At 71.1% G+C, this 57,671-nt stretch carries 52 protein-coding genes and 1 tRNA gene (1 of these 53 running past the window's edge); 19 read left to right on the plus strand and 34 right to left on the minus strand.

The genetic code is table 11. The annotated features are described in order from the left end of the window. The 3 genes from VJN29_RS07790 to VJN29_RS07800 form a co-directional block, all read right to left on the minus strand. A partial coding sequence (locus tag VJN29_RS07790; protein ID WP_324143059.1) for an FAD-dependent oxidoreductase occupies nt 1–1,163 on the minus strand: 1,163 nt, incomplete at its 3' end. A 241-nt stretch (nt 1,164–1,404) separates the two neighbouring features. Then, nucleotides 1,405–2,292 carry a pantoate--beta-alanine ligase gene (gene panC, locus VJN29_RS07795; RefSeq protein WP_324143060.1) on the minus strand — a complete coding sequence of 296 codons (888 nt, stop codon included), beginning with the start codon at nt 2,290–2,292 and terminating at the stop codon, nt 1,405–1,407. Further along, nucleotides 2,289–3,188, minus strand: a complete 900-nt coding sequence (locus VJN29_RS07800) for a Rossmann-like and DUF2520 domain-containing protein (protein WP_324143061.1) — start codon at nt 3,186–3,188, stop codon at nt 2,289–2,291. The genes panC and VJN29_RS07800 overlap by 4 nt, the downstream gene beginning before the upstream one ends. A gap of 32 nt (nt 3,189–3,220) precedes the next feature. On the opposite strand from VJN29_RS07800, the gene VJN29_RS07805 reads away from it, so the two are divergent. From VJN29_RS07805 to VJN29_RS07825, 5 genes are read left to right on the plus strand one after another with little or no spacing between them, the layout of a single operon-like run. Then, the gene (locus VJN29_RS07805) at nt 3,221–4,183 is read left to right on the plus strand and encodes an SAM-dependent methyltransferase (RefSeq protein ID WP_324143062.1); all 963 of its coding nucleotides are present in this window, start codon (nt 3,221–3,223) and stop codon (nt 4,181–4,183) included. Nucleotides 4,184–4,187: 4 nt separating this feature from the next. Next, nucleotides 4,188–4,730, plus strand: coding sequence for a copper resistance CopC family protein (locus tag VJN29_RS07810; RefSeq protein ID WP_324143063.1), 543 nt, complete (start codon nt 4,188–4,190; stop codon nt 4,728–4,730). 13 nt (nt 4,731–4,743) lie between these two features. Further along, nucleotides 4,744–5,349 carry a class I SAM-dependent methyltransferase gene (locus VJN29_RS07815; RefSeq protein WP_324143064.1) on the plus strand — a complete coding sequence of 202 codons (606 nt, stop codon included), beginning with the start codon at nt 4,744–4,746 and terminating at the stop codon, nt 5,347–5,349. 53 nt (nt 5,350–5,402) lie between these two features. Next, a complete protein-coding gene (locus VJN29_RS07820) occupies nt 5,403–6,593 on the plus strand; it encodes an NADH-quinone oxidoreductase subunit D (protein ID WP_324143065.1) in 1,191 nt (396 codons plus the stop codon). Between the two features lie 8 nt (nt 6,594–6,601). After that, nucleotides 6,602–6,823: a hypothetical protein gene (locus tag VJN29_RS07825; RefSeq protein ID WP_324143066.1), complete on the plus strand. Its 222-nt coding sequence runs from the start codon at nt 6,602–6,604 to the stop codon at nt 6,821–6,823. A gap of 70 nt (nt 6,824–6,893) precedes the next feature. Here VJN29_RS07825 and VJN29_RS07830 read toward each other — a convergent pair whose 3' ends face one another. From VJN29_RS07830 to VJN29_RS07865, 8 genes are all read right to left on the minus strand, one after another. Then, a complete protein-coding gene (locus VJN29_RS07830) occupies nt 6,894–7,286 on the minus strand; it encodes a hypothetical protein (RefSeq protein ID WP_324143067.1) in 393 nt (130 codons plus the stop codon). A gap of 87 nt (nt 7,287–7,373) precedes the next feature. Beyond that, complete coding sequence (locus VJN29_RS07835; protein ID WP_324143068.1) at nt 7,374–8,414, minus strand: hypothetical protein; 1,041 nt, start codon at nt 8,412–8,414, stop codon at nt 7,374–7,376. Continuing rightward, on the minus strand, nt 8,414–8,914 hold the full coding sequence (locus VJN29_RS07840; protein ID WP_324143069.1) for a DUF3180 domain-containing protein: 501 nt from the start codon (nt 8,912–8,914) through the stop codon (nt 8,414–8,416). Before VJN29_RS07840 ends, VJN29_RS07835 begins: the two co-directional genes overlap by 1 nt. Beyond that, on the minus strand, nt 8,911–9,798 hold the full coding sequence (gene folK / locus VJN29_RS07845; RefSeq protein ID WP_324143070.1) for a 2-amino-4-hydroxy-6-hydroxymethyldihydropteridine diphosphokinase: 888 nt from the start codon (nt 9,796–9,798) through the stop codon (nt 8,911–8,913). Before folK ends, VJN29_RS07840 begins: the two co-directional genes overlap by 4 nt. Continuing rightward, on the minus strand, nt 9,795–10,664 hold the full coding sequence (gene folP, locus VJN29_RS07850) for a dihydropteroate synthase (RefSeq protein ID WP_324143112.1): 870 nt from the start codon (nt 10,662–10,664) through the stop codon (nt 9,795–9,797). The genes folK and folP overlap by 4 nt, the downstream gene beginning before the upstream one ends. An 11-nt stretch (nt 10,665–10,675) precedes the next feature. Next, nucleotides 10,676–11,248 (minus strand): GTP cyclohydrolase I FolE, encoded by a 573-nt coding sequence (folE, locus tag VJN29_RS07855; protein ID WP_324143071.1) that lies wholly within the window; start codon nt 11,246–11,248, stop codon nt 10,676–10,678. Between the two features lie 3 nt (nt 11,249–11,251). Continuing rightward, nucleotides 11,252–13,342 carry an ATP-dependent zinc metalloprotease FtsH gene (gene ftsH / locus VJN29_RS07860; protein WP_324143072.1) on the minus strand — a complete coding sequence of 697 codons (2,091 nt, stop codon included), beginning with the start codon at nt 13,340–13,342 and terminating at the stop codon, nt 11,252–11,254. 241 nt (nt 13,343–13,583) lie between these two features. Continuing rightward, nucleotides 13,584–14,627, minus strand: coding sequence for a S66 peptidase family protein (locus VJN29_RS07865; protein WP_324143073.1), 1,044 nt, complete (start codon nt 14,625–14,627; stop codon nt 13,584–13,586). A 181-nt stretch (nt 14,628–14,808) separates the two neighbouring features. On the opposite strand from VJN29_RS07865, the gene VJN29_RS07870 reads away from it, so the two are divergent. Further along, nucleotides 14,809–16,824 carry a translation factor GTPase family protein gene (locus tag VJN29_RS07870; protein ID WP_324143074.1) on the plus strand — a complete coding sequence of 672 codons (2,016 nt, stop codon included), beginning with the start codon at nt 14,809–14,811 and terminating at the stop codon, nt 16,822–16,824. A 111-nt stretch (nt 16,825–16,935) separates the two neighbouring features. Here VJN29_RS07870 and VJN29_RS07875 read toward each other — a convergent pair whose 3' ends face one another. The 5 genes from VJN29_RS07875 to dacB form a co-directional block, all read right to left on the minus strand. Next, complete coding sequence (locus VJN29_RS07875; RefSeq protein ID WP_324143075.1) at nt 16,936–17,796, minus strand: DUF1028 domain-containing protein; 861 nt, start codon at nt 17,794–17,796, stop codon at nt 16,936–16,938. A gap of 61 nt (nt 17,797–17,857) precedes the next feature. Continuing rightward, complete coding sequence (gene hpt, locus VJN29_RS07880) at nt 17,858–18,409, minus strand: hypoxanthine phosphoribosyltransferase (protein WP_324143076.1); 552 nt, start codon at nt 18,407–18,409, stop codon at nt 17,858–17,860. 67 nt (nt 18,410–18,476) lie between these two features. Continuing rightward, entirely contained in the window at nt 18,477–19,478 is a 1,002-nt protein-coding gene (gene tilS / locus VJN29_RS07885; RefSeq protein ID WP_324143077.1) for a tRNA lysidine(34) synthetase TilS, read from the minus strand. A 16-nt stretch (nt 19,479–19,494) separates the two neighbouring features. After that, on the minus strand, nt 19,495–20,649 hold the full coding sequence (locus tag VJN29_RS07890) for a zinc-dependent metalloprotease (protein ID WP_324143078.1): 1,155 nt from the start codon (nt 20,647–20,649) through the stop codon (nt 19,495–19,497). Between the two features lie 156 nt (nt 20,650–20,805). Further along, complete coding sequence (dacB, locus tag VJN29_RS07895) at nt 20,806–22,242, minus strand: D-alanyl-D-alanine carboxypeptidase/D-alanyl-D-alanine endopeptidase (RefSeq protein WP_324143079.1); 1,437 nt, start codon at nt 22,240–22,242, stop codon at nt 20,806–20,808. 133 nt (nt 22,243–22,375) lie between these two features. Between dacB and VJN29_RS07900 the strand changes: the two genes are divergently transcribed. Further along, nucleotides 22,376–22,894 (plus strand): inorganic diphosphatase, encoded by a 519-nt coding sequence (locus tag VJN29_RS07900; RefSeq protein WP_324143113.1) that lies wholly within the window; start codon nt 22,376–22,378, stop codon nt 22,892–22,894. A gap of 73 nt (nt 22,895–22,967) precedes the next feature. Here the strand turns inward: VJN29_RS07900 and VJN29_RS07905 are convergent, their stop codons facing one another. From VJN29_RS07905 to VJN29_RS07920, 4 genes are all read right to left on the minus strand, one after another. Beyond that, complete coding sequence (locus VJN29_RS07905) at nt 22,968–25,256, minus strand: sodium-translocating pyrophosphatase (protein ID WP_324143080.1); 2,289 nt, start codon at nt 25,254–25,256, stop codon at nt 22,968–22,970. A gap of 167 nt (nt 25,257–25,423) precedes the next feature. Beyond that, entirely contained in the window at nt 25,424–25,741 is a 318-nt protein-coding gene (locus VJN29_RS07910; RefSeq protein WP_324143081.1) for a DUF202 domain-containing protein, read from the minus strand. Continuing rightward, nucleotides 25,734–26,117 carry a YidH family protein gene (locus tag VJN29_RS07915; RefSeq protein ID WP_324143082.1) on the minus strand — a complete coding sequence of 128 codons (384 nt, stop codon included), beginning with the start codon at nt 26,115–26,117 and terminating at the stop codon, nt 25,734–25,736. The genes VJN29_RS07910 and VJN29_RS07915 overlap by 8 nt, the downstream gene beginning before the upstream one ends. 10 nt (nt 26,118–26,127) lie before the next feature. Further along, nucleotides 26,128–26,466, minus strand: coding sequence for a GNAT family N-acetyltransferase (locus VJN29_RS07920; RefSeq protein WP_324143083.1), 339 nt, complete (start codon nt 26,464–26,466; stop codon nt 26,128–26,130). Between the two features lie 37 nt (nt 26,467–26,503). On the opposite strand from VJN29_RS07920, the gene VJN29_RS07925 reads away from it, so the two are divergent. Beyond that, the gene (locus VJN29_RS07925; RefSeq protein ID WP_324143084.1) at nt 26,504–27,481 is read left to right on the plus strand and encodes a pirin family protein; all 978 of its coding nucleotides are present in this window, start codon (nt 26,504–26,506) and stop codon (nt 27,479–27,481) included. A 9-nt stretch (nt 27,482–27,490) separates the two neighbouring features. Next, the gene (locus VJN29_RS07930; protein WP_324143114.1) at nt 27,491–28,420 is read left to right on the plus strand and encodes an LLM class F420-dependent oxidoreductase; all 930 of its coding nucleotides are present in this window, start codon (nt 27,491–27,493) and stop codon (nt 28,418–28,420) included. Between the two features lie 254 nt (nt 28,421–28,674). On the opposite strand, the gene VJN29_RS07935 is transcribed toward VJN29_RS07930, so the two are convergent. Together VJN29_RS07935 and VJN29_RS07940 are read right to left on the minus strand one after the other, a co-directional pair. After that, nucleotides 28,675–29,988 carry an MFS transporter gene (locus VJN29_RS07935; RefSeq protein WP_324143085.1) on the minus strand — a complete coding sequence of 438 codons (1,314 nt, stop codon included), beginning with the start codon at nt 29,986–29,988 and terminating at the stop codon, nt 28,675–28,677. Continuing rightward, complete coding sequence (locus VJN29_RS07940; RefSeq protein WP_324143086.1) at nt 29,985–31,406, minus strand: NAD-dependent malic enzyme; 1,422 nt, start codon at nt 31,404–31,406, stop codon at nt 29,985–29,987. Before VJN29_RS07940 ends, VJN29_RS07935 begins: the two co-directional genes overlap by 4 nt. Nucleotides 31,407–31,478: 72 nt before the next feature. Here VJN29_RS07940 and VJN29_RS07945 point away from each other — a divergent pair, with 72 nt between their 5' ends. Beyond that, nucleotides 31,479–33,875: an HAD-IC family P-type ATPase gene (locus VJN29_RS07945; RefSeq protein WP_324143087.1), complete on the plus strand. Its 2,397-nt coding sequence runs from the start codon at nt 31,479–31,481 to the stop codon at nt 33,873–33,875. A 118-nt stretch (nt 33,876–33,993) separates the two neighbouring features. Here VJN29_RS07945 and VJN29_RS07950 read toward each other — a convergent pair whose 3' ends face one another. Beyond that, nucleotides 33,994–34,254 (minus strand): GlsB/YeaQ/YmgE family stress response membrane protein, encoded by a 261-nt coding sequence (locus VJN29_RS07950; protein ID WP_324143088.1) that lies wholly within the window; start codon nt 34,252–34,254, stop codon nt 33,994–33,996. 302 nt (nt 34,255–34,556) lie between these two features. On the opposite strand from VJN29_RS07950, the gene VJN29_RS07955 reads away from it, so the two are divergent. Further along, entirely contained in the window at nt 34,557–35,807 is a 1,251-nt protein-coding gene (locus VJN29_RS07955) for an MFS transporter (RefSeq protein WP_324143089.1), read from the plus strand. 115 nt (nt 35,808–35,922) lie between these two features. Here the strand turns inward: VJN29_RS07955 and VJN29_RS07960 are convergent, their stop codons facing one another. The 7 genes from VJN29_RS07960 to VJN29_RS07990 all read right to left on the minus strand — a co-directional run bounded on the left by VJN29_RS07960 (nt 35,923) and on the right by VJN29_RS07990 (nt 46,038). Then, on the minus strand, nt 35,923–37,443 hold the full coding sequence (locus VJN29_RS07960) for a fatty acyl-CoA synthetase (protein ID WP_324143090.1): 1,521 nt from the start codon (nt 37,441–37,443) through the stop codon (nt 35,923–35,925). A gap of 74 nt (nt 37,444–37,517) precedes the next feature. Then, nucleotides 37,518–38,366 carry an enoyl-CoA hydratase/isomerase family protein gene (locus VJN29_RS07965; RefSeq protein WP_324143091.1) on the minus strand — a complete coding sequence of 283 codons (849 nt, stop codon included), beginning with the start codon at nt 38,364–38,366 and terminating at the stop codon, nt 37,518–37,520. A gap of 162 nt (nt 38,367–38,528) precedes the next feature. Next, a complete protein-coding gene (katG, locus tag VJN29_RS07970) occupies nt 38,529–40,724 on the minus strand; it encodes a catalase/peroxidase HPI (protein ID WP_414654331.1) in 2,196 nt (731 codons plus the stop codon). 185 nt (nt 40,725–40,909) lie between these two features. Then, nucleotides 40,910–40,983, minus strand: a tRNA-Thr gene (locus tag VJN29_RS07975). A 134-nt stretch (nt 40,984–41,117) separates the two neighbouring features. Continuing rightward, on the minus strand, nt 41,118–42,755 hold the full coding sequence (locus tag VJN29_RS07980; protein ID WP_324143092.1) for an alpha/beta hydrolase: 1,638 nt from the start codon (nt 42,753–42,755) through the stop codon (nt 41,118–41,120). After that, nucleotides 42,752–44,320: an alpha/beta hydrolase gene (locus VJN29_RS07985; protein ID WP_324143093.1), complete on the minus strand. Its 1,569-nt coding sequence runs from the start codon at nt 44,318–44,320 to the stop codon at nt 42,752–42,754. The genes VJN29_RS07980 and VJN29_RS07985 overlap by 4 nt, the downstream gene beginning before the upstream one ends. Before the next feature lie 161 nt (nt 44,321–44,481). Further along, nucleotides 44,482–46,038: an alpha/beta hydrolase gene (locus VJN29_RS07990; protein WP_324143094.1), complete on the minus strand. Its 1,557-nt coding sequence runs from the start codon at nt 46,036–46,038 to the stop codon at nt 44,482–44,484. Nucleotides 46,039–46,122: 84 nt separating this feature from the next. On the opposite strand from VJN29_RS07990, the gene tmk reads away from it, so the two are divergent. Both tmk and VJN29_RS08000 read left to right on the plus strand, forming a co-directional pair. After that, on the plus strand, nt 46,123–46,794 hold the full coding sequence (tmk, locus tag VJN29_RS07995) for a dTMP kinase (protein WP_324143095.1): 672 nt from the start codon (nt 46,123–46,125) through the stop codon (nt 46,792–46,794). Then, nucleotides 46,791–47,942, plus strand: coding sequence for a DNA polymerase III subunit delta' (locus tag VJN29_RS08000; RefSeq protein ID WP_324143096.1), 1,152 nt, complete (start codon nt 46,791–46,793; stop codon nt 47,940–47,942). Before tmk ends, VJN29_RS08000 begins: the two co-directional genes overlap by 4 nt. Nucleotides 47,943–48,123: 181 nt before the next feature. On the opposite strand, the gene VJN29_RS08005 is transcribed toward VJN29_RS08000, so the two are convergent. From VJN29_RS08005 to VJN29_RS08015, 3 genes are all read right to left on the minus strand, one after another. Continuing rightward, nucleotides 48,124–49,158 carry an aspartate-semialdehyde dehydrogenase gene (locus VJN29_RS08005; RefSeq protein ID WP_324143097.1) on the minus strand — a complete coding sequence of 345 codons (1,035 nt, stop codon included), beginning with the start codon at nt 49,156–49,158 and terminating at the stop codon, nt 48,124–48,126. 67 nt (nt 49,159–49,225) lie between these two features. Further along, on the minus strand, nt 49,226–49,987 hold the full coding sequence (locus tag VJN29_RS08010) for a MerR family transcriptional regulator (protein ID WP_324143098.1): 762 nt from the start codon (nt 49,985–49,987) through the stop codon (nt 49,226–49,228). Nucleotides 49,988–50,025: 38 nt separating this feature from the next. Continuing rightward, nucleotides 50,026–51,378: a phosphoribosyltransferase family protein gene (locus VJN29_RS08015; RefSeq protein ID WP_324143099.1), complete on the minus strand. Its 1,353-nt coding sequence runs from the start codon at nt 51,376–51,378 to the stop codon at nt 50,026–50,028. Between the two features lie 266 nt (nt 51,379–51,644). Here VJN29_RS08015 and VJN29_RS08020 point away from each other — a divergent pair, with 266 nt between their 5' ends. The 6 genes from VJN29_RS08020 (at nt 51,645) to ddaH (ending at nt 56,369) form a co-directional block, all read left to right on the plus strand. After that, nucleotides 51,645–52,430, plus strand: coding sequence for a TspO/MBR family protein (locus tag VJN29_RS08020; protein ID WP_324143100.1), 786 nt, complete (start codon nt 51,645–51,647; stop codon nt 52,428–52,430). A gap of 268 nt (nt 52,431–52,698) precedes the next feature. Continuing rightward, nucleotides 52,699–53,502 (plus strand): DUF4397 domain-containing protein, encoded by an 804-nt coding sequence (locus VJN29_RS08025; RefSeq protein ID WP_324143101.1) that lies wholly within the window; start codon nt 52,699–52,701, stop codon nt 53,500–53,502. A gap of 1 nt (nt 53,503) precedes the next feature. After that, on the plus strand, nt 53,504–54,232 hold the full coding sequence (locus VJN29_RS08030; RefSeq protein ID WP_324143102.1) for a class F sortase: 729 nt from the start codon (nt 53,504–53,506) through the stop codon (nt 54,230–54,232). 26 nt (nt 54,233–54,258) lie between these two features. Continuing rightward, nucleotides 54,259–54,828, plus strand: coding sequence for an RNA polymerase sigma factor (locus VJN29_RS08035; protein WP_324143103.1), 570 nt, complete (start codon nt 54,259–54,261; stop codon nt 54,826–54,828). Then, nucleotides 54,815–55,531, plus strand: coding sequence for an anti-sigma factor (locus VJN29_RS08040; RefSeq protein WP_324143104.1), 717 nt, complete (start codon nt 54,815–54,817; stop codon nt 55,529–55,531). The genes VJN29_RS08035 and VJN29_RS08040 overlap by 14 nt, the downstream gene beginning before the upstream one ends. 55 nt (nt 55,532–55,586) lie before the next feature. Continuing rightward, nucleotides 55,587–56,369, plus strand: a complete 783-nt coding sequence (gene ddaH / locus VJN29_RS08045; protein WP_324143105.1) for a dimethylargininase — start codon at nt 55,587–55,589, stop codon at nt 56,367–56,369. A gap of 1 nt (nt 56,370) precedes the next feature. Here ddaH and VJN29_RS08050 read toward each other — a convergent pair whose 3' ends face one another. Further along, nucleotides 56,371–57,671, minus strand: the 3' portion of a protein-coding gene (locus VJN29_RS08050; RefSeq protein WP_324143106.1) for an MFS transporter. It continues 253 nt past the right edge of the window; 1,301 of the gene's 1,554 nt are visible here — the last part of the coding sequence; its start codon lies beyond the right edge, outside the window — the gene reads right to left on this strand; its stop codon occupies nt 56,371–56,373.

Raw genomic sequence — 57,671 nt, forward strand, 5'->3', positions numbered from 1 at the left:
CACGCGTAGAGTCCCTCGAGACTGGTGCGTCCTCGCAGGTCGGTGCGCACCCCTCCGCTGGCGTAGTGCTGGGCCGGGGCCACCGGCAGCAGGTCGGTCGCCGGGTCGAAGCCCAGCTCGCGGCACCGCTCGACGATCGACGGGAACCGCTGCTCGAGGAAGTCCCCGCCGAGATGCCGGCAGTCGAGATACACGTGGTCGGTGCCGGTTTCGCGCATGCGCGCGATGATCGCGCGGGAGACGACGTCGCGCGGAGCCAGATCGGCCAGCGGGTGCAGTCCCTGCATGAACCGGACCCCATCGGCGTCGACGATGAACGCGCCCTCGCCCCGCACCGCCTCCGAGATGAGCGGCTGCTGGCCCGACGACCCTTCGCCGAGATACAGCACGGTCGGGTGGAACTGGACGAACTCCAGGTCGGCCAGTTCGGCTCCGGCGCGCAACGCGGCGGCCATCCCGTCGCCCGTCGCGACGGCTGGGTTGGTGGTCGACGCGTAGATCTGGCCGAGCCCGCCGGTCGCGAGCACGACGGCCCGGGCATGCGCGGCGCCCACCCCGTCGACCTGGCCCTCACCGATGACGTGCAGCGTGACCCCACAGACGCCACCGTCGGCGTTCGACAGGAGGTCGACGACGAGGGCGTGCTCGATGATCTCGATGCCGGGATCGTCCCGAACCCGGTTGAGGGCAGTGATGAGTGCGCGGCTGATCTCGCGTCCGGTGGCGTCGCCCCCGGCGTGCAGGATCCGGTCGCGATGGTGCCCACCCTCACGGGTGAGGGAGATCTGGCCGGTCTCCCCCCGGTCGAAGTCGGCACCGATGGCGATGAGGTCCCAGACCGCGTCGGTGCCCTCGTTGACCAGGGTGCGCACCGCCTCGATGTCGCAGAGCCCGACGCCCGCCACGAGGGTGTCGTGGATGTGCTCCTCCGGGCTGTCGTCGGGGGACATCACCGCGGCGATTCCACCCTGGGCCCACGCGGTCGAGCCCTCGTCGAGCACGGTCTTCGTGACGAGCAGGACCCGGGCAACGCGACGCCTGAGGCGGAGCGCGGTCGTCAGACCGGCGATGCCTGACCCGACCACGATGACGTCGGCGGTGGCCGTCCAGCCGGGTGCGGCCGCTCGGAGGCGCCGCGGGATGGTGATGCCGCTGGCGCTCATCCCGGCGGCCGCCTCTCGTGGTGCGTCACGCCCCTTACCGTATGCCGCTGGGCTGGCTCCCGCTCGCACGCTCGCTCGGGAGCAGGCGGGGTCACCAAGCCAATACCGGGCCGCGGTCCCCAGCTGGCAGGCCGGACCGGTCCCAGCCCCGCCAAAACAGCGCCGCGGTCCCCAGCCGGCGGCCCCGACCGGTCCCAGCACCTGCCGGGGAGCGAGCCCAGCGGCATACGGGCTCTCCTTCCTATCCGTCGAGCCGGTCGGCCGAGAAGATCTCGAGCGCTCCACCGCCGCGGCCCACGAGGACCGGCGCATTGTCGATGAGGCGCGTCGTGCCGACCCTGGCGGCAACCGCGAGAAGGGCCTCGCCGCGGTACCACTCAGGAACGTCCTCGAGGGTCTCCGGGTGGACGAGGACGAGGTAGTCGGCGAGCACGAGCGGCTCGCGGACGAGGACCGCGCGGGCGGCCCGACGGATCGCGGACGGCCCCTCCGCGGCGGCAGCGGCGCCCGCGCGCAGTGCGGCGGACAGCGTCAACGCGATCTCCCGGTCCGACTCGGTGAGGTAGGTGTTGCGGCTCGACATGGCCAGGCCGTCGGGCTCGCGCACCGTGGGCACCGCGACGACGCGGACCGGGAAGTCGAGGTCGCGCACCATCCGGCGGATGAGCACCAGCTGCTGGGCGTCCTTCTGCCCGAAGTAGGCCGACGTGCACCGGGTGAGCTGCATCAGCTTGGCGACCACAGTGAGCATGCCGTCGAAGTGCCCCGGCCGGGCCTGACCCTCGAGGACGTCGCCGAGCGGACCGGCCGAGATGCGCACGCCCGGGTCGCCGTCCGGGTAGATGACGTCAGGGGTCGGCGCGAAGACGAGGTCGACCCCCGCCTCGGTGCAGATGGCCAGGTCGGAGTCGAACGTGCGGGGATACTTGGACAGGTCCTCCTTGGGCCCGAACTGGAGGGGGTTGAGGAAGATCGTGACGACGACGTGGGCGTGGGTCTCACGAGCCCGGCGGATGAGGGTGGCGTGGCCGTCGTGCAGGGCACCCATCGTCATGACGACGGCGACGTCGCCGTCGTCGAGGGCGGCCCGCGCCTCGCGCAGCTCCTCCCGCGTGCGAGCGACAGTCACGAGTCGTCCTCCTCGTCGGCGAGCAGTTCGAGCAGGGCGTCCGCCGCGGACGCCCTGAGGCGGCCGCTCAGCAGGGCCCGCTGCGCGGTGGCGCGCGCGAGCGCCAGGTAGGTCGGCCGGATGTCCGGGGCCATCTCACGGAGCACCGCCACGTGCCGGGCGACGGTACCGGCATCTCCCCGCGCGACGGGCCCGGTGAGGGCAGCGTCACCCTGCTGGAGGGTGTTGGCGAGGGCCGCGGACAGGAGCGGCTCGAGCACCCGGGAAGGCTCCTCGATGCCCGCGCCACGAAGCAGCTCCATCGCCTGGCTGACGAGGGTCACGAGGTGGTTGGCGCCATGTGCGAGGGCGGCGTGGTAGGTCAGCCGCTCCTCCTCCGGGACCCAGACCGGGTCACCGCCCATCTCGATGACGAGGGCCTCGGCAAGGGGCCGCGCCATGTCCACGGTCGTGACGCCGAAGCAGCAGTCCTGGAGGCGCTCGAGGTCGACGTCGGTCCCGGTGAAGGTCATGACGGGATGGATGGCGAGCGGCACGAGGTCGCTGTCGACGGCGGACTCGAAGACGGAGATCCCAACGGCCCCTGAGGTGTGCATGACGAGCTGGCCGGAGGTGAAGGTGCCGGTCGTCGCGAGCCCGGCGATGAGCTCGGCGAGCACGTCGTCCGGAATGGCGAGCACGACGAGGTGGGCGTCCCTGACGACGTCGGGGATGGGTTTGACCGGCACACCCGGAAGGAGCGTGGCGGCCCGCTCCCGGCTGAGCTCGCTCACCGCAGAGACGCCGGTGACATGGTGCCCAGCACGGGTCAGCGCAGCGCCCAGCACGGCGCCGACGCGCCCCGCACCGACGATGCCGACGTCGAACCGCGCGGGTCGCTCGTGCGGAGTGCTCATCAGCGCCACGGTATCGCCTACAGTCCGTCCTCGTGGATCCCGTTCCCTGGCGCGAGGCGTGGCACACCGCGCTGTATGCCGCTGAGCTCGGTTTCTACGTCACGCGCGGTGGGCCTGCAGCGCACTTCACGACGGCCACGCACGGGGTGACCGGAGCGGTCCTCGCCGATGCGCTCCTGCGCCTGTGGAACCGCTCGTACGAGGGCCCGCCGAAGGTCGTGGTTGACATCGGCGCCGGGCGGGGCGAGCTGCTCGCCCACCTGCTGTCCACCGAGCGCGCAGCTGGGGTCGAGGTCGTCGAGCGCCCTGAGGGCCTTGACCCGCGCATCGGGTGGGTCCGGTCACCGGGCGGCGCGCGGCTGCCGGAGGAACTCGGCGGTCTGCAGGATGCGCTCGTCATCGCGCACGAGTGGCTCGACGTGGTGCCCTGCACGATCGCCGAGGTCGATGACACGGGCCGGCTGCGCGAGGTCCTCGTCGACCCCGCAACCGGGGAGGAGCAGCTCGGCGGCGACCTGGGTCCCGAGGATGCCGAGTGGGCCGCCCACCACTGGCGCGACCCCGGACCGGGTGAGCGGGTCGAGGTCGGCGCGACCCGCGACGCGGCCTGGGCCGACCTCGTCAGCCGGGTCCACTCGGGCGTGCTCGTCGCCATCGACTACGGGCACATCGGCCCGACCCGGCCCGGGGCGGGAACGCTGATGGCCTACCGCGCCGGCAGCCTCGTGACACCGGTCCCGGACGGCAGCTGCGACCTCACCGCCCACGTGGCCATGGACTCCCTCGACGCCGACCAGCTCGTCCGCCAGCGAGAGGTTCTGCGCGAGCTCGGGGTTCGCGGCACCGCTCCGGAGCACGCCCGGGCCAGCGACGACCCCATCGCCTATCTCCGTGCTCTCGAGCGCGCCTCGGCCGAGGCTGAGCTGATCCGTCCCGGCGGTTTCGGAGACTTCTGGTGGGCCGTGAAGCACGTCAAGGGCCCCGACGTACCCTGAGGCCATGCGTCGGCTCGTCCTCGTCCTCGTCTCCCTCTGCTTCACCCTCGCCCTGCCGGCTACGGCGCACGCGCACGACGTGCTCGAGAAGACCACGCCGCCGGATGGCACCACGGTGCAACAGCTGCCCGGCGACGTCGCCCTCGTCTTCAGCCAGCAGCCACTCGAGATCGGGCTCCAGGTCGTCATCACCGGACCGACAGGTGGCGTGGCGCAGGGCCTCGCGACGATCCAGGGCCGCGAGGTCCGACAGGCCATCTCGTCAGCGGCACCAGCCGGGGAGTACACCGTGGCCTACCGGGTCACGTCCGACGACGGCCACCCGATCACCGGCTCGTTCCGCTTCTTCGCCATGACCGGGCTCGACGGGTCGACCGCGACGGCCGGGCCCTCGGTGCCGGCGCCCCAGGCAGAGGACCCTGCGGTGGAGAGCGCCAAGGACTCGCAGTTCGTGCCGGTGGTGCTCACGGCCGCCGGGACCGTCATCGCCCTGGGACTGTTCGCCTTCGTCCTGCTGAAGAGCCGGCGCCGGACACCGACGGCCTGAGGAGGTGGCTTCCGTGGTCGAGCAGAGCCAGTGGATGCAGATCGTCGAGGCGAACCCGGCCCACTCAACCTGGTTCGTCAAGCGTTTTCGCGACATGGCGGCAGCGGGCCAGGACCTCGAGGGAGAGGCCCGCCTCGTCGACGCGATGGTGCCCCGCCGATCTCGCATCCTCGATGCAGGCTGTGGCTCGGGCCGGGTCGGAGGGGCACTGGCCCGTGCCGGACACGACGTCGTCGGGGTCGACGTCGACCCTGTGCTCATCGATGCCGCGATCGAGGACCACCCGGGACCCCAGTGGCTCGTCGGCGACCTCGCTGAGCTGGACCTCGCGGGCCAGGGCGTGGCCGCTGGCTTCGAGGTGGTGGTCGCTGCCGGCAACGTCATGCCGTTCCTGGCGCCGACCACCCGCCGCGAGGTGCTCCAGCGCCTGCGCAGCCACGTCGCCGAACGCGGCCGGATCGTCGTCGGCTTCGGCGCCGGACGCGGCTACGACTTCGCCGACTTCCTCGACGATGCGCGGGCCTCCGGCCTCGAGCCGGACCTGCTCCTCGCCGGCTGGGACCTCCGACCATTCCGAGACGACTCAGACTTCCTCGTCGCGGTTCTCCGCCCGGACTGAGGCCCCTCGAGCCCACCGCACCGCCCCGGCCCACCACCGCATAGTCTCGACCCATGACGGAGACGACCGCGTCAGCACGCTCGCCGCGCCAGCGCGCCCTGACCGTTGGTCTCGGTGCCGGGGGCCTGGCGACGGCCGACATGGTCCTCAACATCGGGCCGCAGCACCCGGCGACCCACGGCGTGCTCCGGCTGCGGATCGTCGTCGACGGGGAGCGGATCGTCAGCGCCGAGCCGATCATCGGCTACATGCACCGTGGTGCGGAGAAGCTCTTCGAGGTCCGCGACTACCGCCAGATCATCGTCCTGGCCAACCGGCACGACTGGCTCAGCGCCTTCTCCAACGAGCTCGGCGTCGTCCTCGGCGTCGAGCACATGCTCGGCATGGAGGTCCCCGAGCGGGCCGTCTGGGCCCGCACCGCACTGGCCGAGCTCAACCGGGTCCTCAACCACCTGATGTTCCTCGGCAGCTATCCCCTCGAGCTCGGCGCGATCACCCCCGTCTTCTACGCCTTCCGCGAGCGCGAGGAGCTCCAGGCCGTGCTCGAGGAGGTGTCGGGCGGCCGCATGCACTACATGTTCAACCGCGTCGGCGGTCTCAAGGAGGACCTGCCTGCCGGCTGGATGGGACGCGTCGACAAGGCCATCGTCAACGTCCGCAAACGGCTGCCCTCGCTCGAGCACCTCATCGTCGGGAACGAGATCCTCGAGGCGCGTACCCGCGGCGTCGGGTTGCTGCCGCGTGAGACTGCCCTGGCCTTCGGCGTGTCCGGCCCCATCGCGCGGGCGAGTGGGATCGACGTGGACCTGCGCCGGGACGCCCCGTACCTCGGCTACGGTGAGCTCTTCGCCAAGGGCGGTCCCGGGCGGGTCGTGACGCGGCAGGCCGGCGACTGCCTGGCCCGTCTCGAGGTGCTGCTCGAGCAGACCCGTGTGAGCCTCGACCTGGCCGAGGCGTGCCTCGACCGGCTCATCCAGCTCAAGCCGGGGCCGATCAACGTCAGGTTGCCCAAGGTCCTCAAGGTGCCCGAGGGGCAGATCTACACCGCCACCGAGAACCCGCTCGGCTTCAACGGCTACTTCCTCGTCTCGCGGGGCGAGAAGACCCCGTGGCGGCTCAAGCTGCGATCGGCGTCGTTCAACAACGTCTCAGTCCTCACCGAGATGCTGCCGGGACAGCTGATCTCCGACATGGTGGCCATCCTCGGCTCCATGTTCTTCGTCGTCGGCGACGTCGACAAATGAGATCCCGTATGCCGCTGGGCTCGCTCTCGCGTGCCGGTGCACTCCGCGCCACGGCCGTCGTGGTCATCACCGCCAGCGTCTGGGCGGCCGCAGCCTGCTCGGATGAGGACGTCGTCGACACGATCCCGCCGCCGCGGCCGAACCGGACCGCGACGAGCTCGGCCACCTCGCCGACCACGAGCACCACCGCCGAGACCTCGCCGATCACCCCGACCACCGACACGCCCTGACGGTCTTGCCCGTCGAGACCATCATTGCGGGCCGGCACCCCAGCCCGCCTGTGGCGCTTGTGGGTCCCGGTCAGGCGATGCACTCCGTGAACCAGGTCTCGATGTTCGTCACGCCCTTGCACGCGGGGCCGTTGAACTGGGCGTTGAGCGGGATCTCCCCGTCCGGTCCGACCATCCACGTGGACACGTCGGTCGCGCCGTCGCCATCGAGATCGAAGCCCAGGAGCCCGTGGAACCCTTCCCCGCTCACCGGGTCGACCAAGCCCTGCGCAAGCCGGTTCGCGACCCCGCTCGTCGTCCAGACGATCTCCCCCGTGTTCGCGTCGATGACGACCTGGACGCCCGCCGCTTGGTTCTTCTTGCTCGCGTTGACGCACTCGTGCGCCAGAGATGGGCCCGCCGCGAGGAGCAACCCGGCTCCTGCGGCCACCGCGGCGTAGAGCACACGCTGTGTTGCACGCATCATTACCTCCAGATGGACGGCCGACGCTCGGCCTGCCAACCAGTGTTGCGCTGCCGTCGCCGCACCGTGTCGAGAATCGCCATCTCGTCACATGGGCGGGACACCCAGGAGCAGCGTCTTGCCGGACACCACGTCGAGGACGACCCGGTCACCGAGCGGCTCAGCCAGCTGCACGGTGCTCGGGGTCAGGAGGTACTCCATCGTGCACATAGTGCCCGGGTCGGGCGGCGTGTGGGTCGCTCCGACAACCACCACGTCGTCGAACTCGACGGCGTGACCCGTCAGGTCGCGGTCGCAGGCACCGTGACCGATCCGCACCGTGATGGTCGAGCCCGAGACCGCGTCGAGTGAGTCGGCGGAGCTGAACCCGGCAGGGGCCGGCGGCAGACCGGCCAGCGGCCGCGGCACCGGCCGGTCGAGGGGACCGGGCGCCGTCGCGACGACGACGATCGGACGTGACATCCCGTCCACCGTGAAGGACCACGCCGGGACCGTCGCCTCACCCTCATTGGTCGTGACCTGAGTCGTCGTCGGGGTGGCCCTCTTCAGGGTCAGGCGGCAGTCATCAGCCGCCACGCCGGAACAGTCGCCGCCAGCGCCCTGGAGAGCGCGTGTCACACTCTCGCGCGGTCCGAGCAGGTCGACGGGCCGCTCGGACCCGTCGGGAAGGGTCATCTGGGACACGCCGACCTGGTCGTCCGGGACACCGGGCCCGAAGTCGACCTTGCCGGCGAGCCACGCGACCTTCTGCGCGTCCGTCTCGAAGGCGACGTCCGCCCAGGGCGAGAGCAGCACCAGGCCGGCCGGGGCATCGGGCGATCCCGTTGCGCGGAAGGCGTCTGCCACGACCTTGGCCCGGTCTGCGAAGGCCTGCGGAGCCGACGCGGCAGGCAGGGTGGTCGCCGGTTGGCGACCCGGACCCGGCGAGATGCCCGTCATCGAGTCGGTCGCCGTCGTGGCTCCCACGGCCGTCTCCGGGCCGCCGACCCCCGGGGCCCGGACCTCCCCGCATGCAGCGAGGGTCAGGACCAGCGGGGCCAGCGCGGCGAGGACGAGGGCGCGTGGACCGCGGCTGCGGGTCTTGTCCTCCATGCCCATGAGACCCCGTGGCGACGGCGATCGTTGCATCACCGGTCCTCGGCGTAGCCGTTCAGCTCGTCGAGATCCTCCTCGCCACCTTCGTCGCGCGGCCTGACCCGGCACCACCGCTGCACCACCAGGCCGGCAATGGCGAGGGCGATGGCGACCAGGGCGTGAAGGGCGAAGGGCCAGATGCGGCTGCGCTGGGACTCGATGTCGGAGTCGGGCAGGAGCACCAGGATGATCGCGGTGTACCAGCCGGTCAGGGCCGCCCCGGTCAGGGCCGCGGCCTGTCCCAGGACGAGCGTGCGGGCGGCACGCAGAGGGGTCATGCTCGCGCCGCTGACCCCGTCCCTGAACTTGCGCACCTGCCATCCGGCAACGAGGATCCCACCGCCGAGGAAGAGCATCGCCGCCGCACCGATCCAACCCGGATCAGGGACGCTCCGGCTCCCCTCGACCCAACGCATGACGAGCCACGCCAGGACGAGGACGGCGACGCCTGTCAGGACGAGCGTCGACCCGCGGATGCCGGTGTGCGGCTTCACAGTTGCCCCCATTCAGGTCCGGGCCGGACGCCCGAGCGATCGAGTTGGTCAAGCAGTTCACCAATCGGCTGGATGTCGCTCTCTCCCGGCCCCACCCTGAGGCGCGCCTCCGGCTCGGCCCTGGCCCAGGGCAGCAGCACGAACGCGCGCTCGGCGGCGCGGGGATGCGGCAGCGTCAGTCTCTCGTCGTCGTTGACGACCTCCTGACCCGAGCCGGGGGTGCCGAACTGGACGAGGTCGAGGTCGAGCGTCCGTGCGCCCCAGCGGATCTCGCGCGTGCGGCCGTGCGTGTCCTCGATGCGGTGCAGCGCTTCCAGCAGCTCCGCCGGATCGAGGGTCGTCCGGCCCACGACGACGGCGTTGAGGTAGGGCGGCTGCTCCGGCCCACCCACCGGGTCGGTCTCGACGATGGGCGACAGCGACGTGACGGTGAAGCCGGGCAGGGCGCGGAGGGCGTCGACGGCGAGCGAGAGCGTGCGCCCGCGATCACCGAGATTCGACCCGAGCGCGATGACCGCTCGCGGCCCGTTGACGCGACGGATGCAGACCTCGACGTCGGTGAACGGATGGCCCACCGGCGCCTCGGGCTTGTGCACGACCACCTCGACGGCGTCCACCAGCGGGAAGCCGAGCACGTCGTCGGCGATCACCTCGGCGAGCCGCTCGATGAGGTCGAAGGACGGTCCGGTGATCCTGGCCACCACGGCCGATGCGACCTCTGCGTAGTTGACCGTTGCGGCCAGGTCGTCGGTCCGGCCGGCTCTGGACAGGTCGAGGGTCAGGTGCACGTCGACGACGAACGGCTGGCCGTCCTTCTTCTCGGCATCGAGGACCCCGTGGAAGCCTCGGGCGGAGACGCCCTTGAGGACGATCTGGTCGCTCACCGGCCCCCCTCGTCAGCAACGTGGTGGTCGAGGGCAGCCCTGACCACCGCGAGAACCCGGGCGGTCGACTCGACGTCATGGACCCGGACGCACCAGACGCCGGCCATGGCCGCCATGACCGAGGTCGCCGTGGTCTCGAGGTCACGCTCGGCGGGGGGCCGTGGCGCCTCGGCCGCTCCCCTGCCGAGCCGCCCGAGGAAGGCCTTGCGCGATGCACCGAGCAGGATCGGGTGTCCCAGCACGTGGAGCTCGGGCAAGGCCGCCAGGAGCGACCAGTTGTGGTCCGCCGTCTTGGCGAAGCCGAGACCGGGGTCGAGCACGAGGAGGTCCTCACCCAGCCCGGCACCCAGCAGCTCGTCACGGCGGGAGGCGAGCTCACGGCATACGTCCGCCACGACGTCGGCGTAGACGGCGAGAGACTGCATGTCGGCGCTGTGACCCCGCCAATGCATGGCGACGTAGGGCACGCCGGCGTCGATGACGACCGGGACCATCTCCGGATCGGCCAGGCCACCGGAGACGTCGTTGACCACGCTGGCGCCGGCGTCGAGCGCGGCTGCCGCAACGGAGGCGCGCATGGTGTCGATCGACACGATCGCGCCATGCTCCGCGAGGTCATGCACGACTGGGAGCACCCGGCGCAGCTCCTCCTCGACAGACGGGCGGTCGGCACCGGGCCGGGTGGACTCGCCACCGACGTCGATGATGTCCGCTCCGGCAGCCAGCACGTCACGTCCGTGCGCGAGGGCCGCCCCTGGCTCGAACCACATGCCGCCGTCCGAGAACGAGTCCGGCGTGACGTTGACGACGCCCATGACGAGGGTCCGGTCGCGCTCGGCGACCAGGGCTGCGGCCTTGGACCGCATCACCGCACGGGTCACTTGTTGCCCTCGAGCATGAGTGCCATGGCCTCCGCTCGAGTGGCGGGGTCACGCAGCTGACCGCGTACTGCCGAGGTGATCGTGGATGCTCCGGGCTTGCGGATGCCGCGCATCGACATGCACAGGTGTTCGGCCTGGACCACGACGATCACCCCCTGCACGTGGAGGTGCTCGACGAGGGCGTCGGCGATCTGGGTGGTGAGGCGTTCCTGGACCTGCGGGCGCCGGGCAAAGACCTCGACGAGCCGAGCCAGCTTGGACAACCCGGTCACCCGGCCGTCCTTGCTCGGGACGTAGCCGATGTGGGCGACGCCGTGGAACGGGACGAGGTGGTGCTCGCACGTGGAGTACAGCTCGATGTCGCGGACGATGATCAGCTCGTCGTGGTCGATCTCGAAGGTCTTGCTGAGCACGTGCTCCGCCGTCATCTCGAGGCCGGCGAACATCTCGGCGTAGGAACGCGCGACGCGCCGCGGTGTGTCGACGAGGCCCTCGCGGTCGGGGTCCTCACCGATGGCCAGCAGCAGCTCCCGGACGGCGGCCGCAGCCCTCGCCACGTCGACCGCCACGGATCACGCCTTCTCGTCGGGGTTGACTGGCTTGTCGTCCGGCACCTCGACGACCTGGACGGGTGGGTGCTCCTCGGCGAGCGGGTGGGCACCGACAGAGGCGGCCTCGTCGATCTTCTCCTCGACGCTTGGGTCCGGAGCCGCCGGCGGCGGGAGGTGGCCGTTCTGCTGGGCGGCGAGCTCCGCGGGCGTGAGCACCGGTGGGCGGTCGCCGGGCAGGCGTGTCTGCGAGGACAGCCATGTCGGTCGGACCGGGAGCTTCACGATGTCCGCGAAGACCCTGGCGATCTCCGCCTGGTTCAGCGTCTCCTGCTCGAGCAGCTCGAGGACGAGGCGGTCGAGGACGTCACGGTTCTCGTTGAGCGCCTGGTAGGCCTCGTCGTGCGCCGACTCGATGAGCCTGCGGACCTCCTCGTCGACGATGCCGGCGATCTCCTCGGAGTAGTCGCGCTGGTGGCCGTAGTCACGTCCGAGGAAGACCTCGCCCTGGCTCTGCCCGAGCTTGATCGCACCGATCCGCTCGCTCATGCCGAACTCCGTGACCATCTTGCGGGCCATGCCGGTGGCCTTCTCGATGTCGTTGCTGGCACCGGTCGTCGGCTCGTGGAAGACGATCTCCTCCGCGACCCGTCCGCCGAGGGCGTAGGCGAGCTGGTCGAGGATCTCGTTGCGCGTCGTGGAGTACTTGTCGTCGACGGGCATGACCATGGTGTAGCCGAGCGCACGGCCTCGCGGCAGGATGGTCACCTTCGTCACCGGGTCGGTGTGGTTGAGCGCTGCCGCGACGAGGGCGTGCCCACCCTCGTGGTAGGCGGTGATCTTCCGCTCCTTGGCCGACATGATCCGGGTCCGCTTCTGCGGCCCGGCGATGACCCGGTCGATGGCCTCGTCGAGCGCCTTGTTGTCGATGATCTTCTGGTCGCTCCGCGCGGTCAGCAGGGCCGCCTCGTTGAGGACGTTCGCGAGGTCGGCACCGGTGAAGCCCGGCGTGCGCCGGGCCACCGCGAGCAGGTCGACGTCGTGGGCCATCGGCTTGCCCTGCGCGTGCACCTCGAGGATCCGGTGCCGACCGAGCATGTCCGGCGCCTCGACGGCGATCTGCCGGTCGAACCGGCCCGGGCGCAGCAGGGCCGGGTCGAGGATGTCCGGACGGTTCGTCGCCGCGATGAGGATGACGTTGGTCTTGACGTCGAAGCCGTCCATCTCGACGAGCAGCTGGTTGAGGGTCTGCTCGCGCTCGTCGTGGCCCCCGCCGAGGCCGGCACCACGATGGCGCCCGACGGCGTCGATCTCGTCGACGAAGACGATGGCGGGCGCGTTGGCCTTGGCCTGCTCGAAGAGGTCACGGACCCGGCTCGCGCCCACACCGACGAACATCTCGACGAAGTCCGAGCCGGAGATCGAGTAGAACGGGACGCCGGCCTCGCCGGCTACGGCACGAGCGAGGAGCGTCTTGCCGGTGCCGGGCGGGCCGTAGAGGAGGACGCCCTTGGGGATCTTTGCCCCGACGGCGAGGAACTTCGCCGGCTCCTGGAGGAACTCCTTGATCTCCTGCAGCTCCTCGATCGCCTCGTCGACGCCGGCGACGTCGGAGAAGGTCACCTTGGGCATGTCCTTGGTGGCGAGCTTGGCGCGCGACTTGCCGAACTGCATGACGCGGTTGCCGCCGCCCTGCATCTGCCCCATGAGGAACCAGAAGAGGGCGAGGATGATGATGATCGGCAGGATGGAGACGAGCAGCTGTCCGAGGAAGCTCGGCTCCTCGATGAAGTCGTCGACGCCCTTCGCCGGGGCCGCGGTGTTCAGCGCGTCCACGACCTCCTCGCCGCGGGCCTCGACGTAGTAGGCGAAGACCGTCTTCGCATCCTTGACCGTCCCGTCGGCCGAGGTGTACGGCTGCTTGAGCGTCAGCTCCATGCGCTCGTTGTTGGTCAGCTTGGCCGACTCGACGTTGCCTGAGGTGATCTGCTTCATCGCCTCGGAGGTGTCGATGCGGGGAGCACCCGCGTCGGAGAACATCATCCCGAAGACGAGTGCGCTGATGAGGACCAGGATCCACACCAAGGGAGTGCGCAGTAGCCGCTTTCCGTCCATGTATGTGCGGGGTCGACGCCCCGGTCCTCCTGCTCGTCAAGGGATGAGTGCACGATCGTGTGCACCGGAACAACGTCCGGCCACCTACCAGTGTTCCGCATTACCGGTCGGGACGCCCAACCAGCCCATACCCAGGGGTCCACCTGGTCGAAGGAGCAGCTTTCGGGGGGGCTTCAGTCACCGTCCGATCGAAAGCACATCTTTGGGGCGCAGAAGTTGTTCACTCGATTGGGGCGTCTGCTCAGGCGAAGTGGGCCGTGATGGTCCGCCTGGTGCCGTCGACGGTCACGCGTCCGCCGTAGGGCAGCAGCCACTGCGGCGACGTGTGGCCGAAGTCCACATCGAGGGCGACGACGAGGTCGGGGTGGTAGGACTCGACGACGCGCAGCACCTGATCGCGGTGCTCGGCCCGGAAGGCGCTCGCCTCGGCCTCGGTGCGCGGATGCCCGGGGCCGGACGCGAACGGCCGGCCCCAGAGGAGGGCGGACGCCGCCTCGAGGATGCCGCGCTCCCCCAGGTTACGCAGCCCGCGGAAGACCTCCTCCGGTGAGGGCATCTCCTCGGTCGGCTCGAGCATCAGCACGCAGCCTGCGTAGTCCCCTGCCGGCCGGACGAAGCGGTCCACCTCGAGCGTCCAGCGCACGATCTCGAAGCAGCCGCCCCATGTCCTTCCGGTGACCAGGCGCTCGGGGCCCGCCCACGTCCACGCCTCGGCGAGCAGGTCCGGCGGCGGGTCGCTGAGGGCCCTGGGGTCGTCCCAGGGCAGGCCCATGTCTCGGGTGCGGGTCACTGGGCCGAGTTGCACATCGCCGCCGAAAAGGGCGCTCCGCAGGGACGTGAGGTGCTGGGCGTCGGGAGCGGGTCCGGGCCCCAGGTTCACCTGCGTGTTGCCGCCGTGGACGCCCTCGACCCCATGGAACCAGAGCCAGTTGAGCAGGTTGGTGTTGTCGCTGTAGCCGAGGAAGAGCTTCGGGTCCGCTCGCACGACCTCGGGGTCGAGGTGCCGCAGCACGGTGATCTGGTCGTCACCGCCGATGGTCGCGAGCACGGCCCGGATGTCCGGTTCGGCAAAGGCCGCCATGATGTCGGCAGCGCGCTCCTCGGGCGAGGCGAGCCGTCGCGTCGTCGGGTACTCGACCGGCTCCAGCCCGAGATCGTCGCGAATCCGGCGTAGCGCCTGCTCGTGGATCGCGGGAAAGAGCGCCGGAGCCGCCCACGACGGGGACAGCACGGCGACCCTGTCCCCCGGACTGCAGCGACGCGGGGAGACGATCTCGTGGCTCATGCCCCCGATCCAACCAGTGCCCGACACGGCCGGACACCGGATAACCGGTTGCGGCGGCAGCGGATGCGTTGCTGCACTGGTGCGGTCCAGTCCAGCCGAGTGAGAGGAAGGCACATGCGCCGCTCCTTCATGTCACCCCAGCAGCAGGTCATCGCCAGCCATGCAAAGGACATGAAGGACAGTGGAACTCGCACCACGCAGCCTCACCCCGTGCCTCAACCTGGGCATCGTCGCGCATGTTGACGCCGGCAAGACGAGCCTGACCGAGCGGCTCCTCCACGCCGCCGGGGTCATCGACGAGCTCGGCACCGTCGATGACGGCAGCACCCAGACCGACACCCTCGACCTCGAACGGCAGCGCGGGATCACCATCCGTGCCTCGGTGGTCTCCTTCGAGCTCGGTTCGCCCGACCGTCCCGTCACGGTCAACCTCGTCGACACGCCGGGGCACTCGGACTTCATCGCAGAGGTCGAGCGCTCGCTCGCCGTGCTCGACGGCGCGGTGCTCGTCGTCTCCGCCGTCGAGGGCGTCCAGGCGCAGACTCGGGTCCTCATGCGCGTCCTGACCCGGCTGGGCATCCCGACCCTGCTCTACATCAACAAGATCGACCGGTCCGGGGCGCGTGAGAAGAGCCTGCTCGCAGACATCCGCGAGCGCCTCACCGACAAGGCCATCCCACTGGGGACCGTCACGGGCGCTGGGACGAGCACAGCGGCATACGTCCCGTTCGGGAAGGACGACGAGCGGCACCGCGCGCGCCTCGCCGACCTGCTCTCCGAGCACGACGACGCACTGCTCCGCGACTGGCTGGACAACGCCGACGGCGTGTCGACCCGACGGCTCGAGAGGGCCGTGGCGCAGCAGGCGCGGGCCGGACTCGTGCACCCGCTCGTGCACGGCTCGGCTGTCACGGGAGCCGGGCTCGACGAGGTCGCGCGTGCGATCACGACGTACCTGCCGGTGCGGCGGCCGGACGTCGAGGGACCGCTGGCCGGGAGCGTCTTCAAGGTCGAGCGTGGGCCCTCCGGCGAGAAGCTCGCGCTCGTGCGACTCACGCGGGGGCGGCTGGGTGTGCGTGACAAGGTGCGGTTCGGCGACGTCGCGGACCGGGTCACCGCCATCCGTGTGCACGACCGGGGCACCCTCGTGCGGTCGACATCCGTGGCAGCGGGGCGGCTGGCCGAGGTCGTCGGGCTGGAGTCGGCCCGGGTGGGCGACCCGATCGGCGACGGGGCGGTGGAGCGCAGTGAGCCGCAGTTCTCGCCGCCGACGCTCGAGACGGTTGTCGAGCCGGTTCGGGAGGCCGACCGGGGGCCGATGTACACGGCGCTGACCCGGCTCGCCGAGACCGACCCTCTCATCAACCTGCGGCACGACGACGCGCGTGGTGAGACCCACGTGTCGCTCTACGGCGAGGTGCAGAAGGAGGTCATCGCCGCCACTCTCGCGACAGAGCACGGGGTCCCGGTGCGCTTCCGGGACACCACGGTGATGTGCGTCGAGCGGGTTGTCGGGGTCGGTGCCGCGCTCGAGGTGATCTCCGTGGCGCCGAACCCGTACCTCGCGACGGTCGGGCTGCGGGTGGCCGCCGGTGCGCCCGGGGCGGGCGTGACGTTCGGGCTGGACGTGGAGCTCGGGTCGATGCCGCCGGCGTTCTTCCGGGCGGTGGAGGAGACCGTGCACGAGACGCTGGCGCAGGGGCTGCGGGGCTGGCCGGTCCTCGACTGCGCGGTGGTGATGACGGCGTCCGGGTACTACGCACGCCAGGGTCATGCGCACCAGCGGTTCAGCAAGGCGATGTCGAGCACGGCCGCTGACTTCCGGGGGCTCACCCCACTCGTGCTCATGGCGGCGCTTCGGCAGGCGGGGACCGTGGTCGAGGAGCCGATGCACCGGTTCGACCTCGACCTGCCTGCGGCGGCTCTCGGGCCGGCGCTGAGGCTGCTGGCACACCTGCGCGCCGTGACCCGTACCACCCAGGTGCACGGTGCCGCGGCTCACCTGGGCGGCTTGGTGCCGGCCGCCCACGTGCACGAGCTGCAGCAGCGCGTGCCGGATCTCACTGGCGGCGAGGGTGACCTGGCGTGCGAGTTCGAGGGCTACGCCCCGGTGACCGGTGACGAGCCGCCGTTCCGGAGCCGGACCGGGCCCGATCCGTTGGACCGCCGCACCTACGTGCTCGAGGTCCGCCGCTGACCCTCGCAACACAGCCGCATGTCGACTGCCGGGGCGTCCTGCCGCAGGGGGCGGCACACGACAAGCGGGTGTGTGGCGGAGGGGGCGGGCTCGATGGGTGAGGCGCGGAGGTCAGGGGGTGAGGTCGTCGCTGGCGGTCCGGAGCGCCTCGAGGACGCGACGGTCGATGCCCCCGGGGGCGAGGCGCGACTCGTAGTTGACCTCGCCCGCCCACGCCACGAGGGCCGCCTCGACGCCTGCTCCCGTGCCGCCGGCGTCGACTGGGTGCCCGAGCCGACCGAGCCGCTCAGCCACCTCGGTGGCGAGTGCACCCTCGAGCGGCTGGACACCCTCGGGTCGTCCGAAGTACAGCTCCCACTCATCCAGCAGCCGGCCCAGCTCCGTGACCGGGACGGCGTGGTCGTCGACCCGCAGGTCCGCCGCGACTCCGCTGCGGTCGTAGCCGGCGCCCGGCTCGACCGCGTACACCGCAGCGCTCTGGCGCCCGCGCGAGTCCCCACCCGCGGCATCGCCGGCCCGCAGCGCCGCGAGCAGCCGCTGGGGAAACGTTGCGCCCTCGGAGCCCAGCCATGCCCGCTCCATCGCCTCGACGACCTCGCGGCCGACGAGGATGTTGCCCTGGATCGCATAGGCCGACGCACCGTCGTCATCGACCCGGGCCACGCCGCCGCACCACGGCAGGCACTCCTCGCCCGTGAACGTCGCCGCGGACTCGCGCCCGACGACCCCGAGCTGACGAGTCGCGCTCCCCTGGTCGGGGGCAGTGGCGGAGGACAGCGCGGAGTCGGCCGACTCCCCCGCCTCGAGCCGGCTGAGCAGCTCGGGCACGTAGGCCACGCGAGCCCACGACTGCGTGGCGACCGCGCCGACGCCCACCCGCGCTCCCGGGACGACCGCGCCGACGGCCAGGAACTTGCTCGCGACCGCCACGCCGTACGCCTCGCCCTCGCGGGCGACGATGGAGAAGGTCATGGGCACATCCTGCCGCGTGACCCGGGGAGCCGGCGGAGCGGCATACGGCCGGATGACGCCGTCAGGCGTACACGTGCGGAGCGAGGGTGCCCACGCAGCGCAGGTTGCGGTACTTCTCCGCGTAGTCGAGGCCGTAGCCGACGACGAACTCGTTGGGGATGTCGAAACCGACGTACTTGACCGGGATGTCGACCTTGACGACGTCCGGCTTGCGCAGCAGCGTGCAGATCTCCACCGAGGCCGGCTTGCGCGACTCGAGGTTCGCCTTGATCCAGGACAGCGTCAGGCCGGAGTCGATGATGTCCTCGACGATGAGGACGTCCTTGCCGGTGATGTCGACGTCGAGGTCCTTGAGGATCCGCACGACACCGGAGCTCTTGGTGCCCGAGCCGTAGGACGACACCGCCATCCAGTCCATCGGCGCCGTGCCGGGCAGGGCGCGCATGAGGTCGGCCATCACGACGACGGCACCCTTGAGGACCCCGACGAGGAGCAGGTCCTTGCCCTCGTAGTCCTTCCAGATGTCGACGGCGAGCTCCGCGAGACGGCCCTGGATCTGCTCCTCGGTGAACAGGACCTTGGCCAGGTCGTCTCGCATGTGCTCGTGGTCCACGACGGCTCCTTGGTGCGTGATGACGGTGGCGGTTCGGGCACCATTCAACCCCACCGCGTGCAGCCGGTCAGTGCGTGTCGGCGGTCTCGCGGATCGGGCTGAAGCGGATGCTGGCCCCGGTGCGGGCGACGGCGATCCCTCCGGGCACGTGCAACGGGCCCTGACCGTGCCAGGAGGTGAGCAAGGCATCGAGGGACTCCACGTGTGCGGCGCTGACGTCCGCGATCGGGGCCCCGGCCTCGGCGGCGAGGATGCGCCACACCCGGGTGCGGATCGCACGCGGGAGCGCAGCGAGCGCCTCGAGATCCACTCCGGGGTCGCCGGGCGCGGAGGGCAGGTCGGCCCGGGCCCGGACCGCGAGGCTCTCGAGGTGGTCCGCGTCCTCGCGCAGCAGGTCGGCGGAGCGGGCCAGCGCCGCGGCAAAGCCCGGTCCCAGGTCACCCTCCAGCGCTTCCAGGAGCCGGCGCGCGCGGACCCGGCGGAACGATGGATCGGCGTTGTGGGGGTCGTGCCAGGGCTCGAGACCGAGCGCCTGGCAGGCCGCGAGGGTCGTCGCGCGGGGCACGGCGAGCAGCGGTCGGACCAAGCGCCCCCGCCGCACCGGCATGCCGCTCAGGGACCTGGCGCCGGACCCGCGCGACAGGCCGAGCAGCACCTGCTCCGCCTGGTCGTCGCGGGTGTGACCGAGGAGGACGAGGCGGGCGCCGTGCCGGTCGGCCACGGCCTCGATCGCCTTGAAGCGCGCCGTGCGCGCGTCGGCCTCGAGGCCTGAGCCGGTGAGCCGGATGGTCGCCGGCGCGACCTCCACCGGGTCCAGGGCGAGGCCGCCGCAGATCCGGCCGGCCGCCTCGGCCACGTCTGAGGAACCCTCCTGAAGCCCGTGGTCCACGACGACGGCCCCTGCCCGCAGGCCCGCGCGTGGCGCCTCGAACGCGAGAGCCGCCGCGAGCGCGAGCGAGTCGGGGCCACCGGAGCAGGCCACGAGGACCAGACCGCCCTTGGGAACGTCGGCGAGCTGCTCACGCACGGCGAGGCGGGTCGCTGCGACCGCTGGGTCGGGTCCGGTCATGGTGGAGGTGCTCCTGTCAGCCGTGGACCCGGCGCACCCAGGCGCTGGGATCGAGGATCTCGGTGGGCCTGGGCAGGGTATCGGGCGACGACCACACCGCGTTGAAGCCGTCCCGGCCGAGCTCGTCGGTGACGGCGCGGACGAAGACGGCGCCGTCCCGGTACTGCCGCATCTTCGCCTCGATGCCGAGCAGCTTGCGCAGCAGCCGGTCGGCACCGACCGCGTTGCTGCGTCGCGCGTTGAACTTGCGGCGGATCTCGTCGACCGTGGGGATGATGCTCGGGCCCACGTCGTCCATGACGACATCGGCGTGACCCTCGAGGAGGGACATGACGGCGGTGAGCTCGGCGATCCGGGCCTTCTGCTCCGGGGTCGCAAAGAGCTGCCCGAGCCCCTCGCCGGACGACATGACCTCCGGCAGGTTCCGGGCCAGCTGCTCGAGGCGCTTGCCGATCTCCTCCGGCGTGGGAGCGAGGTCCACGGCGAGTGACTGGGACCGGGCGATGAGGTGCTCGCGCAGCCACGGCACGGCGGTGAACTGGACCCGGTGCGTCTCCTCGTGCATGGCGACCCAACGCCGGAAGTCCCTGGGCCTCACCTCGAGCTTGCGCTCGACCTCGACGACGTTGGGCGCCACGAGGAGCAGCTGCGGTGTGCCCCCCGGCGCGAGGTCGTACTGGCCGAGGATCTTGCTCGAGAGGTAGGCGAGCAGGCCGCCCATCTCCGCGCCGGTGACCTTGCCACCGATCGCCAGGGCGGTCGGGCTCTCCGGCACCTTGCGCTTGGCGACGAGCTTGTCGATGACCGGGTCGATCATGGCCTTGAAGGAGTCGACGTTGGCGCTGATCCAGCTCGCGCGGTCGACGACGAGCGGTGGCGGCGCCCCCTCTGGCGCCCGCAGGCGACTCGTCTCGGCGACTGGTTCCTCGGCCTCGGCCGCCGCGTCGCGCAGGTCCGCGACGATCTCGGCGGCCTCGTCGCTCGTGACCTGCGGTCCCGCCTTGACGACGGTGCGCCCCGTCCACTTGGCGAACTCGTAGTCGATGTATGCCGCTGAGCTCGCCCCCGGCCGCACGCTGAGTTCACGAGATTGCGGGGTGTTCGGCCCGCCCGGTGCGGCATCGGGGTCGTGCGCGGAGTCGTGCCCGAAATCGTGCGCGGAGTCGGTCATGCCTGCCCTTTCGGCGATGATGGGGCCACTGCCTCCCCCAACGCGGTCTCGGTCCGGAACGTTCCCGACCAGTGTGCCCGTGCGGGTCGAGGTATCGGTCGACTCCGGGTCGTCGCTGGGTACCTCGAACCGGACATCTCGAACGGAACCGACGGCCTAGCGGCAGCCGCAGGCGGCGATGGCGGCGACGAAGCGGTCCAGGGCTGCGCGGGCCTCGAGCGTCGGAGCACCCGCGACCAGGCCCGCGTAGACGAGCAGGCGGCCGTCGTCGTCGACCACGGAACCGGCGAGGGAGTTCGCGCCGGTCAGGGTGCCGGTCTTCGCGCGGGCCCGCCCAGCGGCGTCCGCAGTGCTGTCGGTGGCGAACCGGTCGCCCAGGGTGCCGGTCAGGCCGGCGATGGGCATGCCCTCCAGCGCCGTTCGCAGCACGGGGTGCCGGCCGTCGTAGCCGAGGACGAGGACGTCGGTCAGCAGGTCGGCGGTGACGCGGTTCTCGCGCGACAGCCCGCTCGCGTCGGACAGGGCCACGCCTTGGGTGTCTGTCCCCAGCTCCGCGACCTGACGCACCACCCAGGCGCCGACGTCGTCGAAGCCGGTGGCCGACCCGTCGCGGAAGGCGGCTTGGCGGGCGAGCACCTCCGTGAGCGTGTTGTCCGAGTCGGTGAGCGCGAGGGCGAGCTGGTCGCGGACCGGAGCCGACTCGACCGAGCCGAGCACCCGCTGCGATGGGGCCGGCGTGCCGGTGCGGGTCGTGGCACCGGCGGGGTCGACCCTCGACGCCACCGAGATGCCGCGCTTCTCGAGGAGCGCCGCGAAGGCGTCGAGAGCCGAGGTGACCGGGTCGTTCGGCGCAGGGTGGTTCTCGCGCGCCCGCTCGGTGCTGAGGCCGAGCATCGTCACAGCGCCGACGATCCCGAGGCGGTGGAAGTCAGCACCCCACGTCGGGGCACGAGTCGGGCCAGGGGCGTAAGAGGGGTCGAGCGACAGGGTCACCTCGTCGATCCCCGAGTCCTCGAGGGCCTTGACGACCTGGTTCGCGAGGTCGGCCAGCCCGGCCCGGCCAGCGACGGCGTCGCGGTCTCCGGCACCAGGGGCGATGAGCGTGTCGCCCCCCGGGACGAGGACGATCTCGTTCGAGGTCGAGCCTTGGCGCACCTGTGTCTTCAGCGTCTCGTCCGGGGCGAACACGTGCCCCACCGCTGCCGCGGCGAGCAGCTTGGTCGTCGACGCGGGGATGCGGCGCTCCGTGCCGCCCCGGTCGAAGAGCACTTCTCCCGACTGCCCGTCACGCACGACGAGGGCCGCGTCCGACAGGGCGGGCAGGTCGAGAACCTGGGCGAGTGCCCTGCGCACCCCGGCCGCGCTGGGAGCCGCACCCTCCGCGGCGAGCGAGCCCAGCGGCATACGGAACGAGGTCGACGGTGACGGCTGTGGGACGACGGGCAGCGTGCGCGTGCCCGGGGTCTCGGTCGGCGGAGGTGGCGGCAGCGGCCGGGTCGTCAGCAGTCCGGGCGCGAAGTCGGCCGCGTCGAGTCCGGCGTAGCCCACGACGAGCACGGCAGAGGCGGTCAGCGCCGCGGTCAACCGCCTCACGACGTTGCCCCTTTCGTGTCCGCAGGATGGCTCGGTTTCGGGATGGGTGCCACCTACGCGACACTGTCTCCCGGAATTCTGTCAGGAAATGGCCCGTCGACCAGCACGGGCCCGCCAGCGAAGGGACAACGACGTGGACTTCGACGTCACCATCGAGATCCCGAAGGGATCCCGCAACAAGTACGAGGTCGACCACGAGACGGGGCGGATCCGGCTCGACCGGTTCCTCTACACGTCGATGGCCTACCCGGGCGACTACGGCTACATCGAGGACAGCCTGGGCGAGGACGGCGACCCGCTCGACGCCATCGTCCTCCTGCCCGAGCCGACGTTCCCGGGGGTGCTCATCCACGCCCGCCCGATCGGCGTGTTCCACATGGAGGACGAGGCCGGCGGTGACGACAAGGTCCTCTGCGTGCCGGTCGACCCCCGAATGGACGACATGCGGGACGTGCGGGACGTGCAGCCGCACAAGCTCGACGAGATCAAGCACTTCTTCGAGCGGTACAAGGACCTCGAGGCGGGCAAGCACGTCGCGGCCGCCGACTGGAGCGACCGCGCCACGGCGGAGCGCGTGGTCCGGGAAGCCATCCAACGTGCCGCCGACGAGGGCCTCAACACCCGCCGGTGGGAGCCTCGCGCCGGACACTGAGCCCGCTGGTCCGGTGGTGCGAAAAGGCCGCCCCCTCCCGAACGAGTGGGCGGCCTGTCGCGTGTGACGCCGGTCAGACCGACTGCTTCTCCGCTGGGACGGGCTCCGCGTGCAGCGAGGACTCGCGCCGCTTGGAGACGACCACGGCCGCGACGATGATGATGACGGCGACGGCGGCTATCGCGTAGCGCACCAGGTCGTTGGCCGAGTCGCCCACGGAGAGCGCGACGACCGCCGGGGCGATGAGCAGCGACACGAGGTTCATCACCTTGAGCAGCGGGTTGATCGCCGGGCCGGCCGTGTCCTTGAACGGGTCGCCGACGGTGTCGCCGATGACGGTGGCCTCGTGGGCCGGTGAGCCCTTGCCGCCGAAGTTGCCGTCCTCGACGATCTTCTTGGCGTTGTCCCAGGCGCCACCCGAGTTGGCGAGGAAGACCGCCATGAGGGTGCCGGCCCCGATCGCGCCAGCGAGGTAGCCGGCGAGCGGGCCGACACCGAGGCCGAAGCCGACGGCGATCGGCGCGAAGACGGCGAGCAGGCCCGGCGTCGCGAGCTCCCGCAGGGAGTCCCGGGTGACGATGTCGACGACCTTGCCGTACTCCGGCTTGCCGGTGCCCTCCATGATTCCGGGGATGTCGCGGAACTGGCGACGCACCTCCATGACGACGGCACCGGCCGCCCGCGCCACGGCATTGACGGCCAGCCCGGAGAAGAGGAAGACCACGGCAGCGCCGATGATGACGCCGACCAGGGTGTCGGGCGAGACCACGTTGGCGACGAAGAAGCCGGTGACTGCCTCGCCGGCCTCCGTCAGCGCCTGGCCGATGGCGTCGGAGTAGGACCCGAAGAGCGCGGTGGCCGCGAGGACGGCCGTCGCGATGGCGATGCCCTTGGTGATCGCCTTGGTCGTGTTGCCGACGGCGTCGAGCTCGGTGAGGATCTGCGCCCCCTCCTCGGAGACCTCGCCGCTCATCTCGGCGACGCCCTGCGCGTTGTCGGAGACCGGGCCGAAGGTGTCCATCGCGACGATGACACCGACGGTGGTGAGCAGACCGCAGCCGGCGAGCGCCACCGCGAAGAGCGCGACGAGGATCGAACCGGAGAGCAGGAACGCGCCGTAGACCGCAGCGGCGATGACGATCGCGGTGTAGACCGCGGACTCGAAGCCCACCGAGATGCCACCGAGAATGACGGTGGCGGCGCCGGTCAGCGAGGACCGGGCGACGTGCTGCGTCGGCTCGGTCTCGGTGCCGGTGAAGTAGCCGGTGAGCCAGAGGATGATCGCCGCGAGGACGATGCCGATGAGGACGGCGACGGTCGCGATGAGGGCTGGGTTGCCCTGCTCGGCGGCGACCGACTCGACACCGAGGTCCGCGAACGAGGTCGGGAGGTAGGTGAACGCGGCGATCCCGGAGAGCACGGCCGAGATGAGCGCCGAGATGTAGAAGGACCGGTTGATCGTCACGAGGCCGGGCTCGTTGGCGCGGGCCTTGGTGATGTAGACACCGATGATGGCCGTCAGCACGCCGATGGCCGGGACGATGAGCGGGAAGATCAGGCCCTTCGTGCCGAACGCCGAGCTGCCGAGGATGAGCGCGGCGACGAGCGTCACGGCGTAGGACTCGAAGAGGTCGGCCGCCATGCCGGCACAGTCACCGACGTTGTCACCCACGTTGTCCGCGATCGTCGCGGCGTTGCGCGGGTCGTCCTCGGGGATGCCCTGCTCGACCTTGCCGACGAGGTCGGCACCGACGTCGGCCGCCTTGGTGAAGATGCCACCACCGACACGCATGAACATCGCGAGCATCGCGGCGCCGAAGCCGAAGCCCTCGAGGACCTTGGGCGCGTCGCCTGCGTAGACGAGGACGACGACGGAGGCGCCGAGCAGGCCGAGGCCCGTCGTCGCCATGCCGACCGCACCACCGGTGCGGAAGGCGACCTGCATGGCCTTCTCCCGGCCGCCGTCGCCGTTGGCCGCAGCTGCGACGCGCACGTTGGCGCGGGTCGCGAGCCACATGCCGAAGTAGCCGATCGACGCCGAGAAGGCGGCGCCGAGGAGGAAGAAGATGGACCGGCCGATGCGCTCGCTGGTCGTCGTTGCGGGGAGCGCGAAGAGCAGGACGAAGACGATGACGACGAAGATGCCGAGGGTGCGGAACTGACGCGCCAGGTAGGCCGCCGCACCCTCCTGCACCGCCGCAGAGATCTCCTGCATCCTCGGGGTGCCCTGGCCCGCCGCGAGCACGCCGGCGCGCAGGATGAAGGCAATGACCAAGGCGACCAGCGCGACGACCGCCACGCCGATGACGATTCCTTGGTCAGTGCCGGTGACGGCGATCTCCGCCGCAGATAGGGAAGACATCGAACTCCTGATCCGTGCAGCCTCGATGGTGCTGCTGCATATTCCTGGGACCGGTCAACCCGTTGCGGACCGGCACTGGTCGAACGCCTATGGCGCCGGGTTCCCCCGACGTGACGCCGGTTACTCTAGGGCATGGCCCCGGTGCCGCAAGAGGGATGCGGGCTGTCTCACAGGGCGACCACGAACGCGCACGCCACGACGAGGAGCAGCACCGCGAGGACCGGCATCAGCCGGCCGCCGAAGGGCGGTGGCAACGGCAGCTCGTGCTGGACCGCCCGGCGCACGCTCGACGCGAGGTGGAAGGCGCTCCCGGCGGAGATGGCGAGAGCGGTCGCCGTGAGGGCGACGAGCACCCACTCCTGGTGCCGCGCGGCGATGGCGACGAGCGGCGCCGGCAGCACGGTCAGGGCGGCGGCGGTCCGCGTCCACGCCAGGGCGGTCCGCTCCGGCTGGAGACCGGGGTCCCGCGGCGCCGGTTCACCCACGGACGAGCCCAGCCATGGCGATCCCGGCCATGACCGCGGCAGCCACGACCACGGCGGCGGCGACGACGAACAGACCGCTGGGGGCCGGCAAGGGCTCCCCGAGCCGGAGGGCCCGCTCGATCCGCGCCCACGAGCGGGCACCCCGGATCGCGACCACGGCGCCGCCCAGCACTGCCGCGAGGCCGAGGGCCTCGGCCCATTGCGGCAGGGCTCCCGCGTCCGCGAAGGAGACCAGCGCGATGCCAACGGCGATGAACGCAACCGCGGTCCGCATCCACGCCAGGGCGGTCCGCTCGTTGGCGAGGCTGAACCGCGGGTCCGGCTCCTCGCCGACCCCATAGACCGACCTGGGTCGCCGCTCGGGACTGCTCACCACCGTGGCGTCGTCACGAGTCCACCCGCCGCACGGCGTCCAGGGCCTCGCGGCCCACGCGGTCGAGCAGGTCGTCCCAGTCGTGGTGCCGCTTGACGTAGGCGGCCACGTAGGGGCAGACGGGAACGATGCGCAGGCCCTCCTCTCGAGTTGCGTCGAGCGCCTGCCGGACCATGACTCCGGCAAGGCCCTGCCCCGAGAACGACTCGTCGACCTCGGTGTGGAAGAAGACCCGCCGCCCGACGTCCTCGACATACCTGGCCAGCCCCACGCGCTTCCCGTCGACGGCGATCTCGAAACGCCCTCGTTCGCGGTTCTGGGTGACGGTCTGGGTGCCCGGGTCTGTCGCCATGGCCCCGAGTCTGCCCCAGAGCGCTAGCGTGGTCGAGGTGAGCAACCCCGAGAAGAATCCTCCCGAGGTCGTCTGCGAGGGACGTGACCCGCAGCCCGCCGGTGGCGCGGTCGTCCTGCCCTACCGCAACGTGCCCCTCGGCGGACCTCGCGCGATGCCGGTCCGGCGGAGCCTGCCGCAGCGGGAACGCTCGCTCATCGGGGCATGGTGCTTCGTGGACCACTACGGCCCGGACGACGTGTCCGAGACGGGCGGGATGAAGGTGCCGGGCCACCCGCACACCGGCCTGCAGACCGTGTCGTGGCTGTTCACCGGTGAGATCGAGCACCGGGACACGACGGGTGCCCACGCCATGGTGCGGCCGGGGCAGCTCAACATCATGACCGCAGGGTCCGGCATCGCGCACTCGGAGCACTCCACCGGCGAGACGACGATCCTCCACGGTGCGCAGCTGTGGGTGGCGCTGCCGGACGCCCACCGTTTCGTGTCGCCGTCCTTCCAGCACTACGAGCCGCCCGCCATCGAGGTGGACGGTGCCCGCGTGCTCGTCTTCCTCGGGAGCCTCTTCGGCGAGACCTCGCCGGTCTCGATGTACTCCTACCTCGTCGGCGCCGAGATCAACCTCTATCCGTACCAGCGCCTGGACATCGACGTGAACCCGGCCTACGAGCACGGCCTCCTCTGCGACACAGGCACCCTGACCTCCGAGGGCGCGGTCGCCAAGCCGGGCGAGATCATCTTCCACCGGCACGGCACCCACCAGGTCACCATCGAGGCGGGCCCGTCGGAGCCGACCCGGCTGCTCCTCTTGGGCGGCGCGCCCCTCGGCGAGCAGATCGTCATGTGGTGGAACTTCATCGGGCGCAACCACGAGGAGGTCGTGCGCTTCCGCCAGGAGTGGCAGCGTGAGCGGGAGACCGGCGGAGGCGTGCAGTACGGCACCTTCCCGGATGCCTGGCGCGACACCCTGCCCGCCCCGGAGCTGCCCCACGTCCGGCTCCGCACCCGCGGCTGACCCGTGACCATCGACCTGCGCATCTTCACCGAGCCCCAGCAGGGCGCCACCTACGACGACCTGCTCGCGGTGGCCCGCGCCGCGGAGGACCTGGGCTTCAGCGGGTTCTTCCGGTCCGACCACTACCTCCACATGAGTGGGGACGGCGGGGCTGGACCGACCGACGCCTGGACGACGCTGGCCGGGCTGGCCCGCGACACCTCCACCATCCGTCTCGGCACCCTCGTCACGTCCGCGACCTTCCGGCTGCCCGGGCCGTTGTCCGTGCAGGTCGCCGGGGTCGACCAGATGAGCGGCGGCCGGGTGGAGCTCGGCCTGGGCGCCGGCTGGTTCGAGGCGGAGCACACCGCCTACGGCATCCCCTTCCCGCCGGTGGGCGAGCGCTTCGACCGGCTCGAGGAGCAGCTCGCCGTCATCACCGGGCTCTGGGGCACGGCACCCGGAGAGACGTTCTCCCACAAGGGAGCCCACTATCCGATTGTCGACTCACCCGGGCTCACCAAGCCGGTCCGGGACGGTGGGGTGCCCATCATCATCGGCGGCACCGGCAAGCGCCGCACGCCCTCCCTCGCCGCAACGTATGCCGCTGAGTTCAATGCCGCCTTCCACTCGGCTGCCACGTCGGGCGGGCTCTTCAAGCGAGTCCGCGCGGCGTGCGAGGAGCGTGGACGTGACGCCGACGAGCTCGTGTACTCGGCCGCCCAGGTCGTCGTGCTCGGCAACGACGAGGCGACCCTGCGGCGTCGGACCGGGGCCATCGGCCGCGAGGTCGACGAGGTGCGCAGCAACGGTCTGGCCGGGTCCGCTGCCGAGATCGTCGACAAGATCGGCAGCTTCGCGGACGAGGGGGCGTCCCGGATCTATCTCCAGGTGCTCGACCTGTCGGACCTCGACCACGTCGAACAGATCGCGGACGGAGTCCTGCGCCAGCTCCGCTGACCGATGGCCGGCACGACGCGGCGGCGCACGCGTGCGCGACTCAGCTCAGCGGCATACGACGGCGTCCCACAGAGGCACCGGTCCACCCACTGCCGACCGGCTCCGGCACCCGCGTCCCCCGTGGAAGCTCGACCGGGTGCGGGCACGGCCAAACCTCCACAACCGCACTGCGGTATGCCGCTGGGCTCCTTCCCCGCGCCCGCTTGGTCGGGTGCCTGCCGGAGCGGTCGTCGCTCCCAGCAGCAGTCGGGGCGTCAGTGGAAGGTGACGTTGCGGCCCGCGCGCATCGCGGCGTAGGCCTCCGGGTCCGCCTCGAGAGCGGCACGGCGGGTCTTGCGCCGATAGCGCCAGATCTGCGCCAGCCCCAGGAACCAGACCGGGAACTGGACCGTCATGGCGGCCCGGAAGGCGTCCGTGTCCCACGTCGACGGACCTGCGGGTGCCACGCGGTCGAGGACGACGCCGACCAGTGCCACCGCGGTGAGGGTGGCCACGAACCCGCCCGTGTTGACGATCCCCGAGGCGCTGCCCAGCCGCGTGGGCGGGTTGAAGGTCCGGGCCATGTCGAAGCCGATCATCGAACCGGGACCGCCGACGGCGATGACGACGACGAGGACCACGAGCAGCCACAACGGTGCCCGGCCGGGCCAGAGCAGCACCACCGCCCAGGCGGCGACGCCCGCCACGACGATCCACATGACGAGCGTGCTGCGCGAGAACGGGTAGCGCATGACCAGTGTCCCGACGAGCGGACCCGTCGCCATCGACGTGGCGGTCATGGTCATGAGCAGGATGCTCGCCGTCTGTGGGCTGAGGCCCTGTCCCGAGACGAGGAAGGGGAAGCCCCAGAGCATCGTGAACATGTTGGCGGCGAACTGCGACGTGAAGTGGCTCCACAGCCCGAGCCGCGTGCCGGGGACCAGCCAGGCCTGTTTCAGGGTGCGCCCGAGAGCCCGCAGCCGCAGCTCGTCGCGGTGGTGGTCGGCGTAGGGGCTGTCCTTGACGATGACGACGAGCAGGATGCCGGTGAGGACCCCGAGCGAGGCGGCCACGGCGTACGACGGCGTCCAGCCGAACGTCGTCAGCGCGGCGGCCAACGGGCCGGCCGCCGCGAGCGCACCCAGCTGCCCGAGCAGACCCGTCAGCTGGGTCACCATCGGGGTCCGTCGCGGCGAGAACCAGAGTGCGACCAGCCGGAGCACCGAGATGAACACCATCGCGTCGCCCATGCCGAGCAGCACGCGGCACGCCAGCGCGGCCGGGTAGGAGTCGACGAAGGCGAAGACGAGCTGCGCCGCCGTCATGAGCGTCAGGCCGACGGCCAGCAGCCGCTTCGAGCCGAAGCGGTCGAGCAGGGCCCCGACCGGCAGCTGCATCGCGGCGTAGACGAAGACCTGGACGATGGTGAAGGTCGACAGCGCCGCCGAGCTGATGCCGAAGCGCTCCGCCGCCTGGAGTCCGGCCACACCGAGCGAGGTGCGGTGGAACACCGCCAGGACGTAGACCGAGATGGCGGCCAGCCAGACCGCCCATGCCCGGCGCCCGCCCAGGGCGAGGTCGAGACTCATCTGTCCGCGCTGGACACCTTGGGCACGGAGTCGACGATCGCCCTCGCGACGGTCTTGCTCATGTCGGGGTGGAAGACGCTGGGAATGATGTAGTTCGGGTTGAGCTGCTCGTCCGTCACGACCGACGCGATGGCCTCGGCGGCCTTGATGAGCATCTCCGTCGTCACGTCGGCAGCCTTGGCGTCGAGCAGGCCGCGGAACACCCCGGGGAAGGCGAGCACGTTGTTGATCTGGTTCGGGTAGTCACTGCGACCCGAGGCGACGACGGTGGCGAGCTTCGTCGCCTCGTGGATGTCCACCTCGGGATCGGGGTTGGCCAGCGCGAACACGATCCGCTTCTCGGCCATCTCGTCGATCCACGCCGGGTCGAGGATGCGCGGCGCGCTGACCCCGATGAACACGTCGGCCCCCTGCAGTCCGTCGCGCAGCGAGCCGGTGAGGCCACGGGGGTTGGTCTTCTCCGCCAGCGAGCGCCACGCGGGCGTGAGCCGGTCGTCCTCGCGGTTGAGCAGGCCGATCCGGTCGTAGACCGTGACGTCGTGCGCGCCCGCGGCCAGCAGCAGCTGCACGATCGCCGACCCGGCGGCCCCACCACCGGAGACGATGATGCGGGCGTCGGGCAGCATCTTGTCGATGACGCGCAGCGCGTTGGTCAGGGCCGCGAGCACGACGATGGCCGTGCCGTGCTGGTCGTCGTGGAACACGGGGATGTCGAGTCGCTCTCGCAGCCGGGCCTCGATCTCGAAGCACTTCGGCGCGGAGATGTCCTCGAGGTTGATGCCACCGAACCCCGGTGCAATGAGCTCGACGGTGCGGACGATCTCGTCGACGTCCGTCGTGTCGAGGCAGATCGGCCACGCATCGATGCCGGCGAACCGCTTGAACAGGGCCGCCTTCCCCTCCATCACGGGCAGCGCCGCCTTGGGCCCGATGTCGCCGAGACCAAGCACCGCGGTACCGTCGGTGACGACAGCCACCGAGTTGCCCTTGATGGTCAGGTGCCGGGCATCCTCCGGCTGCTGGGCGATCGCCAAGCTGACCCGGCCCACACCCGGCGTGTAGGCCATCGCGAGATCCTGCCGGTTGCGCAGGTTCACTTTCGGTTCGACGCTGATCTTGCCTCCGAGGTGGAGCAGGAAGACCAAGTCGGAGACCTTGTGGACGCGAACGCCCTCCAGCGTCTCCACTGCCTCGACGAGCTCGCTCGCGTGGTCACCGTCAGCAGCCGACGCGGTGAGGTCGATGACGAGGGAGTCGGGGTGTGAGTCGACGACGTCCAGAGCGGTCGTGATGCCGCCGCTCGCAGCCACCTTGGTGGCCAGCTCACCGATGACCGCTGGGTCCGTCCCCGTGTGGAGTCGCATCGTGATCGAGTAGGACGCGGTGGTTGCTCTGGCACGCTGGATCGACTCGGTCACCCGCCAATCGTCCCACGAGCGGAGGTGCGGGTCGGCCGGGAAGCGAGCCCAGCGGCATACGACAATGAGCGCGTGACGGCGACAGGGGAAGTGCACGTCGACCACCTGACCGGGCTGACCGCGGCGCAGGTGGCTGAGCGGGTCGCGCGCGGCCAGGTGAACGAGGTCGGCGAGCGGACGTCGCGGTCGATCGGGGAGATCGTCCGGGCGAACGTCCTGACCCGCTTCAACGCGATCCTCGGTGCGCTCTTCGTCCTCGTCATGACGACCGGGTCGTGGGCGGACGGGCTCTTCGGCATCGTCCTCGTCGTCAACTCGGCGATCGGGATCGTGCAGGAGTACCTGGCCAAGCGCAAGCTCGACCGCCTCGCCCTGCTCAACGCACCCACGACGAGGGTGGTCCGCGACGGGGAGACGGTGGTCATCCCCACGCGCGAGGTCGTGCTCGACGACCTCATCGAGCTGCGCTCCGGCGACGAGGTGCCGGCCGACGGCGTCCTGCTCACGTCGGAGGGGCTGGAGCTCGGGGAGGCGAACCTCACCGGCGAGTCCGACCCGGTCCATCACCCCGCCGGCGACCAGATCCTGTCGGGTACCAGCGTCGTGGCCGGTTGGGGGCGCTACCACGCCAAGGCGATCGGTCCCGATGCCTACGTCAACCGGATCGCAGCCGAGGCGAGGAAGTTCACCCGGACGTACTCCGAGATCCAGTCGTCGATCAACACCCTGCTGCGCTACATCACCTGGGTCATCGCCTTCGCGCTCCCGCTGCAGATCTGGTCGCAGTGGAACGTCGTCGGTGAACAGGGCTGGGAGGCGGTCGTCCTCCGTTCCGCAGCTGGCGTCGTGGGGCTCGTCCCCGAGGGCCTCGTGCTGCTCACGTCGGTGGCCTTCCTCCTCGCCGCCGTCCAGCTGACGCGCGATCAGGTCCTGGTCCAGCAGCTCCCCGCCGTCGAGGGTCTGGCCCGGGTCGACGTCGTGTGTCTGGACAAGACCGGCACGCTCACCGTCGGGGAGATCGCCTTCGACGACGTCAAGCCAGTCGGTGGCTCGGATGCGGATGAGGTCCGGTGTGCCCTGGGGGCGCTGGCGGACGACCCCAACGCCAACGGCACGTTGGCCGCAATCGGGGCGGCAATCACGACTCCCGGCTGGCACCGTCTCGGAACCCTGCCGTTCAACTCCGAGCGCAAGTGGAGCGCGGCCTGTTTCGAGGAACACGAGACCTGGGTGCTCGGGGCACCCGAGGTCCTCCTCGGGGACGACGATCCGCTGCGCGACGACGTCGCCGAGCTGGCGCGCCGCGGGCGACGCGTCATGCTCCTGTGCAGGAGCGCCGAGGTCCTCGACGAGCCGGTCCTCCCCGAGGACCTCGCGCCGGCCGCGATCGTGACCCTGAGCGAGCAGATCCGGCCCGATGCCCGGGAGACGCTCGGCTACTTCGGCGAGGAGGGCGTGCAGATCAAGATCATCTCGGGAGACAACCCGCAGACCGTGGCCGCGGTCGCCCGCGAGGTGGGGCTCGACCCGGGCGAGCCGGTCGATGCCCGGACGCTGCCCGAGGACCGCGAACAGCTGCGTGAGGTCGTGGCCCGGACCACGGTGTTCGGGCGCGTGTCACCCGAGCAGAAGCGGGCCCTGGTCCACGCGCTGCAGGCGGACGGGCACGTCGTCGCGATGACCGGCGATGGCGTCAACGACGCCTTGGCCCTCAAGGACGCCGACATCGGCGTCGCCATGGGCAACGGGGCGCAGGCCACCAAGGCCGTCGCCGAGCTCGTCCTCCTCGACGGCCGCTTCTCGCACCTGCCCAAGGTGCTTGCCGAGGGCCGCCGGGTCATCGGGAACGTCGAGCGCGTGGCCAACCTGTTCGTCGCGAAGAACGCGATGAGCCTGCTCGCGATCGTCGCCGCCGCGCTGGCCTCGCTGCCGTTCCCGTTCCTCCCCCGCCACCTGACGCTGGTGTCGACGCTGACCATCGGGATCCCGGCGTTCTTCCTCGCGCTGGGGCCCAACAAGCGCCGCTACCAGCCGGGGTTCCTCGGTCGCATCCTGCGGTTCGCGGTGCCTGCCGGCTTCGTCGCGGGGCTTGCCGTCTTCGCGTCGTACGTCCTGGCGGGCCAGCGTTTCGGCGTGCCGCTTGAGGAGTTCGCCACGCGGTGCGAGATCGCGCAGCCCGGCGACCTGGGCGTCGACCTGGCCTGCATCCAGCCGAGCACGGGCGCGACGATCACGCTCCTCGTCGTGTTCTTCTGGATCCTCGTGGTCCTGGCTCGACCGTTCCGTTGGTGGAAGGGGCTGCTCATCTGCACGATGGCGGTGCTCGCCGTGCTCGCTTTCGTGCTCCCGATCGGCCACCAGTTCTTCGGCTTCAACGCTCCCGCTGCGCTCGTCTGGCCGTCCCTGGGCATCGGCGTGGTCGGCGCGGCCCTCATCGAGGTGCTGCACCGGTGGTCACTGCGGGCCTGAGCCACGACCTCGGGGCGGGCGATCCACGCACTCGGAGCGTGGTCCCCGTCGAGCAGGCGCTGGGTCGGCAGTGGCCGGGTCGGCGGCCACGAAGGCGTTGTTCAACCAGCCGCGCTGGTCAGCTCGCCAAACGGCTTCGGCTCCAGCGCCAGCCGGCGGTCACGATGACGGCCCCCACGATCGAGCCGATGATGCCGCTCGGGCGGAAGGCCAAGCCGTCGCCCGAGATGAGGCTCAGGAGCAGCCCACCGATGAAGGAACCGACGAGTCCGGCGACGATCGCCATGGCCCAGTCGATGCTCTTGCCCTCCCGGCCCAGGACGAGCTGCGCACCCGCGCCGACGAGCATGCCAAAGAGGATCAGAGCGACGATGAGCATGACCAGAGCATAGGCGAGCACGGGTCGCCCGCTGCCCCCAACCCGCTGGTTCCCTCTGTGGGCAATGTTGCGGCCATGTTGAGGCCTCGCTGAGGCCATGCTGAGGCCATGCTGGGGCCACGCTGGGGCCACGCTGGCGTCATGACGGCCGGTGAGGGTCGACGACGGTGCCGCCGGGCTGGGTGGGCCGCGATTGGGGCGGAGGCGGGGGCGGACCTAGACTGGCAGGTGCACAGGGCTCCGGCGTACCTGATGGGCGGGAAGGTACGCACCCGTTCTCGCGCACCCCCGGGAGTCGCCCAGTGTCACCCCTCGAGTCCTACCGAAGCCTTTTCGGCCTGACCGGTCCTGCCTACGTCGTCGTCGCGTTCATCGCGCGGCTGCCGCTCGCCATGAGCCAGCTCGGCACCCTGCTCCTCGTGGCGGACGCCACCGGAAGCTACGGCGCGGGTGGCGCCGCGGCCGGTGCGCTGGCCATCGCCAATGCCGTTGGCGCGCCGTTCTGGGGTGCCTGGGCCGACCGGTTCGGCCAGCGACGCGTCGTCGCCGTCCAGTCGCTTGCCGGCGCCGTAGCGCTCGCAGCGTTGCTCCTCGTCGCCAACTCGGCGGCCCCCTGGGTCTGGTCAGCCGTCGCCAGCGGTCTCGCGGGGCTCTTCCTGCCCCAGGTGGGCCCGTTGGCGCGGGTCCGTTGGCGCCCCATCACCTCCCGCGCCGGGAGCCAGCAGCCGCGGTTGGTGGAGACGGCATTCTCCTACGAGGGAGCAGCGGACGAGGCCTCCTTCGTCCTGGGACCAGCCCTGGTGGGTCTCGGGGTCTCGCTGGCCAACCCGACCGTCGCCCTCGGGATCGCGGCTGCCGTTCTCGCGGCCTTCGGCACGTGGTTCGCCCTGCACGACACGGCCGTGCTCGCACATTCGGTCACCGGCCACCGGCCCGCTTCCGGCGAACGCCTCCTCACCGCGGCACTCGTCGTGCTCTGCGTGAGCCAGCTCGTCATCGGGACGGTCTTCGGATCGGTCCAGACCGGGACGACGGTGCTCGCCACGGACGCCGGCGAGGCGGGGCTGACCGGCTACCTCCAAGCCCTGCTCGGCGTGGGCAGCGTGGTCGCCGGGCTCGGGATGACGGCGCTTCCGCCGACGTGGCCGCTGCCGAACCGGCTGCGCTGGTTCGCGCTGTCGCTCCTCGTGCTCGCGGTGCCCCTCCTGCTCGTCTCCTCGATTCCGACCCTCGTCCCCGTGCTGCTCGCCCTCGGCGTGTCCATCGCGCCCTTCATGATCACGACGTTCACGCTCGGCGAGCGGATCACGCCACCATCGCGGACGGGGGCGGCCATGACTCTCCTCGCCGCCGCCACCGGGCTCGGCTACGCCGTCGGGGCGGCCGTCGCCGGGCGCCTGGCCGACTGGGGCGGCCACACGCCCGCCTATGCCGTCACCGTGGCTGCCGGCGCACTGGCCGTGGCGATCGCCTGGGTCGGCCATCGCACCCTGGCCCGGTCGCTCGAGACCAACCGCCCACACACCCGACGGGTGGCCGCCGACCCCGTCTGACGCATCCGGCAGGCGCGTCCCGCACGACGGGCTCCGTGCGGGGGACTCGTATCCTGCTCCGCAACGCGGAGCAGGATGCGAGTCTCGTCGCCAGCAGGCCGGGACAGCTGCGGCGTCAGGCGGTCCCGCGCAGCTCGCGCTTGAGGATCTTGCCCGACGCGTTGCGCGGCAGCGACTCGACGAAGGTGATCCGCTTGGGGATCTTGAAGGAGGCCAGGCTTCCGCGCACGTGCTCGACCAGGTCCGCCTCCGTCACCTCGGCCTTGGGCACGACGAAGGCGGTCACCGCCTCGACCCACTTCTCGTCCGGCTCGCCCACGACTGCGACCTCGGCCACCGCCGGGTGCGTGTAGAGCGCGTCCTCGACCTCGCGCGAGGCGACGAGCACCCCGCCGGTGTTGATGACGTCCTTGATCCGGTCGACGACGAAGATGAAGCCCTCCTCGTCGATGCGGACGAGGTCACCCGAGTGGAACCAGCCGCCGGCAAAGGCCTCCTCGGTCGCCTTGGGGTCGTTCCAGTAGCCGTCGCACAGCTGCGGCGACCGGTAGACGATCTCGCCCGTCTCGCCAGGGGTGACGTCCTGCCCGTCGCTGCCGATGACCCTGGCCTCGACGAAGAGGATCGGCCGACCCGCCGAGTCCGGGCGGTCGGCATGTTCCTCGGGGCGCAGGACCGTTGCGAGCGGTGCGACCTCGGACTGGCCGAAGCAGTTGTAGAAGCCGAGCGACGGTGCCTTGGCCTGGATCCGCTTCAGCACCGGCACCGGCATGATCGAGGCCCCGTAGTAGGCCTTCACGAGCCCACCGAGGTCGCGCCTCTCGAAGTCGGCGTGGTTGGCCATCGCGACCCAGAGCGTGGGCGCTGCGAAGAAGGCGCGGTGGCCGTCCTGCTCGATCCGCCGGAGGACCTCCGCCGCATCGGGGACCTCGAGGATGGTGTTCGTCGCACCCACGGCGAGCCACGGCACGAGGAAGACGTGCATCTGCGCCGAGTGGTAGAGCGGCATGACGTGCAGCGGGTTGTCCTCGGCCGCGAGGTCGAGTGCGACGATGCACGAGACGTACTCGTGGACGAGAGCGCGGTGGCTCATGATCGCCGCCTTGGGCCGCGATGTCGTCCCCGACGTGTAGAGGAACTGCGCGGTGTCGGTGTCGGCCACCTCGACGTCGATCGTCGGCACGTCTCCGGAGAGCGCCACCTCGATGAGGGACCCGTCGGCGTCTCGGAGCGCAATGCGGTGATCGAGCTGGTCGAGGGCCTCCGGGTCGAGCAGGTCGATGTGCGTCGCCAGCGCCGGGTCGTACAGGATCGCCCGGCTCCCGGACTGGGTGACCAGGTAGCTGAGCTCGGGGCCGGTCAGGTTGTAGTTGAGCGGGACGTGGACGAGCCCGGCGCGGGCGCAGGCGAGGAAGCCGACGAGATAGGCGTCCGAGTTCTTGCCGTAGGCGGCCACGCGGTCACCCTTGGTCAGGCCGAGATCGAGCAGGTGACCGGCGGCGCGGGTGACGGCCTCGTCGAGGGCGGCATAGGTCAGCGTTCGCTCGCCGAAGATGACGGCAGGCCGGTCACGGAAGGTCTTGGCGCTGCGCCGGATGATGCCGTCGACGGTGCTGCTGCGCGTCATGAGCGACATGGGTTCTCCTTGCTCGTTCTGGGTGGTCTGTCTGCTCGCGGGTCCACGCGGGGTCCACACACTGTCCAAGCCCGTCAGCGCGTCACGAAGCGCTCGATCCGCTCCTGGGCCTCCGGAGAGGTCACGGCCGAGGCGATGGTCTCGACCTCGTCCGCCGCGCTCTCGGCCCGGGTGGTCTCCCAGGAGGACCGAATCAGCCGCTTGGCCTGGCCGAGCGCGCCCACGGCGGCATCCGCCAGCGACTCGCTCACCGCAAGCGCCTCGCGGGTGACGGTCTCGTCCGCGACGACGCGTGTGACCAGACCCCACTGCGCCGCCTCGTCGGCACTGAGCACCCGCCCGGTCATGGCGAAGTCAAGCGCGCGCTGCTGGCCGACGGCTCGCGGCAGAAGGTACGAGACGCCGCAGTCGGGGGTCAGGCCGATCCCCGGATAGGCCATGGTGAAGCGGGTCGAGCGTGCCGCGACGACCACGTCGGCGTTGAGCAAAAAGGCGAGCCCGGCCCCCGCAACACTCCCGTGGACGGCCACGACGACGGGCAGAGCGAGCTCGGACAGCCGACGGATCTCGGCCTCGAGCGTGGCCGCGAGGTCGCGCAGGTAGGCGCTTGGGTCCTCGGCGGCAACGAACGAGCGCACGTCTCCGCCGGCGCAGAACCGCGCGCCGGCACCGACGAGCAGCACGGCACCGATGTCGCCGCGTCCAGCGGCTGCCGCGACCGAGTCGAGGGCCGCACCCAGGGAACGGGCCGCGGGCAGGTCGAAGGCGTTGGAGGCCTCCCGCCGGTCAAGGACGACGTGGCCGACGCGGCCCAGCTGCTCGTAGCGCACGCCACGCGGTTCGATGCCATCGTGCTCCGGACCCGCCATGTCAGCCTCCCGCTCTCGCCTCGTCGCCTCCGACGATGCTAGGACCACGCCCATGAGCCGACCCATCAGGGTCCGACTCGTGGAACCCGACCTCTCGGGGCAGGCGCATCCGCATCGCCTCGTGCTTGAGACCGTCGCGCTCGGCGATGACCTGCACGTATGCCGCTGGGCGCGCTCCCGCTCGAACCAGCGGGCCGCGCTGCCGCCACTCCGCGTTCAGGACACGTCGAAGCGGTCCAGGTTCATCACCTTGTCCCACGCCGCGACGAAGTCCTTGACGAACTTCTCCTGCGCGTCGTCGCTGCCGTAGAACTCTGCGATCGCCCGAAGCTGGGAGTGGGAGCCGAAGACCAGGTCGACGGCGGTGGCGGTCCACCTCACCTCGCCCGTGGCCCGGTCACGGCCGTCATAGACGTTCTCCGTCGTCTCCGACGTCCTCCACTCCGTGCCCATGTCGAGCAGGTTGACGAAGAAGTCGTTCGTCAGCGTTCCCGGGCGATCGGTGAGGACGCCGTAGGACGTGCCGCCGACGTTGGCGCCCAGCGCGCGCATCCCGCCGACGAGGACCGTCATCTCCGGCGCCGTCAGGTGCAGCACGTTGGCCCGGTCGAGCAGCAGCGTCTCCGCCGGCAGCTTCTCGCCCGCGCGCAGATAGCTGCGGAAGCCGTCGGCCTTCGGCTGGAGGACCGAGAACGACTCGACGTCGGTCTGCTCCTGCGAGGCGTCCGTCCGCCCGGGCGTGAACGGGACCGTGATGTCGTGCCCGGCGTTCCGCGCCGCCTGCTCAACTGCCGCACAGCCGCCGAGTACGATGAGGTCGGCGAGCGAGATCTTCTTCCCAGCGGTCTGGGAGTCGTTGAACTCGCGCTGGACCCGCTCCAGGGTCTCGAGGACGGTGGCCAGCTCGGCCGGCTGGTTGACCTCCCAGCTGCGCTGCGGCTCCAGCCTGATCCGGGCGCCATTGGCCCCGCCTCGCATGTCGGTACCACGGTAGCTGGCGGCCGCCGCCCACGCCGTCAGCACGAGCTGCTGCGTGGAGAGCCCTGACTCGAGCAGCTTGGCCTTCAGGGCGGCCACGTCCTCGCCGGAGACCAGCTCGTGGTCCACCACAGGCACCGGGTCCTGCCACGGCTGCGGCTCCGGGACCCAGGGGCCGAGGTAACGCGACACCGGGCCCATGTCACGGTGCAGCAGCTTGTACCAGGCCTTGGCGAACGCCAGCTGGAACTCGTCCGGGTGCTCGAGGAACCGGCGTGAGATCTTCTCGTACTCCGGATCCGTCCGGAGCGCGATGTCCGACGTCAGCATCCGCGGCTCGCGTCGCGGCGCTCCCTCGAAGGCGCCGGGCACCATGTCGGAGCCGGCTCCATGCTTCGGCCGCCACTGCTTCGCCCCGGCCGGCGACTCCGTGAGCTCCCAGTCGTAGGCGAAGAGGATGTGGAAGAACTCGTTGTCCCACCGGGTGGGGTGGTAGGTCCATGTCACCTCCAGCCCGGAGGTGATCGTGTCCGGTCCCATCCCGGTCTCGTACGTGGACGTCCAGCCGAGGCCCATCTGCTCGATCGGTGCGGCCTCTGGTTCTGGGCCGACGTGGTCGGCCGGCCCGGCACCGTGGGTCTTGCCGAAGGTGTGGCCGCCGGCGATCAGGGCGATGGTCTCCTCGTCGTTCATCGCCATCCGCCGGAAGGTCTCCCGGATGTCGCGCGCGGAGGCGAGCGGGTCCGGATTGCCGTTCGGTCCCTCGGGGTTGACGTAGATCAGGCCCATCTGAACAGCGCCGAACGGACCGGTGAGCTCCCGCTCGCCGGTGTAGCGCTCGTCCCCGAGCCACGTGTCCTCGGGCCCCCAGAAGACCTCCTCCGGCTCCCAGATGTCCTCGCGGCCGAAGGCGAAGCCGAACGTCTTGAACCCCATCGACTCGAGGGCGCAGTTGCCGGCGAACACGATCAGGTCCGCCCAGGAGATGGCATCGCCGTGCTTCTTCTTGACCGGCCAGAGCAGGCGCCTGGCCTTGTCGAGGCTCACGTTGTCCGGCCAGCTGTTGAGCGGGGCATAGCGCTGGGCGCCGTCACCCGCGCCGCCGCGGCCGTCCTCGATGCGGTAGGTGCCAGCGGCATGCCAGCTCATCCGGATGAAGAGCGGCCCGTAGTGCCCGTAGTCGGCCGGCCACCACTCCTGCGAGTTCGTCATCACCTCGAAGACGTCCTGCTTCAGCGCCTCGACATCGAGTCGCTGGAACGCCTCCCGGTAGTCGAAGTCCGCGTCCAACGGGTTCGAGTGGGGGGCGTGCTGATGGAGGACGTGCAGGTTGAGCTGGTTGGGCCACCAGTCCTGGTTCGTCCGGGGTCGATGAGCCTTCGGACTCGGGGCCTCGATGACCGGGTTCTCGCTCTCGCTGCCGTGCTGGGACACGTCGATCGCCTCCTCGGGTGGAACACGCGGCTGGGGGTCGGACGGGCTCGTCGCCACGGATCAGTCTGCTCCCCCAATCGGAACCGCATCAAGGAGCGGGCGCGGGGGCCCAAGCGCTCGACGGCAGGATGCTGTGCAGAAGGCCCCGCCCTGCGCGACTGCAGGGGCGGGGCCTTCATCGTCCGAGCCGCCTGTCGGAATCGAACCGACGACCTATTCATTACGAGTGAATCGCTCTGGCCGACTGAGCTAAGGCGGCGGGTGCCGGAGCACGGTTGCTGAGTATACGCATGGCCGCGGATCGTCAGGAAATCGAGCGCAGCGCCGGTCCCACCCGGGTTCGAGGTGTGCCACGACGCCAAGCCGTCGGTGTGTACCTCGAACCGCGACGGGTCATCCGGCCGGGCACTTCAGCCCATTCCGGGGCGACATCGCCCGGACCAGGTAGTCCTCGACCGCACCATCGGCGCACGCGTTGCCGGTCGCGTAGGACCCGTGCACGGCGGCGTCGACGGTGACGAGCCGTGACCTGCCGATGGCGCTGGCGAGGTACTCGGTGTCCTCGATGGGCGTCACGGGGTCGTTGGCGTTGCCGATGACGAGCACGGGAGTCGCGGGCTCGGCCTCGACGACGAGCTTGCTGCGCGGCTCACCGGTCCAGCCGGTGCACTCGGAGGGGAGCGGCGGCTGGATCCGGCCGAAGAGGGGGTGCTCCTCGAGGACCTTCGGGCTCGGGGTGAGCTCCGACCAGACCGGCACCGGCCAGTCGGCGCAGGTCACCGGCAGGTGGTTCTTGCCGTACGAGGCACCTGGGTAGCTGCCGTCGACGTCGCGGCCGACCGACACCATCGCGAACCACGCGAGCTCGCTGCCGTCCGCGTCCTCGATCGCGAGCTCCAGCGCGTCGACGAGGTAGGGCCAGGACCCGGGGTCGAGCAGTCCCTCGCCGATGGCGGTGACCGCCCACCCCTCGGTCACCTGGGACAACGAGTCGAAGTCCGAGGACAGCGGCACGGTCTCGAGCGAGTCGAGCAGCTCGATCACGGCCGCGGCAGCCTGGTCCGGGTCGTCGCCGAGCGGGCAGGGCCGGTCCTGCCCGCACGCCTCGACGAACTCGGCGAAGAGCGCGTCGAACTCGCGCCCCCAGTGCCGCGCGTTCGCATCGACGTCGCGCTGGGTCACGGAGGGGTCGTCGACCACATCGGGTGACACCGCGGAGTCGAGGACCATGAACCCGACGCGAGAGCTGAACCGATCGGCGTAGATCGCGCCGATGAGCGTCCCGTAGCTGACCCCGTAGTAGTTGAGCCGCTCGTCGCCGACCGCCTCGCGCAGGATGTCGAGGTCGGCGGCGACGGCCTCGCTCCCCATGTTGGCCGCGAGTGGCCCACCGCGTTGCAGGCAACCGTCGACGCGGGCAGCAGCGGCTTCCTTGAGGGCCACCTTGCCCAGGGGGGACGGGGGCGTCGGGTCCTCGGCATACAACCTGTCGAGCTCGTCGTCGGTCAGGCAGTCGAAGCCGGCCGACTCACCGATCCCCCGCGGGTCGAACCCGACGATGTGCCATGCCTCGCGTAGCTCGGCTCCGACGATGCCTGGCTCTTGGACGAACTCGGTGCCCGATCCTCCCGGGCCGCCGGGGTTGACGAACAGCGTCCCCCTGGGCGCCTCCGACCTGGCCGGGAGCCGGCGCAGGGCGATGTCGACGGTTGGTCCGGACGGCTCGGCGTGGTCCACCGGAACAGTGACCGAGGCGCAGTCGAAGTCGCCCTCGTCGGCACACTGCTCCCACCGCGCCTCCTGCGCGTAGAAGCGCCGCAGCGCGGGCGGGTTGGGGTGCACCGCCGCGGTGAACCTGATCTCCGCGCCCTCCGGCGCCGTCGGCTGCACCGCCGGAGTCGACGATGCCGTATGCCGCTGAGCTGGCTCCCGCTCCACCGTCCCTCCCGGGTCGGCGGGCTCCATGGTCGCGAAGGTCACGAGGACGGCCAGTGCCGCGATGACCACGCCACCGCGCCGGAGGACGGTCAACACGCCTGGTCGGACGGCGGCACGGCGCCCTGGACGAGGTAGCCGTCGACGAAGGAGTCCACGCACGAGTTGCCAGCGTAGTAAGTGCCGTGGCCGTCGTGGTCACTGGTCACCAGGATCCCGGAGGCGAGGTCTGCGGCGAGCTGCTTCGTGCCGCCGATGGGCGTCGCCGGGTCCCGCAGGTTGCCGATGACGAGGATGGGGGCGGCGCCCTCGGCGAGCGACGTGCCAGAGGGCTTTCGGACCCGGCCCGGCCAGGCGCCGCAGTTGTCGTGGAGCAGGCCGGTCAGCTGGGACCACAGCGGGTGCTCGGTGCGGGCACGGCGAGACTGCGCCGCGAGCTCGTCAGCGCTGCTCGGCGGCCAGTCCGCGCATCGCACCGGGATCATGGCGTGGAGGTACGACCCGGGATCGTAGCTTCCCGAGGCGCTGCGGCCGACGACGTTCATGGCGTGGGCGAGGAGGATGTCCCCCTGCCCGTCAAGGGCCTCGGTCAGGCCCTTGTTCAGCGTGGGCCAGTACTCCTCCGAGTAGAGGCACATGAAGATGGCGAAGCCGAGCCAGCCCTCGCCGATCGACTCGATGTCACCCCTCGACGTCTCGAGGGGGGCCCGTTCGACCTCGTCGAGCAGGTCGGCGATCTGCTTCTTCGCACCCTCCGGGTCGGTCCCGAGGGCGCAGTCGTCCCGGGTGACGCACCACTCGATGAAGGCGTCGATCGACGACTCGAAGCCCTGGACGTCGTAGCTGAGCTCCTGCTCGTCGGTCTGGTTGGGCGACACCGCCGAGTCGAGGACGAGGCGACCCACACGCTCGGGGAAGAGGTCGGCGTAGAGAGCACCGAGGAACGTCCCGTAGGAGACCCCGAAGAAGTTGAGCTGCTCATCGCCGACCAGCGCCCGCATGACGTCCATGTCGCGCGCCACCTCGGTGCTGCTCATGTGGAGGGCGCGCTCACCGCCGGCTCGAGCGCACCGCTCGGTGATCGCCTCCGCGTCGCCCAGCAGCTTCGCCTGCTCTGCGGCGTCGTCCGGAGTCGGGTCGTTCTCGAAGAGCAGGTCCATGTCGTCGTCGGTCAGGCACGCCACCGCATCGGACTGCCCGATGCCCCGAGGGTCGAAGCCCAGGATGTCGTAGACCGTGCGGACCTGCTCGCTGAAGAGGAAGCTCGAGAACTGCGCGTACTCCAGCCCGGATGCACCCGGCCCACCGGGGTTGAGGACGAGCGTACCGACCTTCTTCGACGGCTCGAGTGCGGGCACCTTGCGCAGGGCGACCTCGAAGGTGTCACCGTCCGGCCGGGCATAGTCGACCGGGACCTCGATGCGGGTGCACTGGTGTGCGGGGCTTCCCTCGCACGGCTTCCAGTCGAGGTCCTGGGTGTAGAACGCGGTGAGCTCAGCCGGGTGGCCGGTGCTGCTCGGGGCGGGCGTGGCCTCGCTCGGGGACGGGTTCGAGGCGCTGACGCGCGCTGGCATCGCAGCCAGCGGCGTCACCGGCCGCGTGACGCGCCACGCCACGAGCCCCACAACGGCGAGCAGCGCGACGACGACCACGGCTGCCACGACCGAACGACCGCGCCCGCTCCCAGGAGATCCGGCACCTGGTCCGTTCCCGTCCCCCGACCCGGCCCCGCCGGAAGGGACCGGCCCGAACGCAGCCGGCACAGCGGCATACGGCTCCTGTGGTGTCTCGGGGAGATCGTCGGGACGGCGCGGCTCGTCGTTCAGCACTGCAGGCCGTCCTCGGGCACGGCTCCCCGTACGTAGTACGCGTCGATGGCGTCGTCGACGCACTGGCTGCCCCGGGTGTAGGCGGTGTGCCCGTCACCGTCGAGGGAGACGAGGACGCCGTTGGCGAGCTGGTCGCGCAGCTGCTTGGACCACTCGTAGATCGTCGCGGGGTCGCGCGTCGTGCCGACGACGACGATCGGGTTGCTGCCCTCGGCGGAGATCGCGTGCGGGGGGTTGTCGCCCTTCACCGGCCAGAACCCGCAGGCCACGGACCCCCACGCGAGGTACGGACCCCACGTCGGCGCGACCTTCGAGAAGGTCTCCTCGTAGCCCTCGTACGTCTCGAGGTCGGGGCTGTCCGGCCGGTCGAGGCAGTTCACGGCGTAGATGACCTCCATGATGTTGCCGCTGTACCCGCCGCCGGGGACCCGGTCCGCGTACGTGTTGGCCAGTCCCATGAGGGAGGCGCCGTTGCCCGAGCGCGCCTCGCGCAGCGCGTCGGTGAGGATGCCCCACGAGCCCTGGTCGTACATCGCGGCCGCGAGGCCGAGGGTGGCCCACGCCTCCGTGAGCTCGGGCTCCGCCGGGTCGCCGCTGGGGAGCGGCTTGGCGTCGAGACCCGCGAGGAAGCTGCGGATCCAGGCCATGCCCTCGTCCACGGAACCACCGAGGGGGCAGCCGCCCTCGTCCACGCAGTCCGCGACGTAGGCGCGGGTGGCCAGCTCGAACCCCTTTGCCTGGCCCTCGGCGACCTGCGCGCTCGTCAGGTCGGGCGGGACGACCCCGTCGAGGACGAACCGGCCGACCCGCTCGGGGAACAGGTCCGCGTAGGTCGTGCCGAGGAAGGTGCCGTAGGACTTGCCCAGGTAGTTGAGCTGGCCGTCACCCAGGGCTGAGCGCAGGACGTCCATGTCCTTGGCCGCGTCCTCCGTCGAGACGTGGGCGAGCAGCTCCCGGTTGTTCGCCTCGCAGCCCGACGCCATGGTGCGGGCCGCCGCGAGCAGGTCCTGCTTCTCCGCCTCGTCGTCCGGAGTCGGGTCCGTGCCGAGGAAGTCGTCGAGGGCGCCGTCGCCGAGGCAGTCGATCGGTGCCGACTGCCCGACGCCCCGCGGGTCGAAGCCGACGATGTCGAACGCCGAGCGCACCGCGGGGCCGACGATGAAGTCCGCCGACCTGGCGTACTGCACTCCGGATCCGCCAGGCCCGCCCGGGTTGACGACGAGCGAGCCGATCCGCTTGCCGGGGTTGGCCGCTCGCGCCTTGAGCACCCTGATGGCGATGTCGCCGCCGGCCGGGTCGTCATAGTCGATCGGCACTCGCAGGTCGGCACACTCGAACTCGCCACATCTGGTCCAGTCGAGCTGCTGGTCGTAGTAGCCCGCTAGGACTGGCTCCGGTGACTGGGTGGTGGCCCCGACCGGTGCGGTGACAGGAACAGCGTCCGGTTCGGGCGTCGTGCACGCCGCCATCGTCGCGAGCGCCAGCACGGCAGCGGCGAGGCGCACTGCCGCCCTCCGGGCGCGCGTAGGCGCGGCGTGGCGAGACGTCATGCCGGAAACCGTAACCTGCCCGGCTGAGAACTCCCGAGTACGCTCCCCCGGGGCGCTGTCCCTCGCGTCCCATAGGCTCCACCCGTGAGCCAGACCTCTGACGCGCCGCCGCACCCGGACGCGGGTCGCGTCAGCACGGCCCCGGGGCTCTTCGTCTGCTTCGAGGGTGGGGACGGAGCGGGCAAGTCGACGCAGGTGCGCCTGCTCGCCGACTTCCTCGAGCGGACCGGGCGGGAGGTGCTCGTGACGCGCCAGCCGGGCGGCACCACGCTCGGCGCGCAGATCCGCGAGCTCGTCCTCCACGGCGACCACGTGTCGCCCCGGGCCGAGGCCCTGCTCTTCGCCGCCGACAAGGCACACCACGTCGACGAGCTGATCCGCCCGGCCCTGGCCGCGGGCCGAGTCGTCATCACCGACCGCTACACGGACAGCTCGATCGCCTACCAGGGGGCAGGGCGGGAGCTCGGGGCCGAGGAGATCAGGCAGTTGCAGCACTGGGCCGTGGGAGGGCTGTTGCCCGACCTCACCGTCGTTCTCGACGTGACCCCCGAGGTCGGCCGCGCCCGTCGCGGTGACGTGCACGACCGGCTCGAGTCGGAGGCTGACGACTTCCACCACGCCGTGCGCCAAGGTTTCCTCGACCTCGCGGCCCGCGATCCCGAGCGGTACGTCGTCGTCGATGCCAGTCTGCCCGCCGAGGAGATCCGGGCGCGGGTGCTCGTGCGGCTCGAGGAAGTCCGGAAGGAGCGTCGATGACCGTCTGGCGAGACCTCGTTGGCCAGGAGCCCACGGTAGAGGTGCTCTCCCGCGCCGTGGCCGTCGAGGGAGCGATGACCCACGCGTGGCTGTTCACCGGGCCGCCGGGATCGGGCCGGTCCAACGCCGCGCGGGCCTTCGCGGCCGCCCTGCAGTGTCCGGAGGGCGGTTGTGGCGACTGCCGTGAGTGCCGGACCGCCCTCGACGGCTCCCACGCGGACGTCAACGTCGTCGCGACCGAGGGCCTGTCGATCCAGGTCCGTGACACGCGCGACCTCGTCCAGGAGTCCGCGCTGCGGCCATCGGTCGGCCGGTGGCGCGTCATCATCATCGAGGACGCCGACCGGCTCACCGAGCGAGCGGCCGATGCGCTCCTCAAGGCGCTCGAGGAGCCGACCCCGCGCACGGTCTGGATGCTCTGCGCGCCCAGCCTCGAGGACGTCATCATCACGATCCGCTCGCGCTCGAGGCACGTCCGGCTGCGGACCCCGCCGGTGCATGCCGTCGCCGAGCTCCTCCAGCGGCGCGACGGGGTCGACCCGCCGATGGCCCTGCACGCAGCTCGCGCGGCGCAGTCCCACATCGGGCTGGCCCGGCGGCTGGCCAAGGACGAAGGCGCCCGGATCCGGCGGCGGGACGTCATCGCGATGGCGACGAAGATCGTCGGGGTCGGCGACGCCATCGACGCCGCCACCGACCTGGCCCAGATCGCCGGTGAGGAGTCGGCCGCTAGCACCGCAGAGCGGGACGCCGCCGAGCGGGCGCGCCTGCTCGAGACGCTCGGTGCCGACCCGACGGCACGCACCCAGCCTCCCCACATCCGCGCCCAGGTCGCCGCGCTCGAGAAGGAGCAGAAGACCCGGGCCACCCGGCACGCACGCGACATGATCGACCGGTCGCTCATCGACCTCATGTCCGTCTACCGTGACGCGCTCGTGCTGCGCCTCGGGTCGAACGTCGACCTGGTCAACCCCGACGCCATGGACAAGGTCCGCTCCCTGGCCAGCGTCTTCACCGCGGAGCAGCTGCTCGGCGCGCTCGACGCCGTCACCGAGGCGCGAGACCGGATCAATGCCAACGTCCCGCCCCTGCTCGCCCTGGAGGCGATGGCCCTCCAGCTGCGGGTCCCCCGCGACCTCCACCACTGAGGCCCGCTGACCCGGCGCGCTGACCCGGCCCGGGCGTGACCGGGCGTCCGAGCGGCACCCAGCCCAGCGGCATACGACCAGACCACAACGCAACACACCGAGTAGGTCACGACGCACCCGGAACGGATGCCGGTGTGTCGTGACCTACTCGGTGTGTTGCGGGGTGGTGGGCGCTCGGGAGTCAGCGGCGCTTGAGCAGCTCCTCGGCGATCTGCACGGCGTTGAGCGCGGCGCCCTTGCGGAGGTTGTCGCCCACGACGAAGAGCACCAGGCCCTTGCCCTCGGGAGCGGCCTGGTCGGCACGGACGCGGCCCACGAAGACCTCGTCGCGGCCCGTCGCCTCGAGCGGGTTGGGCACGTCGGTGACGATGACGCCGGGCGCGTTCTTGAGCAGGTCGAGGGCCTCCTCCGGGGAGATGTCCTCGGCGAACTCGGCGTGGATCGCGAGGCTGTGCCCGGAGAAGACCGGCACCCGCACGCAGGTCCCCGACACCCGCAGGTCCGGAGCATGCAGGATCTTGCGCGACTCGTTGCGCAGCTTCTGCTCCTCGTCGGTCTCGAGCGACCCGTCGTCGACGATCGACCCTGCGAGCGGCACGACGTTGAAGCCCACCGGCACGGCGTAGATCTGCGCCTCGGGCACCTCGACCGAGCGGCCGTCCAGCGCGAGACCCGTCGGGTCCCCGGCCGCATAGCCGCCGCGCAGCTGGCGGTCGAGCTCCTGCACACCCTTGCCACCAGAGCCGCTCACCGCCTGGTAGCTCGAGACGTGCAGCCGCACCAGGCCGGCCTGGTCGTGCAGCGGCTTGAGCACCGGCATGGCGGCCATCGTCGTGCAGTTCGGGTTGGCGACGATCCCCTTGGGGAGGTCCTTGAGGTCGTCGGCGTTCACCTCGGAGACGACGAGCGGGACCTCGGGATCCTTGCGCCACGCGCTCGAGTTGTCGATGACCGTCGCCCCGGCCGCAGCGACCTTGGGGGCGAACTCCTTGCTCGTCGTGCCTCCGTTGGAGAACAGGGCGATGTCGAGGCCGGAGAAGTCGGCGATCGCCGTGTCCTCGACCTCGATGTCCTTGCCCTTGAACGGGATCTTCGTGCCGGCGGATCGCGCCGAGGCGAAGAACCGCACCTCGTCGACCGGGAAGTCGCGCTCCTCGAGCAGGGTGCGCATGACCCCGCCGACCTGGCCTGTTGCTCCGAAGACACCTACACGCATGTCACAAGGTTACGGCCCGAGCCGGTCAGGCCCGGGCCGCTCTCACCCCTCGGTCAGCTCATCGCGGTCATGAGGCGTGCCGGTCGGCATTCGCATGGATCGCGTCCCGTACGTACTGCGCGAGCCCCGCATCGAGGTCCTCGTACGTCTTCGTGAACCGCGGGTCGGCGACGTACATGTCCCCGAGCGCCCGATGGAAGTCGTGCGAGCAGTCGTAGAAGCGCTCGTGGATCTGCAGTCGCGCCCCCTCGGCCGCGTCCATCGCCTCGGCAGAGTCGGCCGGCAACCCGGCGCGCTTGGCCGCGACGAAAGCCGACGTCACGGCCTCCTGCTCAGCCTTGATCTGCTCCCAGTCGGCCTTGGTGTAGCGCTTGGTCCGCGCGGTCGACTGCTTCCATGCGTCGGTGTCGCCCCAACGCTCCTCCGCCTCCTGCTGGTACTCGTCCTTGAAGCCGTCACCGAAGAGCTCCTTCAGCTCCTCGGTCGTGGCTGGCTGGTCACTCATCTCTCTCTCCAGTGCTCGATCGATGGCTGCCACGAGCTCGGTCAGCTCGCCCAGCCTGGTCACGACCGTCTCCCGCTGGCGGTGCAGGTGCGTCTCCGCATCAGCGCCGTCAGCGAGAAGGGACGCGATCTCGTCGAGCGGCAGCTCCAGTCGTCGGTAGACGACGACCTGCTGCAGCCGGACGAGGTCCTCGTCGGTGTAGAGCCGGTAGCCCGCCCGCGAGCGCTCGCTCGGGGTGAGCAGGCCGATCTGGTCGTAGTGGTGCAGCGTCCGCACCGTCACGCCGAACAGGTCGGCCACCTGCCCCACCGTCCAGGTGGTCATCTCCTGTGTCCTTCCGGTCATGGCACGAGCGTGGCGCCTCACGTCGCGTGAGGGTCAACTCCATGGTGGCCGTATGCCGCTGAGCTCGGCAGGTGCCGGACGAACCAGGTCCGCGCGTGGCTGGCGGCCTCGGCGAGGGCGCCCGGCTCCTCGAACAGGTGGGTGGCTCCCTCGACGAGGACGAGCTCGGTGTCGCACTCCGTCATCAGGCTCTGCGCCTTGCGGTTGAGGTCGATGACGACGTCGTCGCGGCTGCCGACGATGAGCAGGCTGGGCGCCCGCACGGTCCCCAGCCTCGCGGCCGCCAGGTCCGGGCGCCCGCCACGCGAGACGACCGCGGCGATCTGGTTGCCCGGTTCGGCGGCGGCCCACAGAGCTGCGCCGGCCCCGGTGCTCGCCCCGAAGTAGCCATAGCCGTAACCACCCGTGTCGGCCCGACCGCCCAGCCAACGGGTCGCCGCGACCAACCGCCCGGCGAGCAGCTCGATGTCGAAGACGTTGGCGCGGTCCCGCTCCTCCGTGGTGGTCAGCAGGTCGATGAGCAGCGTCCCCAGCCCCGCCGCCTGGAGCACCCGGGCGACGTAGACGTTGCGGGGGCTGTGCCGGCTGCTACCGCTGCCGTGCGCGAAGACGACGACTCCGCGGGCTCCGGCAGGCACGGTGAGATGACCCTCGATCGACACGGACCCGGCGGGAATGACGACGTCCTCGTCCGCGTCGCCGTCCGATGACCCCGCTGCTGTGAGCGCCCGTTCACGTGCCTGCTCGAGCAGGCTACCGACCTCGTCGTCGGTCGTCGGGGAGAAGTCCCGGTAGTGGGCCCCCACGGCGCGGAAGGACCTGGGCGCCGAGACGGCGACGACCTCGTCCACCTCGGGTCCCGCCGCCAGCTCGCGAGCCGCCTGGGCCGCCACGACCGGGACGGCGAGCACCACCCGGGCGGCACCGAGCTGGCGGGCCACCCCGCAGGCGACCCGAGCAGTGGCGCCCGTCGCGACGCCGTCGTCGACGACGATCGCCACCTTGTCGCGCAGGTCGATCCGCGCCTGTCCACGCCGCAGGCGCGCCACGCGGGCGTTGAGCATCTCCCGTTCACGACCCTCGACCGATTCGACGTCGGCGGAGGTGATCCTGCCCCGGCCGATGAGGTTCCGGTTGAGGAACTGGGCACCATCCTCGCCGATGGCACCCATCGCGAGCTCGGGCTGGTGGGGGACACCCAGCTTGCGGACCACGATGACGTCGAGGGGCAGGTCGAGCGCCTTGGCCACCTCGGCAGCAACTGGCACGCCTCCACGGGGCAGGCCGAGGACGACGGCGTCCTGCCCGCGGAAGGACTCCAGCCGCGTCGCGAGCTGGGCACCAGCATCGACCCGATCAGCGAACACCATCCTCGGCGGCCTCCTCCGCGCCATCGGTGCACCCCGCTCCGGATGCCTCACCTCCAGCATCGCGCCATGGGCGAGGCGGGGCCACCGAGTCCATGGCCTTCTTCCTGGGCGTGCCGATCGTCCAAGGCCCGCGTCTCGATCGGGGCACCTCGCTCAGCTGGTTGGCGACCTGCCCCTGCGGGTACTCGGCAGCCATGCCATCACCAGCCCGATCGGCGCGAACCCGGGGTGCCTCCGCTGCCACGGCGGGCGCCCATGACCGCACCTTGACCAGCACCGACCAGCTGCGGCGCGTCACGGTCGTGGCCGCGGAGCTCTTCTGCATCGTCGGCACGCTCGTCGGGACCGGCGTCCTCGGACAACGCGTCGAGGAGTCCGCCGGTGGCGCACTGTCGGACGAGGCAACACTCGTCGCACCGGCGGGGCCGGCCTTCTCGATCTGGACGCCGATCTACCTGGGACTGCTGGCGTACACCGTGTGGCAGTTCCTGCCGCGAAACGCCTCCCGTGAGCGAACGCGACGGACCGGCTGGCTGGCCGCAGCCTCCATGGCGCTCAACGCGACGTGGCTGCTCGTCACCCAGGCTGACTGGGTCTGGGCCAGCCTGGTCGTCATCGTGGCACTGTTCGTGAACCTCCTCGTGCTCGTGTCCCGCCTGGGCCGCGAGCCGGCGTCCGGAGTCCTGGAGCGCATCGTCGTCGACGGCACGTTCGGGCTCTATCTCGGCTGGGTGACCGTCGCGACGGCCGCCAACCTCGCCGCTGCGGTCATCAGCTCCGACCTCGACCTGGGCGTGGACGACAACCCGTTCGTCGCCGTGGCGGTGGTGGCCGTGGTGGCGACGGCCGGGGTCCTCCTCGCCCGTCGCCTCGGCGGCCGCTGGGCCGTGGGGCTCGCCCTGGCCTGGGGCTTTGGCTGGATCGCCTTTGGCCGCTTCGCCGACGAGCCGCGCTCCACCGCCACCGCGATCGCGGCGGGGGCCGCGGCAGTCGTGGTCCTGGTCGCGACCGCCTGGTATCGACGGCGCAGGCCGCAAGGGCGGCTCGGGTGACCGGAGGACACCGAGGACGTGGTCATGGCGCGCGCCTGCACGCGCTCGGGCCGCACGGCCGAGGCGTTGCCCGCCCGCTCCCCACGGGTCGCTGAGCGCGGAGGAGCGCGGAAGAGCTCAGCGGCATACGGCATCTGTAAATTGTTTGAAGAATCTTTGTCGAAGGTGCATCCAAGGTTGCTTCCCCGACGGAAGTAGGGGCAGGACGGTCACCAGACCCGTCCGGTTCGAAGACCGAACCGATCTCCCGTCCCGGAAGGACACCCTCATGAAGATCCTGCGCACCTCCGCCGTCCTCACCCTGGCGCTCGCCCCGGCCGCCTTCGCGCTGCCGGCCCACGCAGCAGACGAGGCCAGCGTCTCGATCCTGCACGGCGTTCCCGGAGCGACCGTCGACGTCTACGCCAACGGCGACTCGCTGCTCACCGACTTCGCGCCCGGCACCCTCACGGACCCGGTCAAGCTGCCGGCCGGCGAGTACGACCTCAAGGTCACCGCTGCCGGTGCAGGCGCGGACGGGGACGCGGTCATCGAGGCGAACGACGTCGCGGTCCCCGCGGGCGCCAACATCACCGTGGTCGCGCATCTCGACGCCTCGGGCAGCCCGGTCCTCACGCCCTTCGTCAACGACACGGCCCCCATCGACGCGGGTCAGGCCCGCATCACCGTCCGCCACACGGCAGCCGCCCCGGCCGTCGACGTGCGCGCCAACGGCGACGTCGCCTTCGAGGGCCTGACGAACCCGAACGAGGTCAAGACCGAGCTGCCGGCTGGCACCATCTCGGCCGACGTCGTCCTGGCCGGCACCGACACGGTCGCGATCGGCCCGGCGGACGTCGAGCTCAAGGAGGGGACGAACACCATCGTCTACGCCTGGGGCAGCGCGGACCAGGACAGCCTGGACCTCGCGGTGCAGACCGTGAGCGGCATGCACTCGGCCCCCGACGGCGTGCCGGCCGGTGGCGGAACCAGCTCCAACGACGCCGGCCGCAACGCCCTCATCGCGGGGTCCGCCGCGCTCGCCGGTGGCATGGTCCTGGTGACGCGCCGTCGGGCGACGTCCCGCGCCTGACATGACGGCGTCCGGCTCGAGAGCGAGGGTGGCGGCCGCCGCGGCCGCCGCCCTCCTCGCGGGCACCGCAGCGGGGTGGTTGACCCATCCATCCGAGGCCGCGCCTGAGCCGGGCGGGACCTCCGCTGCGGTGACCGCTTCCGCACTGGCTCACCCGACCGAGCCATCGCCGACGACGAGCCCCACCACACCGCCGTCCACCGGGCCGCCGCAGGAGCCGCTGGGGAAGACGGCCGCGCACACGGCCGCGCGCGACGCCCGGCTGGGCGACGCGCCGGCCCCGGCGCTTCCGCCCCCGGCACGCTTCGAGGTCGAGAGCGTCGGGATCTCGATGCGCGTGCGGCCGGTGGGCGTCGCCACGGATGGGCAGATGGCTCTGCCACCGAGTCCTGCCCTCATGGGCTGGTACGAGTACGGCCCCCGACCGGGGGACACGGAGGGTGCCACCGTCCTCGCCGCCCACCGCGACATGCCGGACTTCGGCACCGGTCCGGCGGCGCGCCTCGAACGGCTGAGCAGAGGCGACCTGCTCACCGTTCGCTCCGGCTCGAACGTGCGGCGGTATCGCGTCGTCCAGGTCACGCGGCTCGAGAAGGAGGGGCTCGACCTCGAGGCCATCTTCGACAGGACCGGTCCGGCCCGCCTCCACGTGGTCACGTGCGGCGGCCGCTTCGACCCGGCGACGCGCACGTACGAGGCGAACCTCGTCGTCGTCGGGGTCCCGCTCTGATGATTGCCGCTGTATATGGTGTCTCCGTGCCCGTCCACGACGAGCCCGGAGCCGACACCGGCGAGCTGGCCCAGGCCCTGGCCGTCGGCTCTACCGACGCGCTGGCCGAGATCTACCGGCTCTGGTCGAGCCTGGTCCACACGATCGCCCTGCGCTCACTGGGCGACCCGGCCGACGCAGAAGACGTCACCCAACAGGTCTTCGTCTCTGCGTGGCACGGCCGGCACACCTTCCGACCGGAGCATGGCAGCATCCAGGCCTGGCTCGTGGGAATCACCAGGCACCGGATCGCCGACCTGCGCACCCAGCGGTACCGCAACCACCGCAACCTGCAGGCCGTGGCCCTCGAGTCGGCGGCGACACCTCCGGTCACCGACGACGCCGAATGGGCCCAGCGCCTCCTCGTCGTCCACGAGCTCGAGCGGATGGGCGACCCACGGGCCGCGGTGATCCGGATGGCCTTCCTCGAGGACCGGTCTCACGACGACATTGCGGAGGCGCTCGGACTTCCGCTCGGCACGGTCAAGAGCCACATCCGGCGGGGCCTGCTTCAGCTACGAGAGAGACTCAAGGAGGTGGATCGTGTCTCACCCTGATGACGAGCGGCTCGCCGACGCAGCGCTCGACCTCGACGGACTGGCAACCCGTGAGCACCTCGGAGGCTGCGAGGAGTGCGCCCGCACCGTGGCCGAGCTCCGGCGCACCGCCGTCCTCGTCTCGGGCAGCCGATCGGCCCTCCGCGAGCCAGACGGGTGGGAGAGCCCGCCGCCTCGCGTCTGGGACCGGATCGCTGCGACGGTCGCCGCCGACGTGGGGGGCGTCGTCCCGATCGGGGCGCGCAGACCCGAGCGAGCGATCCGTCAGCGCGGGCGAGTGTGGCCCTGGGCAGCCGGACTGGCCGCTGCGGGCTTGGTGGTCGGCCTGCTCGCTGGGCGAGCCGTCTGGGACGAGGCTGCGCCGCCGGCGACGCAGGTCGCCCAGGTCGAGCTCGGCACACTCGACACGCAGCAGCTCCTCGGCGAAGCGACCGTGATCCGCACCGACTCCGGGGTCAAGCTCGACGTCGCGACCACGAGCGCCCTCGATGCCGGCGACGGCTACCTCGAGGTCTGGCTCATCAACGGCGACGGCAAGCGCATGGTGTCGATCGGAGTCCTCGACGCCGAGACGGGCCAGTTCCCCATCAGCCAGGACCTGCTCGACCAGGGCTACGTCATCGTGGACATCTCTCGCGAGCCCTTCGACGACCAACCCGAGCACTCGGGCGACAGTCTCGTTCGGGGCACCCTTCCGGCGTAGGGCATCTCGCCACCGTCTCCGGGGCTGTCCTCCGGGGAACGCGTAGGCTCGCCTGGTGCATCGTCGCCTCGCCCTCGTCCGGCGTCCTTCACCCCGGCTCGCGGACGGGATCGTCACCCACGTCGAGCGGTCGCCGTCGGTCGACGCCGATCTCGCAGTGCGGCAGTGGGAGGAGTACTGCGCCGCACTGGAGCGTCGAGGTTGGGACGTTCTCGAGGCCCCCGCCGCCGACGACTGCCCGGACGGCGTCTTCGTCGAGGACCAGGTCGTCGTGTTCGGCGACGTCGCCGTCCTGTGCCGCTCGGGCGCGCCGGCGCGTCGAGCCGAGCAGGCTGGTCTCCGGGAGGTGCTGGAGCCGGTCGGCTACCACTGCGTGTCGATCGAGCCGCCCGGCACGCTGGACGGCGGTGATGTGCTCAAGTGGGGCCGCGATGTCTGGGTCGGGATCGGTGGCCGCTCCAACGAGGCGGGGATCGCCCAGCTGGAGCAGGCGCTGAAAGTTGCACCGACCGGCTTTCGCCTCGGGGTTCATCGGGTGCCGGTCACTCGGACGCTGCACCTCAAGTCGGCGGTCACGGCCCTTCCACTGGGCACGGTCATCGGGCACGAGGCGACGGTCGACGATGCGCGCCGGTGGCCCGACTTCCTGACGGTTCCCGAGCCAGCAGGCGCCCACGTCGTCCTGCTCGGCGGCCTGTCCGTCCTCATGTCGGCGGCCGCGCCGCGGACGGCGCACCTCTTGCAGAGCCAGGGACACGACGTGACCCTCGTCGACATCTCGGAGTTCGAGAAGCTCGAGGGCTGCGTCACCTGCCTCTCGGTGCGCCTCCGCGGCTGAATCAGCGGCGGGCCACCCGAATGGGGGTGGGCGCATCGACGCCCTCCCCCTGATCGATCGGCTTGCGCGGCAGGGCGATCAGCGCGACGAGCGCCCCGAGGAGCGCCGCGCCCACGGCGACCAGCACTGCGAGATGCATGCCCGAGACGTACGCCGACCGCGCCGCGCCGAGGACTGCCGCACCCACTGGACCGCTGAGCTGCTCGGCCACGACCGTGGCGCCACCCAAGGTCTCTTCTGCTGCGGCCGAGGCCTCGGCCGGCAGCCCCGGTGGCAAGAGCTCCGACAGGCGCGAGCCGTAGACCGCCGCAAGGACACTGCCGAGCACAGCCATCCCGAGCGCCCCGCCGAACTCACTCGCCGTCTCGACGAGAGCCGACACCGAGCCCGCCCGGTCCTCCGGTGCGACACCAATGGCGTACTCGGTCACGAGCGTGACGACGGCGACGAGCCCGATGGCGACGAGGGACGCAGCCACCAGCACGACCCAGATGCTCGAGTCCACCCCGGCGAACCGCATGCCGGCGAACCCCAGTGCGGCCACGACGAACGCTCCGGCCATCACCGGTGGTCGCCCGACACGCGCGGCGAGGACGGCAGCAGTGGGCGCTGCGCCGCCGACGACGAGGGAGGGAACCAGGCTCCAGAGAGCCGCCTCGAGTGCGCTGTGGCCGAGCACGGACTGGATGTACTGGGTGGTGATGATCGCGCTGCCCATCATCCCGAACATGCCGATGACCTGGATCGCGACAGAGCCGCCGAAGCCCTTGACCCGGAAAAGGGCGAGGTCGACCATCGGCGAGGGCACGACCCCCTGCCGCCACAGGAAGACCAGGGCGGCGGCAACCCCAACGGCAAGGTACGCGAGCAGTTCCGGGGCCCAGCCGTCAGCCGCGAACTCCTTGAGCGCCTGGATGGTCGGCAGGATCGCGGCCAGGGAGAGAAGCGAGCTGAGCAGGTCGACCCGTGCCGCCTCGTTGCGGGACTCGGGGAGCAGCGCGGGGCCGATCACGAGCAGGAGCAGCATGAACGGCACGTTGATGAGGAAGACGGAGCCCCACCAGTAGTGCTCGAGGAGGAAACCCGCGACGACCGGGCCCAGTCCGACGCCGCCCGCCAGGACGGCCGACCAGACTCCGACCGCCTTGGCGCGCTGAGCGGGATCAGCGAAGACGTTGCGGATGATGGCGAGCGTGCTCGGCATGAGCGTCGACCCGCCCACGCCGAGCAGAGCACGCGCGAGGATGAGCCACTCGGCGCTCGGCGCGTAGGCCGCGAGCACCGAGGCCGCGCCGAACGCCA

Source organism: Intrasporangium sp., assembly GCF_035280925.1.
Taxonomy (GTDB): domain Bacteria; phylum Actinomycetota; class Actinomycetes; order Actinomycetales; family Dermatophilaceae; genus Intrasporangium.

Bases quoted from the DNA above. Each gene is read 5' to 3' on its own strand.
- VJN29_RS07800 (WP_324143061.1), bottom strand. From the start codon at position 3,188: ATGAGCACTCCGCACGAGCGACCCGCGCGGTTCGACGTCGGCATCGTC.
- VJN29_RS07810 (WP_324143063.1), top strand. From the start codon at position 4,188: ATGCGTCGGCTCGTCCTCGTCCTCGTCTCCCTCTGCTTCACCCTCGCC.
- VJN29_RS07820 (WP_324143065.1), top strand. From the start codon at position 5,403: ATGACGGAGACGACCGCGTCAGCACGCTCGCCGCGCCAGCGCGCCCTG.
- VJN29_RS07825 (WP_324143066.1), top strand. From the start codon at position 6,602: ATGCCGCTGGGCTCGCTCTCGCGTGCCGGTGCACTCCGCGCCACGGCC.
- VJN29_RS07830 (WP_324143067.1), bottom strand. From the start codon at position 7,286: ATGCGTGCAACACAGCGTGTGCTCTACGCCGCGGTGGCCGCAGGAGCC.
- VJN29_RS07835 (WP_324143068.1), bottom strand. From the start codon at position 8,414: ATGCAACGATCGCCGTCGCCACGGGGTCTCATGGGCATGGAGGACAAG.
- folP (WP_324143112.1), bottom strand. From the start codon at position 10,664: ATGCGGTCCAAGGCCGCAGCCCTGGTCGCCGAGCGCGACCGGACCCTC.
- ftsH (WP_324143072.1), bottom strand. From the start codon at position 13,342: ATGGACGGAAAGCGGCTACTGCGCACTCCCTTGGTGTGGATCCTGGTC.
- VJN29_RS07865 (WP_324143073.1), bottom strand. From the start codon at position 14,627: ATGAGCCACGAGATCGTCTCCCCGCGTCGCTGCAGTCCGGGGGACAGG.
- VJN29_RS07875 (WP_324143075.1), bottom strand. From the start codon at position 17,796: ATGACCTTCTCCATCGTCGCCCGCGAGGGCGAGGCGTACGGCGTGGCG.
- tilS (WP_324143077.1), bottom strand. From the start codon at position 19,478: ATGACCGGACCCGACCCAGCGGTCGCAGCGACCCGCCTCGCCGTGCGT.
- VJN29_RS07890 (WP_324143078.1), bottom strand. From the start codon at position 20,649: ATGACCGACTCCGCGCACGATTTCGGGCACGACTCCGCGCACGACCCC.
- VJN29_RS07905 (WP_324143080.1), bottom strand. From the start codon at position 25,256: ATGTCTTCCCTATCTGCGGCGGAGATCGCCGTCACCGGCACTGACCAA.
- VJN29_RS07920 (WP_324143083.1), bottom strand. From the start codon at position 26,466: ATGGCGACAGACCCGGGCACCCAGACCGTCACCCAGAACCGCGAACGA.
- VJN29_RS07935 (WP_324143085.1), bottom strand. From the start codon at position 29,988: ATGAGTCTCGACCTCGCCCTGGGCGGGCGCCGGGCATGGGCGGTCTGG.
- VJN29_RS07950 (WP_324143088.1), bottom strand. From the start codon at position 34,254: ATGCTCATCGTCGCTCTGATCCTCTTTGGCATGCTCGTCGGCGCGGGT.
- VJN29_RS07960 (WP_324143090.1), bottom strand. From the start codon at position 37,443: ATGTCGCTCATGACGCGCAGCAGCACCGTCGACGGCATCATCCGGCGC.
- VJN29_RS07965 (WP_324143091.1), bottom strand. From the start codon at position 38,366: ATGGGCGTGGTCCTAGCATCGTCGGAGGCGACGAGGCGAGAGCGGGAG.
- VJN29_RS07990 (WP_324143094.1), bottom strand. From the start codon at position 46,038: ATGACGTCTCGCCACGCCGCGCCTACGCGCGCCCGGAGGGCGGCAGTG.
- VJN29_RS08000 (WP_324143096.1), top strand. From the start codon at position 46,791: ATGACCGTCTGGCGAGACCTCGTTGGCCAGGAGCCCACGGTAGAGGTG.
- VJN29_RS08005 (WP_324143097.1), bottom strand. From the start codon at position 49,158: ATGCGTGTAGGTGTCTTCGGAGCAACAGGCCAGGTCGGCGGGGTCATG.
- VJN29_RS08010 (WP_324143098.1), bottom strand. From the start codon at position 49,987: ATGACCACCTGGACGGTGGGGCAGGTGGCCGACCTGTTCGGCGTGACG.
- VJN29_RS08015 (WP_324143099.1), bottom strand. From the start codon at position 51,378: ATGGTGTTCGCTGATCGGGTCGATGCTGGTGCCCAGCTCGCGACGCGG.
- VJN29_RS08025 (WP_324143101.1), top strand. From the start codon at position 52,699: ATGAAGATCCTGCGCACCTCCGCCGTCCTCACCCTGGCGCTCGCCCCG.
- VJN29_RS08030 (WP_324143102.1), top strand. From the start codon at position 53,504: ATGACGGCGTCCGGCTCGAGAGCGAGGGTGGCGGCCGCCGCGGCCGCC.